Below are 57,671 nucleotides of genomic sequence, written 5' to 3'. Positions count from 1 at the left end.
TGCATGTCGTTGACAGCCTTGTCGTTGTCGCGCACCCGCGTGGCGGTTTCACTGTCGCCTTCCAGCAATGCCGTGACGGCATCCTGCAGTTGTTTCTCTACCAGTCCGCCCATGGCCAGCAGGTGTGTCTTCAGTGCATCCAGCTCATGATTGAACTGCTCTGAGATATGCTTGCCGTGCGAATCGCTGGTGATATCCATTTCCCTCTCCCGGAAAGTCGCCCACCGAGTCAGGGGGCGTGACATGAATGACGTGACAAGTATGGCCCACTACTGACTGACACAGCGGGCTCCCCCTCAGCATGCCGACACTTGATTGCAGTTATGTTTCACCCATGGCGCAAAGGCGCTATCTGGCCGCCATCGTCAGCAATATCAGGGCGAAAAGGCTACCTGGCTACACGTTCGCGCATGAGCGCGCTAACCGAAACGCCCCGTGATGTAGTCTTCCGTCTGGCGGCGCCGCGGGTTGGTGAACAGCTGATCCGTCGGGGCGAATTCCACCAAGCGGCCCTCATGCAGGAAGGCGGTATCGTCTGACACCCGCGCGGCCTGCTGCATGTTGTGCGTGACGATGATCAGCGTCAGGCGCGAGCGCAGCGAACGGATCAGCTCCTCGATCTTGAGCGTCGAGATGGGGTCCAGCGCCGAGGCCGGTTCATCCAGCAGCAGCACCTCCGGCTCGACCGCCAGCGTCCGCGCAATCACCAGCCGCTGTTGCTGGCCACCCGAGAGCCCCAGCGCGCTGTCGTGCAGGCGGTCCTTCACTTCTTCCCACAGCGCCGCGGAGCGCAGGCAGGATTCGACCTTGTCATCGAGGTGGCGCTTGTCATTCTCGCCGACCAGCCGCAGCCCGAAGGCCACGTTCTCGTAGACCGACATCGGAAAGGGATTGGGCGTCTGGAAGACCATGCCGATCCGGCGGCGCAGCATCGGCACGTCCACGCCGCGCGCATGAATGTCCTCGCCCTCGAGCAGTACCTTGCCGGAAAGACGTGACTGTTCGTCGAGATCGGTCATGCGATTGAAGGTACGCAACAGGCTCGACTTGCCGCAGCCGGAAGGGCCGATGAAGGCCGTCACGCGCTTGCGTGTGATCTGCAGGCTGACATCCTCCAGTGCGCGACGCGTCTGGTTCTCCTTGCCGACACGTGCCTGATAATCGAGGCTCAGGTGGCGGGTTTCCAGGCAGATGTCCTCAGCCGGCCGCGCAGGCGTCTCCTGAAGAAACAACTGGGGCTTGGGCTGTTCAGAGTCACGCCTCATTCGGTGGCTCCCTTGTAACGTTGTGCCAGCATGTGACGCAGGCGAATGGCACTCAGATTGAGGCATAGAATCACGACCACCAGCACCAGCGCGGTCGCGTAGACCAGCGGCCGACTGCTGAAGGCGTCGCTGCTCTGGAAGGCCAGATCATAGACCTGATGCCCCAGATGCATGAATTTGCGGTCCAGATGCAGCCACGGGAAGCTGTCATCCAGCGGCAGGTCCGGGGCCAGCTTGACCACTCCGACCAGCATCAGCGGCGCGACTTCACCCGCCGCACGCGCCACGGCCAGAATCAGCCCCGTCATCAGCGCCGGCGAGGCCGCCGGAATCACCACGCGCTTGAGCGTTTCCAGACGTGTCGCCCCCAGCGCCAGCGCGCCTTCGCGCAGACGACGCGGCACGCGCGCCAGCCCCTCTTCCGTGGCGACGATCACCACCGGCAAGGTCAGCAGGGCCAGCGTCAGCGAGGCCCACAGAATGCCACCGGTCCCGAAGGTCGGCGTCGGCAGCCGCTCGGAATAGAACAGCTCGTCAATTCCGGCGCCCAGTCCATAGACGAAGAAGCCGAGACCGAACACGCCGTAGACGATGGAGGGCACCCCGGCCAGGTTGCGCAGCGCGATGCGCGTCAGGCGCGTCAGTCGCCCCTGATGGGCCACCTCGTGCAGATAGAGCGCCGCCATCACGCCGAAGGGCATCACCATGATCGACATCAGCACCACCATCAGCACGGTGCCGAAGATGGCGGGCCAGACACCACCGAAGCCCTCGGTGGGCGCGCCGGCCACGAAGTCACGGAAACGCTTGAAGGTCATCATCAGCCGGCCGCTGAAGCCCATCGCATTGGGCCGCCAGGCATTGCGGATATCATCGAGCGCGATGCGGCCTTCGTAGCCGCCATTGCCGCCCAGCAGCAACTGACCGCCCGCCAGCGCATCACGCAGGGCACTCAGCTGTCCTTCACGCTCGATGAAGGCGCTACGCACCTCTTCCAACTCCTCCTGCATCTCCTGCTCGAGCTCAGCGTCCTCTTGAGTCTGCGCCGCTGCACCGTCAGCAGTGGCGCTGCGCCGGGATGCCAGAGACTGCTGCAGCGCCTGATAGCGACTGCTCAAGGCTTCACTGTCCAGGCGCAGTGCCTGCAACTGGCGCCGCTCGCTCTCGATCATCTGCAGGCGGGCAAACAGTGGCTCGGCGTCCTCGGACAAGGGCCGGGCAGGCCCGTCGTCGACTTCGGGCGTGTGGTCCATCTCCCCTGTCATCGGGTCACTCAGCGCCCGTGGCATGCCGTAGAGAGTGCGCCCGTCGCGCATTTCCAGCATCAGCGCCTGGCTGGGGAAGGTCATCCTGTCGAGCAGCGTCTCCGGCAGCCACTGCCAGCTGGCCGCGGCCCCGTCACGTGAGGATGTCTGCAGCAACCACCATTGCTGGCGAGCGTCATCCCCCTCGCCCGAGGCGACACGGCGCATCTCCTCGTGCATCAGCTCGCCGAGCAGATGGCGATTGTCGGCCGCCGGCTCACCGCGCGTGGTGGTCAGGGCCGTGGGACTCTGGCCCGGCTGCGCCGTCAGCTCCACCTCGACCAGCCGTGAGGGCCAGAAGTGACTGAAGGAGCCCACCACCAGCAGGCTGAGCAGGCCCAGCACCAGCACCAGCGAGACACTGACCGCCATGGCATTCAGCCAACCCCATGGGCCGCCGTCGCGCCAGTAGCGCTGCAGGCGCCCGACCAGCGGCTCGCGCGGGCGCAGCAGTGAGGAGCCGGCGCGATTGGTGTCAGGGTGACTCATCCCCAGCTCCCCTGATTGGGCGGCGTGAAGCGCTGTCGCAGCACTTCCGCCAGCGTATTGACCACGAAAGTGAAGACGAACAATGCCAGGGCAGCGAGGAACAGCAAGCGGTAGTGGCTGCTGCCGACCTCGGCCTCCGGCAGCTCGATGGCCAGGGTCGCGGCCAGTGAGCGCAGGCCCTCGAACAGGCTGGCATCCACCAGCGGCGTATTGCCGGCCACCATCAGCACGATCATCGTCTCACCGACGGCGCGCCCCATGCCGATCATCATCGCCGAGAACAGCCCGACGGCGGCGGCAGGCAGGATGACGCGGCGCAGGCTCTGCCATGGCGTCGCGCCAAGCGCCGCGGAGCCGGCGGCCAGACCGCGCGGCACCGACGAGAGGGCGTCCTCGCTGAGCGTGAACAGGGTCGGCATCACCGCCAGCCCCAGCGCCATGCCGGTCACCAGGGTGTTGCGCTGGGCGTAATCGATGCCGTAGTGGCTGAACAGCCACTGACGGAGGTCGCCGTCGAACCACCACTGCTCGACCTGGCCGGCGATGGTCACATCCAGCCACAGCAGCACGAACAGCAGCGGCAACAGCCCGAAGGCCGCCATGTTTTCCGGCAGCAGATTGCGCCATACGCGCGGCGACAGGGTCCACAGGAAGCCGGCCACCATGGTGCCCAGCGGAATCAGGACCAGCCCCAGCAACACCGCCATCAGCTCACGCTCGACGAAGGGTGCGACCACCAGCGCGGCGATGAAGCCGATCACCACGGTCGGCAGCGCCTCCATCATCTCCAGCAGCGGCTTGATGCGGGAACGCTGGCGCGGCGCCATGAAGCAGGCGACATGGATGGCACAGCCGAGCCCCAACGGCACGGCAAACAGCAGCCCGACCAGCGCCGCCTTGAGCGTGCCCCACATGATGGGCACCAGCGACAGACGGGGTTCGTGGGTACCGGTGCTCTCCAGCTGCCAGATCCACTCCGGCGCTGCGCGTCCCTCATACCAGACCTTGCCGAAGATGGCGTCGAGCCCGACGGCCTGATGCGGGTCGTGTATCGCAAGCCCCGCATAGGCCTTGCCGAGCGCCCCCAGCGGCGCGTCCTGAGCGAGCTGACCGGGCGGCCTTGCCTCCCGGGCCGCCGATGCCAGCAAGCGGCGGTCATCATTGTCAAATTCCAGCGCCACGCCTGCCGCGACCCGGGCGGCATCCAGCCAGTCCAGCACCTGACGGCGACGCTCGCTGGTGGCCAGATAGAGGCCAAGGCGGCCGTTGGCGTCCAGCGCGGCAAAGCCGAGGCTGTGATGGGCGGCCGCCATCGTCACCACCGGCGCCGACAGGCCACTGTCAAAGACGCCGGCCTTGACCAGCGGCTGCGCGTGCGCCGGCAACAGGTAATGGCTCAGGCCACCGGCGGCGTCCCCGACGATCAGGCTTCTGCCGCCACGCAGGACGCTGATCGCGGTGATCGCCGGCGACGACGCGGAGGCAGAAGAGCTCACAGCGTGATGTGCCAGCTTGCGCGCCAGCGGCTTGGTCCCGGTGGAGGCCTCGCTCAGTTGCCACTGGGTGAAGCCATCGCGGTCAGCGGTGACCAGCAGACGTCCCTGCTGCGAAGACAGCCTGGCCGGGCCCGGCAACCACTGCTGCTGCCACTCGGAGAGCGGAGTCTGGCTTGCTGCATCGTCATCCAGCGCGCCTGCGGAGGCGTGTGGCGACGACAAGGCCAGACGCGCCAGCCACAGGCCATCGCCCTCCTCGTACGGAATGCGCAGCCACAGCTGGTCACGGCTGAGCACCAGGCTTGCCTGGCGGCGCTCAAGCCCTGCGGGTACCTCGATGGCACTGCCGCGCAGGCGCACGCCCGCGGCGGACTGCTGAACCACCTGCAGGCGATCATCCGCGAGCCACACACCCGCCAGCGGCGAGGTGCGCGAATCCACTGTCGAATCATCACTGGCCAGCACGAGAGGCAGCCCGTCACGCGCGGCAAGTGGCATGTCAGGCAAGGCGCTCAGCCCGTCAGGATCGGACAGCCAGTCAGGGTCGCTTAGCCAGTCAGGATCGGTCTGCGCGGCAGGCATCTGCTGGTCGCTCACTTGCTGTTCGAGCGCTTGTTGAGGAAGCGACGTGACGCTGGCGGGCTTGAGCAGCGGCCACGACACGCTGACCAGATAGGCCAGCATCACGACGACGATGACCATCACGCCCAGCCCGGCCGCTGTCAGCCACAGACTGGCAAGACGGTCATGCCGCAGACGACGACGCTGCATTCGGGAGGCATCAACTGCCGACATGAAATATCACCACGAAAGGATTTGCGCCCTGGAGTGTCGACTCCGCAGACGCATGAAGCGGGTATGGCACCGAGATTATGTCCAAGTGATGACAGAGAGATGACAAAGGCGAATCAAAGGGCATCCACATCCTCCAGCCCCAATTGCTGACGCCAGTGCAGCAGCTGCTTTTCCGGCAGTGGCACATAGCCACCGCGCAGGATGGCCTGCTGGCCCTGGCGCGACATGATCAATGACAGGAAGGCCTGCTCCAGCGCCGGGAGCGGCTCGTCAGGCACGCGATTGACGTAGATGTACAGCGCGCGGGTCAGCGGATAACGGCCATCGCGAATGCTGGCCCGGCTCGGGAAGACGGCGTGGCCACCCGCCTCACGGCTGACGGACAGCTGCTTCACCAGCGGCGAAGAGGTGCTGAAGCTGGCATAGCCGATGCCATTGGGTGAGGAGCCCACCGCACCGATGATGGAGGCCGAGCCCGGCTGTTCACTGACATCGAGGCGGAAGTCGCCATCGCACAGCGCGATACGGCGGAAGGCGCCGTAGGTGCCCGAGGTGGCACTGCGCCCGAAGCGCGTGATCTGGCGGTCATTCCACTCATCACTCAGCCCGAGCTGGCCCCAGCGATTGGCCGCCTGGCCACCACAGTTGTGCGTGGCGGAGAAGATGGCATCCAGCTGCGCGATGCTGATCTCCTCCAGCGGATTGCTGCGATGCACGATGATGCCCATCGCATCCAGCGCCACGGGCACGCCCAGCGGCGGATAGCCGAATTCACGCGTGAAGTCCTGACGCTCCTGATCGCTCATCGGGCGCGACATCAGGCCGATGCGAGTGGTGCCGGCGATCAATGCCGGCGGTGCCGTCGAGGAGCCCGCGGCCTGCAGCTGCACGCGCACCCCCGGATGATAGCGGCGCAGCTGGGCAGCCCAGCGTGTCACCAGCACCGACAGGGTATCGGAGCCCACCGCCGTCAGGTTGCCCACCACCCCGGACACCGGGCGATATTCGGGCACCTTGTCGGCCAGTGCCGGAGCCGAGAGCGTCGAGAGCCCCAGCAGGCAGGCAAGCGACATCAGCCGCAGCGACGGCAGCCCTGAGTGCAGGCGGGGCACGCATGAGGAGGACACGTATGAGGAGGACACGGATGACCCGCGACGCGGCGCGAACACGGCGCGAAAGCCTGAACGGACAAGCGACCCGACGGAAACTGACATGGCGACTTCCCACCAGAGAATGAACAAGATGACGATGCGACACGGAGCTGGCCACGGCTTGCCACGCCCGTGGTGACGGGCACGCGACGGTGAATCAAGGCGGCCCGTGCAGCATGGCGAAAGACAGCGAGTATCCGTCATTGCTGCGTTGAGGAACGATACTCCATGCTGCAGCGCAAAAAATCTCCTGACAGTCCCTTGTCAGTGAGGACAGTGCTTTGCCCGCCGGAGTAGGATACAGGAGATGATGAAGCCGCTGCGGCTCATCCGCCATGGTCTGCGTCGCGCTGATGCTATCGATGGCACCCGGTGACTTTCTTCGGCGATTGCCGAAGTGTCCTGTATAAGGCCCCCTGTGCCAGGCAGCGCCCTGCGCCAAAAGACGCACCTTTTCAGACGCAAGGGTGCAGAAATGAAATGACCATTTTATAACAACAAGATAGCGAGTCATGACATGCAAGCTCTGGATGATATCCCGACGCCGAACGGCACACTGACGCTCAAATTGATCGCCCAGCGCCAGGACACCAATCTCTATGGCGACATCAGCGGCGGCTGGCTGATGCACCGCATGGACGAGGCCTGCGAGCTGGCCGCCGGGCGCGTCGCCCATGGGCGCACTGCCACCGTGGCCGTCGAAGGCCTCGATTTCCTGTCGCCGGTGCGAATCGGCTCGGTGGTCAATATCTTCACTCAGGTGGCCGAGGTCGGGCGCAGTTCGATCAGGCTCGCCGTCGAGGTCTGGATCCGCCCGCCGCAGGAGCGCAATCAACACGCACTGACCAAGGTGACCGAAGCCTGCTACGTGATGGTGGCGCTCGATGACAATGGCCGCATCCGTGCCGTGCCGGAGCAGGCCAGCACCGCCATCATCGAGGAGCAGGACTGATCCTGAGCAGGACTTAGCCAGGCGCCTCACCTCTCTTCCTGTCAGCCACACGCCAAGAAAAAGCCGCCCTCTGGGGCGGCTTTTTCGTCAACAATCAGTCACGCACTCAGACAGTGCGGCAGACAGTCCGAAAGAGGCACGCTCAGGCTTCGCCCAGCACTCGTCCACGCGCATCCAGATAGGCTTGCTCACCGATACGCGACCAGGGGGCGACCTGCTGCTGGAAGGCGCGATAGGACTCATAGACGCGCCTGGCGTCCTCATCCTTGGCGATGAACTCGTCCAGCACCTCGTTGGAGGCATCGAACAGCGCCGCATAGACGTCCTGGGGGAATTCACGCAGCTCCACACCGTGCTCCTCGACCAGCGAGGTCAGCGCGGTGGCGTTGCGCAGCGCGAATTCATCCACCATGGCGTGATTGGCGATTCTGGCCGCCTGGATCACCACCTGCTGCAGGTCTTCCGGCAGTGCCTGCCAGGCCTCGAGATTGACGGTGCCTTCGAGGATCGCGGAAGGCTCGTTCCAGGCCGGCGAGTAATAATACTTGGCCACCTGATGCAGGCCGAAGGCCAGATCATTGTAGGGGCCGACCCAGTCGGTGGCATCGATCACGCCGGTTTCCATCGCGGTGAAGATCTCGCTGCCCGGCAGATTGACCGCGCTGGCGCCGATGCGATTCATCACTTCGCCCGCCAGCCCCGGCAGGCGGATCTTCAGGCCCTTCATGTCCTCGAGACTGTTCACTTCCTTGTTGAACCAGCCGGCCATCTGGGTACCGGTGTTGCCCACCGCCAGCGGCTTGAGGTTGTGGCGCGAGTAGATCTCGTCCCACAGCTTCATGCCATCGCCGTGATACAGCCAGGCGTTGGTCTCGGTGGTGTTCATGCCGAAGGGCACGGCGGTGAAGAACTGGGCCGCGGGCACCTTGCCCTTCCAGTAGTAGGAGGCCGAATGGCCCATCTGGGCGGTACCGGAGGACACGGCATCGAAGACTTCCAGCGCCGGCACCATCTCGCCGGCACCATAGACCTTGACCTGCAGGCGACCACCGGAGAGCTGACCGATCAGGCTGGCGAATTCATTGGCACCGGTGCCCAGTGCCGGGAAGTTCTTCGGCCAGGAAGTGACCATCTTCCAGTGGATGGTCTCGTCCTCGGCGGCATTGGCGGTGGACACGAAAGGCGCGGCGGCGAGACCGGCAGCACCGGCCCCCAGAGCAGAGAGAAAACGGCGGCGTTGCATGGGACTTTCCTTGTTCGAGTTGTGGGCAATGCATGACGCGGCATCAAGACAGCAGTTTGTCTGCCACTATGCCGCGACCCATGGTTGGCCCACAACTGCACCAAGGCCGTAATGGCGAACGAATACCGCGCCCCCTGTGCCGCTTTTCATTTCTTGCCAGCGCCCGCTGTCAGCGCCTCATGGCTGCGTCTGCCATCAGTGCAGGATCAGCTCAGCACTTCCAGCTTGGCAAAGCCCAGCACCAGCCACTTGTCGCCTTCGCCCTCGAAGCTGATCTGCACGCGCGCACGCTCGCCCTGGCCTTCGGCATTGATGACCACGCCTTCCCCGAACAGCGGATGCCGCACCAGGCTGCCGAGCGAGAGTGCCGGCATGTCGCCATTGGCCTCGACACTCTCCTGACGCGGACCGGAAGGACGGCGATTCGGCGTGGCGCGCTGGGTCGAGACCGGTCGCGAGACCTGGCCACGCAGACGCACCTCTTCCATCAGCTCTTCCGGCAATTCACGCAGGAAGCGCGACGGCCGCTGGAAGGTCTCCTTGCCGTGCATGCGACGCAGCTCGGCGTAGGTCAGGTAGAGGCGCTGCATGGCGCGGGTGACACCGACGTAGCACAGGCGACGCTCTTCCTCGAGACGCCCCGGCTCTTCCAGCGACATCTTGTGCGGGAACAGCCCCTCCTCGACCCCGGCGACGAACACCACCGGGAATTCGAGCCCCTTGGCGGAGTGCAGCGTCATCATCTGCACGCATTCCTCGCCTTCGGCGGCTTCGTGATCGCCGGCATCCAGCGCGGCTTCGGCGAGGAAGGGTTCCAGCGCCTCGGCCCCTTCGCTGGGGGCTTCCGGGTCCATGCGCTCGCCCTGACTGAAGGCACGGCAGGCGTTGACCAGCTCCGAGAGGTTCTCGAGGCGCGCCTGGCCCTTCTCGCCCTTCTCGGCGGCGTGATGCTCACGCAGGCCGGAGACGTGGATGACGTGCTCGACCAGCTCATGCAGCGCCATGCCGGCGGTGTCGTTGTCGAGGCCATCGATGATGTCGGCGAAGGCACGCACTGCGGTGGCGGCGCGTCCCTTGAGGGCGCCATCGGAGACCGCATCGCTCATCGCCTGCCACATGGTCAGGTTGCCGTAGCGTGCGCGCTCGCGCAACTGCTCGACGGTGCGCATGCCGATGCCACGCGCCGGCACGTTGATCACGCGCTCCAGGGCGGCATCGTCCTCGCGGTTGTTCATCAGGCGCAGATAGGCGAGCGCGTTCTTGATCTCGAGACGCTCGTAGAAGCGCTGGCCGCCATAGATGCGATACGGCATGCCCTGGCGGATCAGTGTCTCCTCCAGCACGCGTGACTGGGCGTTGGAGCGATACAGGATCGCGATCTCGTCGCGGCTGTAGCCATGCTCGTTGACCAGCTCACGGATGGTGTCGGCGATGTAGCGCGACTCGTCGATGTCATTGAAGCCGGCATAGACACGAATGCGCTCGCCGCGACCGCTGTCGGTCCACAGCTCCTTGCCCATGCGCCCGCCGTTGTGGCTGATCAGGGCGTTGGCGGCCTCCAGAATGGCACTGGAGGAGCGGTAGTTCTGTTCCAGACGCACCACGCGGGTGTTGGCGAACTCCTCGGTGAAGCGCTGGATGTTCTCGACCCGCGCGCCACGCCAGCCGTAGATGGACTGGTCATCATCGCCGACCACGGTCATGCACTCGCGATCACCGGCCAGCAGCTTCAGCCAGGCGTACTGCAGGGTGTTGGTATCCTGGAACTCGTCGACCAGCAGATGGGCGAAGCGCTCGCGGTAATGCGCCAGCAGGTGCGGCGTATCGCGCAGCAGCTCCAGCGAGCGCAGCAGCAGCTCACCGAAATCGACCAGACCGCCACGCTCGCAGGCGAGTTGATAGAGCTCATACATCTCGACCATCTTGCCCATGTAGGCATCGCCATGGGTCTGCACCTGATGGGCGCGCAGACCTTCCTCCTTGCAGCCGGCGATGAAGTACTGGACCTGCTTGGGCGGCCAGCGCTCGTCATCGACGTTGTGCTCCTTGAGCAGCCGCTTGACCATGCGCAGCTGGTCATCGCTGTCGATGATCTGGAAGTGCTCGGGCAGGCGAGCCTCCTGCCAGTGGGTGCGCAGCAGACGGTGACTGATGGAGTGGAAGGTGCCGACCCACATGTGGCGCAGGCTGCTGCCATTGAGCGCCTCGAGACGCGTGCGCATCTCCCGCGAGGCCTTGTTGGTGAAGGTCACCGACAGGATGGCGTAGGGCGAGAACTGGTATTGGTCCATCAACCAGGCGATGCGGTGAACCAGCACGCGGGTCTTGCCGGAACCGGCCCCCGCCAGTACCAGCATGTTGCCCGGCGGCGCGGACACGGCCTCACGCTGATGCGTGTTGAGGTGATCGAGGAGGGGCGATTCGGACATGCAGGGCTCACCACAGGGCAGAGGAGTCGAGGAGCGGAGCAGCGTGAGATTCGCTGCCCCTGTTCAGGCATCCACCTTATCACAGCGGCCTGCCCTGCTCTTCCCCGCGCCGGCCTTCCTTGCACATACGTGCCTTGCACTTGCCTTCAAGACAGATGATGCCCGGGTAGTGCTCAGTGGGTATCGAAGTCGTGGTCGTCGATGCGCAGGGTGGCGAGGCTCTTCTTGACCGCCTCCAGCTGCTCCTTGAGCTTGGGTCCACGCGCCTTGGCGACACCGACCGCCAGCGTATCGACGATCACCAGGTGCGCGATACGCGAGCTCATCGGGGTGTAGATCTCGGTGTCTTCGTGCACATCGATATGCAGCGGCAGCGTGACTTCATCCGCCAGTGGCGAGCCACTCGGACACAGCCCGATGACGGTCGCGCCGGCGTCCCGCGCCAGACGCACGCTGGCGATCAGCGCCTTGGTGCGGCCGGTCTGGGAGATGGCCACCACCACGTCGCGCGGCCCCAGCGTCACCGCTGACATGTTCTGCATGTGCGGGTCGGTGTAGGCGGCGGTGGAAATCTGCAGGCGGAAGAACTTGTGCTGGGCATCGTGAGCCACGGCACCCGAGGCACCATAGCCGTAGAACTCGACCCGACTGGCGGAGGCCAGCGAGTGGATGGCGCGCGCGACGGCTTCGGCATCCAGACGGTCACGCACCGACAGCAGGGTGCCGATGGTGGAATCGAACAGCGAGTGCGAGAACTCGGCCACGCTGTCGGAGTCATTCATGGAGAACTGGGCGAACTGGGTGCCGGTGGCGAGGCGTTGCGCCAGCTGCAGCTTGAAATCCTGGAAGCCGGCAAAGCCCATTGCCCGACAGAAACGCACGACCGTCGGCTCACTGACCGATGACTCGCTGGCCAGATCGACGATCCGCATGTGAATCACTTCCTCCGGATGGCGAAGGACATAGCGTGCGACCTTTTGTTCAGAGCGGCGGAAATTCTCCATCCGGCTCCTCAGGTCGTCGAAGATGGCATGGCTCACGGCACACTCCTTGCAGACTTCATGGGCATGCCTGAGCTTACGTCATCCCCCCAGGGGTGTCGCCTGCACAGGCAGGCGATAGTCACAATTTTGTCAAGTGAGCTATAGTAAAACGGTGTGGCGCCAGTGAAAGCCCACATCCTTTGGATGCCATGGAGGTCGAATCATGCGTAATTCAGAGCAGGTAGATACGCTCAAGAAAGAGCTTCTCGATATTTTCATGACTCTCGGTGCCGACGAACATCAGGCCCGCAAGAAACAAAGCGCAGTCCGCCATCTCCGCGCCCGTCGTGGAATAGAATTGCACAACGAAATCAAGCGCCTAAGCGAGGATTTAAGCGACATCGAAGTGCTGGAAATGGATACTGAAAGCGATATCGACACCCACTGATTCCAGGCGGGGAGGCGATACGCTCCCCGCCGATCAGTGATGTTTTCACGCTCTGATCCGCCAGGGTTCGGGCTCCATGCGACACCTTCCACCATCTCTTTCGAGCATGGTCGTACCCCCCTCTCGCGCAATTTCAGCACCATCACCCCTGACTGAAGTGCCTTCTGCGCTGTCATGCCCGGTGTCCTGCTCATCAATCCCGAAATATTCGTTTTTTCTCACCTCATTTTCCGCCCCACCGCTCTTCTTTTGTTTGTCACATTTCTCCTCTATCGCGTGCCGCCATCATCCTTGATGCACCATTTCAGTGCATATCCGCCGCCATGCGCCCCTCAATACCTGTAACCAGGCTCACGCCTGATGGCGACTTTCCCTCTCGGAAAGGATGAATCTTCTACGTCAAACACATGACAGACGACGGCCACGCAGCGCAACGCTACCCGGCCAGGACGCCTGCCAGGCAAGCGCGCGACCGGGTTGAGATTCTCCAGGCTCAGAAACAGGAAAGGCCCGCCGGATGGCGGGCCTTTCGCATTGCCTGCCATGACAGGCCTGAGACAAGTCATGGCAAGTGTTTCACGAGATCTCTCTATATCTCTCGAGATCTCACTAGACCTACAGGCTGGACGCGAACACCACGACCACACCGATCGGGGCGATATAGCGTGCCACGAAGCTCCACAGCGAGAAGGCCGAGTCACTCATGTTGAGCTGGCTGCGCACTTCGTCACGGCCCATGAACCAGCCGACGAAGACGATGGTCGCCAGACCGGTCAGCGGCAGCATCAGCTTGCTGGTCGCGTAGTCGAGCAGGTCGAAGATGGTCATGCCTTCGAACTTGGCGAACATGCCCAGCGGCGCCACGTCACTCCACAGGTTGAAAGACAGGATGGTGGCGATGCCCAGCAGCCAGGTGGCGATACCCGCGACCCAGGCCGAGCCGACGCGAGACATCGGCGTCTTCTCTTCCAGCCATTCGACGATGGGCTCCAGCAGCGAGATGCCTGAGGTCCAGGCCGCGAATACCAGCAGCACGAAGAACACCACGCCGAAGACTTCACCGCCCGGCATGTGGCCGAAGGCCAGCGGCAGGGTCTGGAAGATCAGGCCCGGGCCCGCGGCGGCGTCAAGGCCGTTGGAGAACACCACCGGGAAGATGGCCAGACCGGCCAGCAAGGCGATGACGGTATCCAGCACCACCACGACCAGCGCGGTACGCCCGATATTGACGTCATCGGACAGGTAGGAGCCGTAGGCCATCATGATGCCCATGCCCAGTGACAGGGTGAAGAAGGCATGCCCCATGGCCGCCAGCACGCCATCCTTGTCGAGCTTGGAGAAGTCCGGCGTCAGCAGCCAGGCAGCGGCATCAGCGAAGCCATCGGTGGTGGCGGCGTAGCCGACCAGCACGATCAACATCACCGCCAGCAGCGGCATCAGGATCTTGGCGGCACGCTCCAGGCCACCGGCGACCCCGCCGGCCACGACCAGGATCACCATCAGCATGAAGGCACTGTGCCAGGCCAGCAGTGTGGTCGGGTCCCCCAGCAGACCGCCGAACAGGCTACCGGCCGTGTCAGAGGTCAGGGTTTCGAAACTGCCACTGGCCGCGTCGGCGATGAAGGCCAGCGCCCAGCCGCCGATGACGCTGTAGAAGGACAGGATCAGGTAGGCGCCGAGCACGCCGGCCACCCCGATCAAGACCCAGGCGGGACTGCGTTTGAGCCGGGCACTGATGTGGCTCATGGTCGAGATGGGGTTCTTCTGCCCCAGACGACCCAGCAGCCATTCCGACATCAGGATCGGCAGACCGATCAGCAGGATGCAGATCAGATAGACGAGGACGAAGGCACCGCCGCCGCTCTCACCTGTCATGTAGGGGAATTTCCAGATATTGCCCAGACCGACGGATGAACCGACGGCAGCCAGGGTAAAGGCCAGGCGAGAAGACCACTGTGCGTGGGAATGCGGTTTGGATGACATGTGAATCCCTGATTCGTCGCGAGGGTGCCAGTCGCTGGTAGCGACTTCGGGCACCTTGTTGTGCTTGTTGCATCATGCTGCCAATGCGGACGGATCATCCGTGGCCAACACGATGGCGTCGCAGGATCACTGCTGTGGTGCTCCCGGCATTCACGCTGACCGGGTAGGTCGTGGGGAATGACAGGCAAGTGCCGATAGGCACGCCGGAACGGGCAGACTGCCCATCTCCGGTAAATATCGCCGCGGTAACGGCAACATGTGGCTAAAGCTACTCGATTGAGGGGCCATCTGCCAGCAAGCCACCATCAGACCATGGCCTCACAGGAGAAACCTCACGGCCAGGTGGAGCGTCAGAACAGGCTGCCCTGCCCCTCTCCCGGAAAGGCCCCGATCAAGGGGCGGTCCAGTTTCGCCAGCACCTGGTTGGCCAACAGGCGTGCCAGCGCGGGCGCTGCCTTGTTGTCCGGTGTATGTACAAAGAGAAACGGGCTTTTCCCCTGACTTATCCACAAGAAAAGTCGCTCTACCCAAGGAGCGAACAGTGCCCGGTTGGTGGCTTCATCGTAATGACCGATGAAGCGCACCACGGGATGTTGTCCGCTGGAGAACACATGCAATGGGCGGTGAGGCTTTTCCGAGCGCGCCACCGCAAGGCCCGGATGCGCGGTGGTGGGGCCACTGAAGAGTGGACGCACATCCAGCATCACGCGATCGACTGCGTGAGTTATCAACAAGCGATTCAACTGTCGTTCCGCCTCGCCCTTGGCGAAGAATACCGGGTCGCGGGGCTCCACCGACCAGGCAAGCCCTGCTCCCTTCACCGACTGCAGGAATTGCTCGAGGCGTGGCAGGACTTCCGCCCCGAGGTCACGCGGTAGCTGAATCATGATCGGACCGAGGCGGTCCTTTATCGGCGCCAGGCAATCGAGAAATTCCGCCAGCTCGTGCTCGATGCCCTGAAGGCGCAATTCATGAGTCAGTCGACCCGGCAACTTGAAGCAGAAGCGAAAATTGGCCGGCGCCTGACGAGCCCAGCTGGCGATGGCAGCAGGCGTGGGTTGGGCATAGAAGCTGGTATTGCCCTCGACGCTATCGAAGACCCGGGCGTAATCCGCCAGATGTTCCCGCGGGCCGCTGCCCGGCAGCAGACTGCCACGCCAGTCGTCATTGGCCCACATCGCGAGCCCGAGATGAAGATGCCCCGCCGAGTGCGAGGCATCCGACGGTGCGGAGGCTGCATGAAAATGGTGCATGAAGAGGCCAGAACTAGAGGAATATAAGGGTCAAATAGCCAACAAACCGAAGAATATCGTCTGCCAGAGCGACGTAAGCACAATAAAAACTGTCATCACGGCGTGCTATGGTCCGCATCCTGCATGACACGTCAGCAGGCGGTCCACCCACCGCCCTGACTCCGCTTCCTGCCAGCCACAAGCCGCGCCGGAAGACACTCTTGTTGACTGCCCATACCCCGGAGCCTGTCATGACTGCTTTCCAACGACTCATTCTGCGCGCCAGCGGCAGCCGCTCACGCGCGGCAAATGCCATCACCCTGCGCAGTCTGATCACGCTCATCGAGGGCTGCCTGCTGGTGGCGCTCGGCGTACGCCTGCTGCAGGCCGGTGGCCTGCTGGTCAGTGGCACTGCCGGCATGTCGTTACTGGGTGCCGACCTGACAGCACTGAGCTTCGGCAGCCTGTTCTTCCTGATCAACCTGCCCTTCTACGGCCTGGCCTGGAAACAGCTGGGGCTGAATTTCACCCTGCGCACGCTGGGCTGCGTCAGCCTGCTCTCCGTGCTGTCCGATGTGCTGGCGGTCAGCTTGCCGCTGGGCGCCGTCAGCCTGCCGGTCGCAGCGATTGCCGCAGGCCTGTTGATCGGCCTGGGCATCACGCTGCTGTTTCGCGAGAACGCCTCGCTGGGCGGCCTGAACATTCTGGCGCTGCATCTGGAGCGACGCTTCGGCATCCATGCCGGTCGCACCACCTTCGCCTTCGACCTGCTGCTGATCGCGATCGCCGCGCTGGTCTACCCCTGGCCACAGGTCATCTGCTCGGCGCTGGCATTCGCGACACTGTCCTTCGTGCTGGGCCGCTACCATCGCCGCACGCCTCAGACCGCACAGCCTGCCTCACCGGCGCATGACAAGCAGGTGCAGACGGCTCACTAGCGGCGACCGCGTCCCCCATTGGAGGGACCGCTACCCTTGTACGAGGCGCCCTTGCCAGCCGGGCTGTTTTTCCCCGAGCTCGTGTTGCCGTAACTCTTGCTGCTGCCGCCCTTGTTGGCAGCGGTCTTGCTGTTGGCAGAGCCCTTGTTGACAGAGCCCTTGCTGTTGGCCGCGCCACGCTCATTGCGGCCATCATTGGCATTGCCACGCGTGCGCGGCTTGAGTCCGCTGGCAAGCTTGCCGGCGCCGCCCGCACTCTTGCTGGAATTCCTGCCGTCGCTTCTGCCTTCCAGATTGCCACGCCCCGTGGTGCGCTCGTCAGAACGCTCGCGACGCCCTGTACCCTCTTGCTTGGCTCCTGCCTGAGGAGCACCTGAACGCTGACCCGGATGGCGTTGATCAGCGCCGCGCTGACGCGTCTCGCGTTTATCAGGGCTGCGCTGGCCGGATCCGCTCTTGCCACCTTCCTGACGCCGAGTCCCGCTACGCCGGCCAGCGTCCGTATCCTGGGCGGCGCGCTGATGGCGCGCGGCCGTCGCGTGCTGGGAAGGAGGCGGTGCCGCCGCCAGGCGCGAGGCTTCCTCAGTGCCGCTGGAGCCCTCGATCATCTGCTGGATATCCGCCATCTCGCGCTGGGTGAGATACCGCCATTCGCCGACTCCCAGCCCGTCCAGGCTGACATTCATGATGCGCACCCGCTTGAGCTTGAAGACCTCATAGCCCAGCGCCTCACACATGCGACGGATCTGACGGTTGAGGCCCTGGGTCAAAATGATGCGGAACACATAGGTCGAGATCTGCTCGATGCGACACGGCTGGGTCATGGTGTCCAGAATCGGCACGCCAGCGGCCATGCGCTTGAGGAAGTCGCCGTTGATCGGCTTGTCGACCCGCACCACGTATTCCTTCTCGTGGGCATTGCCGGCACGCAGGATCTTGTTGACGATATCGCCGTCACTGGTCAGGAAGATCAGGCCATCGGAGGGCTTGTCGAGGCGACCGATCGGGAAGATGCGCTTGGGATGACCGATGTAATCGATGATGTTGCCATCGACATGGCGCTCGGTGGTACAGGTGATGCCCACTGGCTTGTTGAAGGCCAGGTAGACCGCTTCCTGCTTGGCTTTCAATGGCTTGCCATTGACCAGCACCTCATCGCCCGGCGCCACCTTGGTGCCCATCTCCGGCACCACCCCATTGATGGTCACTCGCCCATCGGCGATGTAACGGTCGGCCTCGCGCCGCGAGCAGAAGCCCGTTTCGCTGATGAACTTGTTGAGGCGGGTAAGCGATGCGTCGCGATCAGTCATGGCAGGTCACGTGCGTGCGCCGGGCGATGAACGCGCAGCGGACGGAAGGGGATAAGAAGGCAGGCGCACAGGATACCAAAAACGGCAGCCCTGAGGCTGCCGTTGGCACAATGAGACTGGGCTCATCTGCTGCTGCGCCAGATATGGCGCAGCAGTCTTGCATCGCAAATTACTCGACCGTGACACTCTTGGCCAGGTTGCGCGGCTGATCGACATCGGTGCCCTTGAGCACGGCGACGTGATAGGACAGCAGCTGCAGCGGCAGGGTGTAGAGAATCGGCGCCAGCACTTCGCTGACATGCGGCATGCGCAGCACGCGCACGCCTTCGCTCTCTTCAAGGCTGATGTTCTCATCAGCGAACACGTAAAGCTCGCCGCCACGCGCGCGCACTTCCTGCAGGTTCGACTTGAGCTTCTCGAGCAGCTCGTCGTTCGGTGCCACCGCCACTACCGGCATGTCGGCATCGACCAGTGCCAGCGGGCCATGTTTCAGCTCACCCGCCGGATAGGCCTCGGCGTGGATGTAGGAGATTTCCTTGAGCTTGAGCGCGCCTTCCAGTGCGATGGGGAACTGGGTGCCACGCCCGAGGAACAGCGCATTGTGCTTGTCGGCGAAGGCCTCGGAGAGACGCTCGATCTCGCTGTCCATGGCCAGTGCCTTGGTGACCAGCGACGGCAGCTGACGCAGCTCGCGCACCACCTCGGCTTCACCGGCCTCATCACCGCCACGCACACGACGCAGCGACAGTGTCAGCAGCATCAGTCCGACCAGCTGGGTGGTGAAGGCCTTGGTGGAGGCGACGCCGATTTCCGGGCCGGCCATGGTCATCAGGCTGAGGTCTGATTCCCGCACCAGCGAGCTGCCCGGGACGTTGCAGATCGCCAGACTGCCGAGGAAGCCACCCAGCGACTGGGCATAACGCAGCGCGGACAGCGTATCGGCGGTCTCGCCGGACTGGGACAGAGTGACGAACAGGGTGCCATCGGCGACCACCACCGGACGGTAGCGGAACTCGGAGGCGACCTCGACCGCCGCCGGAATGCCGGCCAGACGCTCGATCCAGTAACGCGCGACCATGCCGGCGTGGTAGCTGGTACCACAGGCGACGATCTGCACCTGCTTGACCTGGCGGAAGAGGTTTTCCGCCTCGCTGCCGAAGCTGCGCACCAGCACGTGATCACCGTTCAGGCGGCCTTCCAGCGTGGCGGCCAACACACGCGACTGCTCGTGGATCTCCTTGAGCATGAAGTGACGATAATCGCCCTTGGAAGCGGCATCCTGCGCGTGCTCGAAGGTCTGCACCGGACGCTCGTTGGCCTCGGTGACCAGACGCTCGCCCTGCTCGAAGATCTCGATCTTCTCGGCGGTCATGCGCACCAGATCGCCTTCCTTCAGGTAGATGAAGCGATCGGTGACCTGCAGCAGCGCCAACTGATCGGAGGCCAGGAAGTGCTCATCGATCCCGACACCGATCACCAGCGGGCTGCCCTGACGCGCGCCGATCAGCACGTCCGGCTGGGCGCGATGCACCACGCCCAGCGCGAAGGCGCCATCGAGCAGCCCCACGGCCTTCTGCACCGCGGTCAGAAGGTCCTGACTCAGGGTGTATTCCCGCGCCAGCAGGTGGGCGACGACCTCGGTGTCCGTCTCGGAGGTGAAGACATAACCCTGACCTTCCAGCTCGCGCTTGAGGGTCTCATAATTCTCGATGATGCCGTTGTGGACCACGGCCAGGCTATCGCCGGACTGGTGCGGGTGAGCATTGGCTTCGCTCGGCGCGCCATGGGTGGCCCAGCGGGTGTGCGCGATGCCGACACGGCCCTTGAGCGGAGCTTCCTCGAGGCGGCTCTGCAGCGCCCCGACCTTGCCCAGCGCGCGCACGCGGTTCAGGCGACCCTCTTCGGAGAGGACGGCCATGCCCGCGCTGTCATAACCACGGTATTCGAGGCGATGCAGGCCCTCGAGCAGGATGTTCTGGACGTTACGACTGGCGACGGCGCCGACGATGCCACACATGAGCGATCTCCTTATGCAGTTGCTGGCTCGATGAGCGGGGCGATCAACACCTCGACGCCATGAGCACGAATCTGGTCACGCGCAGCATCAGGCAACGCGTCATCGGTTATCAGGGTACTGACGCTGGACCAGGCCAGCTCCAGATTGGGAATGCGGCGGCCCAGCTTGTGGGATTCCGCCATCACCACCACTTCACGCGACACCTCGGCCATCACGCGCGACAGGCCGATCAGCTCGTTGAAGGTGGTGGTGCCACGCTCGAGATCGAGACCATCCGCGCCGAGAAACACCTGATCAAAGTCATAGCTGCGCAGCACCTGCTCCGCCACCTGGCCTTGGAAGGAATCGGAGTGCGGGTCCCAGGTGCCGCCGGTCATCAGCAGCACCGGCTCGTTTTCCAGCTCGCGGATGGCATTGGCCACGCTCAACGAGTTGGTCATCACGATCAGGTCATCCCGGCCCTTTAGCTCGGGAATCAACACCACCGTGGTGGTGCCACTGTCGATGATGATGCGCTGATGGGCGCGGATACGGCTCGCGGCGAGACGGGCGATGGCCTGCTTGGCGGCGCTGACCGGCTCGTCATGCACCAGCAGCTCACGCGGCATGGCCACGGCGCCGCCATAGCGTCTGAGCAGCAGGCCACTCTTCTCGAGGAAGGCCAGGTCCTTGCGGATGGTGACCTCCGAGGTGGCAAGCTCCCGCGCCAGTGCCTCGACACTGACCTCACCGTCACGCGCCAGCTGATCAAGGATCTGGTGACGCCGTTGTGGTGTCAGTCGCTTTGACATCGGGGACTCCCATAAAGTTTCGAACCGAAAGATAAGAGAGATGAATCGAAACATCAAGTGAAAGACGCTAGAGGATGAGACGATTCACTCCCGGCAGGTCGTCCAGCACAATCAGCTGTGACGAAAAACGGGGAGACACCTGTCGGTGCCTCCCCGCCGGTGATGCTCATCTCCCCTCAGGGGCAAGCATCGCTACCACAACTGCCGATCACAGCTGCCGATCACTTCTTGGTCGGACGCGGCCATTCCGGCTTGTCGATACGCTTGCCACGCGCCACGCTCAGCGCGCCCTCGGCGACATCGCGGCTCAAGGTAGAACCGGCACCCACGGTGGCACCGGCACCGATCTTGAGCGGTGCCACCAGCGCCGAGTTGGAGCCGATGAAGGCATTGGCGCCGATTTCGGTGCGGAACTTGTTGGCACCATCGTAGTTGCAGGTGATGGTGCCGGCGCCGACATTGACGGCCTCACCGAGGGTGGCATCGCCGACATAGCTCAGGTGATTGATCTTGGCATCGACACCGACCTGGGCATTCTTGGTCTCGACGAAGTTGCCGATGCGTGCGCCACGCGCAAGCTCGGTGCCCGGACGCAGACGCGCGAACGGACCGACGTTGTTGTCGCCTTCCAGCACGGCGCCGTCGATGACGCTGTGCGGCGCGATGTTGGCGCCGGCCCCGATGGTGGCGTTGCGGATCACGCAGTGGGCGCCGATGACCACATCATCGGCCAGGGTGACGTCGCCTTCGAAGATGCAGCCGACATCGATGCTGATGTCAGTGCCGATGGTCAGCTTGCCGCGCACGTCGATGCGTGCCGGATCGGCCAGGCTGGCGCCTTCGGTCATCAGGCGGTTGGCCTCACGACGCTGGAAGGCACGCTCGAGATCGGCCAGCTGCAGGCGGTTGTTGACGCCCTGCACTTCCTCGACCGCCGCCGGCTGGGCGGTGGCGATGTTGACGCCTTCGCTGGCTGCCATGGCGATGATGTCGGTCAGGTAATACTCGCCCTGGGCATTGTCGGCGGACAGCGCCGGCAGCCAGCGCTTGAGCTGAGCACCGGTGGTGGCGAGGATACCGGTGTTGCCTTCCTGGATGGCCAGCTGCTCCGGCGTGGCATCCTTGTGCTCGACGATGGCGCTGACGCGGCCTTCGGCGTCACGCACGATACGGCCATAGCCTGTCGGGTCTTCCAGAATCACCGTCAGCAGGCCCAGAGTCTGCTCACTGACTTCGGCCAGCAGCGCTTCGAGGGTCTCGCGACGAATCAGCGGCACATCGCCATACAGGATCAGCACCTTGCCATCACCGATGGCGTCCAGTGACTGGGCCACGGCGTGGCCGGTGCCCTTCTGCTCTGCCTGCACCGCGAAGCTGGCGCCGGTATCGGCCAGCTGCTGCTGAACGCGCTCACCACCATGACCGATGACGACATTCAGATGCGCACCGTCCAGGCCTGCAGCGGTGTCAGCCACATGACGCACCATTGCCTTGCCTGCCAACGGGTGCAGCACCTTCGGCAATTTGGAACGCATGCGGGTGCCCTGGCCTGCGGCAAGAATGACGACGTCGGTACGCTCTGCGCTGCTCATCGGTGAACTCCTGTAGAAAGCGGGTCTTCATACCTGAAGCCCTGAAAATAGTGGCGCCATGATAGCAGCTGATCCGTGACCTGCCAGTGACGAGGTTTACCCACGGGACTGTCGCCGAGAACAGACCCGAGAAAGTAGCAGTGCTCCCGCAAGAGCTCTCAGCCAACCGGCTCAGCGCTCAAGGTGCTGACGGATGAGCACGCTCAACCTTGAATCGCGCCAGGCTACCCCAGCGGCAAGACGGGTAATCCCCTGGTGACGAGCACAAAAAAAGGCGACCCGAAGGTCGCCTCTTTCCTGTCACTGGCCGTCATGGCCCAGTGCATCTCAGCGCGTGTGACGACGCATCTGCTGCACGGTGCGCAGCTTGGCCATCGCCTCGGCCAGTTCGGCCGTGGCGCGTGAGTATTCCAGTTCGGAAGCCTGGTCGTTCATGGCCTTCAAGGCCACTTCCTTGGCTTCCTGGGCTGCCGCCTCATCCAGATCGTCGGCACGTACTGCGGTGTCGGCGAGGACTGAAACGAGGTTCGGCTGCACTTCGAGGAATCCGCCACTGACGTAGTAGATTTCCTCGGCCCCACCCTGACGCTGAACGCGAATCGGGCCGGGTTGCAGCTCGGTCAGCAGCGGAGCGTGACCCGGCATGATGCCGAGGTCACCTTCGCTGCCGGCAGCCACGAGACGCTCGACCAGGCCGGAAAAGATGCCTTTCTCAGCGCTGACGATGTCGCAATGGACGCTCATAGCCATACCTGTTTCCTCATGCCTGAACAGGGAAATTACATGCCCTTGGCTTTCTCGACAGCTTCGTCGATGGTGCCGACCATGTAGAACGCCTGCTCCGGCAGTGCGTCATATTCGCCGTCCAGGATACCCTGGAAGCCGCGGATGGTGTCCTTGAGGGACACGTACTTGCCCGGCGCGCCGGTGAAGATTTCCGCAACGAAGAACGGCTGTGACAGGAAGCGCTGGATCTTACGCGCACGTGCCACGGTCTGCTTGTCTTCGTCAGACAGCTCGTCCATCCCGAGGATGGCGATGATGTCTTTCAGCTCCTTGTAGCGCTGCAACACACCCTGAACGTTACGGGCAGTGTTGTAGTGCTCTTCGCCAACGACCAGCGGGTCGAGCTGACGAGAGGTGGAGTCGAGCGGGTCAACGGCCGGATAGATACCCAGCTCGGCAATCTGACGGGACAGTACGACAGTCGCGTCAAGGTGCGAGAAGGTGGTCGCCGGAGACGGATCGGTCAAGTCATCCGCGGGGACGTAAACGGCCTGCACGGAAGTGATCGAGCCAGTCTTGGTAGAAGTGATGCGTTCCTGCAGGACGCCCATCTCTTCCGCCAGAGTCGGCTGATAACCTACCGCGGACGGCATACGACCCAGCAGTGCGGACACTTCGGTCCCCGCCAAGGTGTAACGATAGATGTTGTCGACGAACAGCAGAACGTCACGACCTTCGTCACGGAACTTCTCGGCGATGGTCAGACCGGTCAGTGCCACGCGCAAACGGTTACCCGGCGGCTCGTTCATCTGGCCATAGACCAGGGCAACCTTGTCGAGAACGTTGGATTCCTTCATTTCGTGGAAGAAATCGTTACCTTCACGAGTACGCTCACCCACGCCCGCGAACACGGAATAACCGCTGTGCTCGGTGGCGATGTTGCGGATCAGCTCCATCATGTTGACGGTCTTGCCGACACCGGCGCCGCCGAACAGACCGACCTTGCCGCCCTTGGCGAACGGGCAGACCAGGTCGATGACCTTGATGCCGGTTTCCAGAAGCTCGTTGGACGCTGCCTGTTCCGCGAAGCTCGGGGCTGCACGGTGAATCGGCATGTGCTCTTCAGCACCCACGTCGCCAGCTTCGTCGATCGGCTGACCCAGCACGTTCATGATGCGACCCAGAGTCGCCGTGCCGACCGGCACGGAGATCGGAGCACCGGTGCTCTCAACTGCGAGACTGCGCTTGAGGCCTTCGGTCGAACCCATTGCGATAGTACGGACCACGCCGTCACCCAGCTGCTGCTGGACTTCGAGTACGGTCTCGCTATCGGCGACGTTCAGGGCGTCGTAGACCTTGGGCACTGCGTCCCGCGGAAACTCGACGTCAATCACCGCGCCGATGATTTGTACGATACGTCCGCTCATTCCTGGTTCCTCTTAAACCTGCGATTGAAACCTGCTTGCCTGTTGCCACGCTGTCATCAGACGGCGGCGGCACCGGATACGATCTCGGAGATTTCCTGAGTGATCGCTGCCTGGCGGGCCTTGTTGTAGACCAGCTGAAGGTCGTCGATCAGGTCGCCGGCGTTATCGGTCGCACTCTTCATTGCGATCATTCGCGCTGCCTGTTCGCAGGCGATGTTCTCGACCACGGCCTGGTAGACCTGGGCCTCGACATAGCGCTTGAGCAGCTTGTCGAGCAACGAGACGGCATCCGGCTCATACAGGTAGTCCCATGTAGTGGGACCGGTTTCTTCGTCATTCAGATCAGCTTCGAGAGGAAGCAGCTGACGCACGACCGGCTTCTGCGTCATGGTGTTGACGAACTCGTTGAACACCACGTACAGACGGTCGAGGCTGCCCTCGTCGAATGCGTCCAGCATGGCCTTGACGCTACCGATCAGATCCTGGGCACCCGGGGAATCCCCGAGACCGGACTTGGCGGCAAGCAGGTTGCCACCGTAGTTGCGGAAGAAGGTACCGGCCTTGGAGCCGAGGGCACAGAAGTCCACCTCGACACCCTGGTCGCGCCAGCTCTTCGCATGCTTGGTGACAGCCTTGAACAGATTGGCGTTCAGGCCACCACACAGGCCGCGATCACTGGAGACCACGATATAACCGACACGCTTCACATCGCGTTCCATCAGATACGGATGGCGATATTCCGGGTTGGCCCGGGCGATGTGTCCTACAACCTTGCGGATCTGATGAGCATAAGGCTGGCTGGCCGCCATGCGATCCTGCGCTTTACGCATCTTGGACGCAGCCACCATTTCCATGGCGCTGGTGATCTTTTGCGTATTTTTGATGCTCCCGATCTGGGAGCGAATCTCTTTTGCAGCTGCCATAGCGATCTGCCTTATTCATGCCACCCGAAGGGAAACGACAGGGCCCGGACTGGCCGGGCCATGCCACTTACCAGCTTTGAGTCGCCTTGAACTTCTCGACGCCAGCCTTGAGACCATTCTTGATCTCGTCATCGTAGCCGCCGGACTGATTGATCTTGTCCAGAAGATCCGCGTGCTCGGAGCGCATGAAGTCCAGCAGCGCCTTCTCGAAGCCCAGCACCTTGGCGACGTCGACGTCATCCAGGTAGCCTTCGTTGGCCGCGAACAGCGAGATCGCCATGTCGGCCACGGACATCGGAGAGTACTGCTTCTGCTTCATCAGCTCGGTGACACGCTGACCATGCTCGAGCTGCTTGCGGGTCGCTTCGTCCAGATCAGAGGCGAACTGGGAGAAAGCTGCCAGCTCACGGTACTGAGCCAGTGCCAGACGCACACCACCACCCAACTTCTTGATGATCTTGGTCTGAGCAGCACCACCGACACGGGAAACAGACAGACCCGCGTTGATGGACGGACGGATGCCGGAGTTGAACAGGCTGGTCTCGAGGAAGATCTGACCGTCGGTGATGGAGATCACGTTGGTCGGAACGAACGCAGACACGTCGCCACCCTGGGTCTCGATGATCGGCAGCGCAGTCAGGGAGCCGGTCTTGCCTTTCACTTCACCCTTGGTGAACTGCTCGACATAATCGGCGTTGACGCGTGCGGAACGCTCAAGCAGACGGGAGTGGAGATAGAAGACGTCACCCGGGTAGGCTTCACGGCCCGGCGGACGCTTGAGCAGCAGGGAGATCTGACGATACGCCCATGCCTGCTTGGTCAGATCGTCATAGACGATCATCGCGTCTTCACCGCGGTCGCGGAAGTACTCACCCATGGTGCAACCGGCGTACGGTGCCAGGAACAGCATGGCAGCCGGATCGGAAGCGCCAGCAGCGACGATGATGGTGTGTTCCATCGCGCCGTGCTCTTCGAGCTTGCGCACGACGTTGGCAATGGTGGACTGCTTCTGGCCGACGGCGACGTAGACGCAGGTAATGCCCTTGCCCTTCTGATTGATGATGGCATCAATCGCGATGGCGGACTTACCAATCTGACGGTCACCGATGATCAGCTCGCGCTGACCACGGCCGATCGGCACCATGGCATCGATGGACTTCAGACCTGTCTGCACCGGCTGGTCGACCGGCTCACGGGCGATGACGCCCGGAGCGACCTTCTCAACCGCGTCAGTCAGCTTGGCGTCGATCGGGCCTTTGCCGTCAATCGGGTTACCCAGCGCGTCGACCACACGGCCGACCATTTCCGGGCCTACCGGCACTTCGAGGATACGACCGGTGCACTGCGCGGTCATGCCCTCTTCGAGCTGGAGGTAGTCACCCAGAACGACAGCACCGACGCTGTCGCGCTCAAGGTTAAGCGCCATACCAAAGACGCCACCCGGGAATTCAATCATCTCACCGAACATGACGTCTGCGAGGCCGTGGATCTGCACGATGCCGTCGGAGACGCTGACGATGGTGCCCTGATTACGGGCTTCGGATGCGACGTCAAGCTTTTCGATACGCTGCTTGATGATGTCGCTGATCTCGGAAGGATTCAGTTGCTGCATGCCATGTCCCTCGGACTCAGGAGTTCAGTGCTTCGGAAAGCCGGGCCAGCTTGCCGCGCACGGAGCCGTCAATGACGGTATCTCCGGCACGGATGATGACGCCGCCGAGCAGCGTACTATCCACCTGAGTGGTAATGGAGATGTCGCGGTTCAGACGCTTGCGCAGGGCAGTGGCGAGCTTTTCTTCCTGCTCACTCTCCAGTGCAAAGGCAGACACCAGGGTCACCTCGACACGCTGTTCCTGCTCGGCCTTCTGGGCCTCGAACAATTCGGCCACGGAGGGCAGGGCCGCAAGGCGGTCCTGCTCACCGAGAGTCCGGATGAAGTTGCGGGCGCTGTCATCCAGCGCCTCACCGCACACGTCCAGGAAGGTGCCAACCTTGTGCTCGGTGGAGAGCTTGGGGTTGTCGAGCACCGCCTTGACGTTTGCGTCGACAGCGACGAGCGCCGCTGTCGACAACATGCCGGACCAAGCCTCTAGCGCCTGCTGGCCGCGTGCAAACTCGAACGCCGCCTTGGCGTACGGGCGAGCCGCGGTGGAGGTAGACGTTTCAGCCATGGAATCAGTCTCCTCAGAGCTCGGCAGCGAGCTTGTCAATCAGCTCGCGGTGCTTGGCTTCGTCGATGGAGGATTCCAGGATGCGCTCGGCGCCGACCACTGCAAGAGCAGCGACCTGACCACGGAGCTCGTCCTTGGCCTGGTTGATCTCCTGGGAGATTTCGGCACGGGCCTGCGCAACGAGACGCTCGCCTTCCGCACGTGCAGTTTCACGTGCTTCCTCGATCATCTGGTTGGAGCGCTTATGGGTCTGCTCAATGATGCGTGCTGCTTCATCCTTGCTTTCCCGCAGAGTCTCGGTGGCTTTTTCCTGCGCCAGTTCGAGGTCACGGGTAGCACGGCTGGCAGCATCCAGACCATCTGCAATCTTCTTCTGACGTTCTGCCAGAGCCTGTGTGACCGGCGGCCAGACATACTTCATGCAGAAATAAACGAAGACCGCAAAGGCGATGGCCTGACCAATCAGGGTTAAGTTCAGATTCACGCCAGCACCTCTCGCTTCACGATTGTTGGGTCAAAAACACGGTAGGCCGGAGGCCAGCCGATGTTTAACCGACAAACGGGTTGGCGAAGGTGAAGAACAGCGCGATACCAACACCGATCATGGTCACGGCATCCAGCAGACCAGCGACGATGAACATCTTGACCTGCAGCTGCGGGATCATTTCCGGCTGACGCGCTGCGCCTTCCAGGAACTTGCCACCGAGGATACCGAAACCGATGGCGGTGCCCAGGGCGCCCAGGCCGATCAGCAGGGAGACGGCGATAGCGGTCATGCCAAGAACTTGTGCTTCCATTGTGGAACTCCAGTTTTAGTCAAGTTTAAGTCAAGGGTTGAGGGTGTGAGCAGAGCTCGGAAATCTTGCCCCACGCCACGAATGGCGTGGGGCGAATTACATCAGTGGTCTTCGCTGGCCATGCTCAGGTAGACGATGGTCAGCATCATGAAGATGAATGCCTGCAGGGTGATGACCAGGATATGGAAGACCGCCCACGGGAAGTGCAGGGGCAGCTGCCAGATACCGACCAGCGAGATCAGGATGAAGATCAGCTCGCCTGCATACATGTTACCGAACAGACGCAGCGCCAGAGAGATCGGCTTGGCGATCAGCGTCACGAACTCAAGCAGGAAGTTGACCGGAATCAGCGCGATCTGTGCCAGCTTGTTCGGGGTGTTGAACGGGTGCAGCGTCAGTTCGGCCAGGAAGCCCTTGAGGCCCTTGACGCGAATGGAATAGAAGATGATCAGCGCGAACACGGACAGTGACATGCCCAGCGTGGCATTGATGTCAGTGGACGGCACCACCTTGAAGAACACGTGAGCCGGATCGGCGCCGAACATCTCACCGACCTTGGCAGCAACGCCAGGCAGCCAGTCGACGGGGATCAAGTCCATCAGGTTCATCAGGAAGATCCAGCAGAAGATCGTCAGTGACAGCGGTGCGATCAGGCGTGAACGACCGTGGAAGGTCTCACGCACGGACTGATCGACGAACTCGACCATCAATTCGACGAAGTTCTGCAGACCGCTGGGAACGCCAGTGGTGGCGGACTTGGCGACCTTGCGGAACAGGCACAGGAAGATCAGGCCCAGACCGATGGACCAGCCCATGGTATCCAGGTGGATGGCCCAGAATCCCATGTCGGCCGCTTCCTGAGCGCTGTGCGCCAGTGACCATCCGTGTTCCGGGTGGTTGCCGTACGTCAGATTCTGCAGGTGGTGCTGAATATATTCGGAGGGACTCGGGTTGGTGCCTGCCATGACTCTGCCTCAGGTTCGTGTGTACGGTGTTCGCTTCACCAGCCAGGGGCCCAGCCAGTGAACCGCCATTGCCGCCACGTAAGCGCAAAAAAATAAAGCGGGGTTTGAGGGCGGCACTGCAATGAAGAAGAACGCAAACAATACGGCCGTCAAACCGAACTTACCGGCCTCGGCCTGATAGAAGGCCTTGACCATTGCCTGGGCGTAACGTGCACCGGTCACACGCAGTGAACGCCAGGCGAAAAACAGATTGGGCAGCAGGCAGACCAGCCCACCACACAGCGCGGAAAGCGCCGCACCACTGCCTTTCATCACTCCCGCCAGCAAGACGGCAATCACGATGACCAGCGCCTGGCCCCAGAGCAATCGAGCCACCTGAGGGCGTTGTAGAGCAGCGGGTGTCGTCTTGTGCATCTTGGACCTGTGTCTCGCAATGATGGCCTTCGCCATTTCTGGCGCTGCGCTGGACACAGCCCGGGAGCAAACTCGCCGGATTATAGGGGAGCGCTTCACCGCCATCAACCAAACGACAAGCTAAATTCCTTGATCTTTCGCAAGCTTACGACCAAAGCCTCACTATCTTGCGGGAAACCGATGACAGTTTGCTTACGTTGACAGTCGCTTGCGGTGCGAGCGACACAGGGTTGCATGAATCACAACCTGACGTCAGCAACATCCTTCAATATCTTGAATGTCAGATGCATTTCGCGCCCCTGCGACAATGAGTCACAGGGGCGCGAAAGAGGATCGTGATTCGTCACGCGGAAAATTGCCGTCAGGGGAGGTGTGACGCGTGGTCAGTCCTCCCCTGCTCGCCCACTAGTGGATATGGCCAAGAATGCCGTCCAGTTCATCCAGACTGGTGTAGGAGATGGTGACCTTGCCCTTGCCGCTCTTGCCGTGACGGATATTGACGGCAGCGCCCAGTTGTTCCGAGAGGCGCGTTTCCAGGCGCTGGATGTCGGCGTCCGGTCGCGCCGGTGCCGGCTTGGGCTGCTCACCCTTCTGCACGCTTTTCACCAGCGCTTCGGTCTGGCGCACGGTCAGCTCGCGCTCGACCACTTCATGGGCCAGCTTGCGCTGGCGTGCCGGGGTCAGGCCGATCAGGGCACGCGCGTGCCCCATGTCGAGCTCACCGCGCTCCAGCAGGGTCTGCACTTCCTGTTCCAGCGTCAGCAGTCGCAGCAGGTTGGTGACCTGGGCGCGTGAACGCCCGACGGCGTCGCCCACCTGCTGCTGGGTCAGCTCGAATTCCTCGAGCAGGCGCTTGAGCGCCAGGGCTTCCTCGACCGGATTGAGATTCTCGCGCTGGATATTCTCGATCAATGCCAGCGCAAGCGCGATCTCATCGCTGATGCCTTCGCGGACGACGGCGGGGATGGTATCCAGCTCCGCCAGCTGCGAGGCACGCCAGCGGCGCTCGCCGGCGATGATCTCGTAGCGCCCCTCCCCCACCGGCCGCACCACGATGGGCTGCATCACGCCCTGAGCCCGGATGGAATCCGCCAGCTCCTCGAGCGCTTCCGGCTGAATGTCACGCCGTGGCTGATACTTGCCACGCTGCAGCTGCCCGAGCGGCAGGCGCTCGAGACGCTCGCTGGGCAATTCCGCCGTGGCAGCGGCCGGATTCGCGGCCAGCGCGGCATCCGGTGACGCATCGATGGCGTCGCCATCGACAGCTTCTATATCGGCTTCGACATGGCGGCGGCGGTTTCCGGCGCCAATCAGGGCATCCAGGCCCCTTCCCAGGGCACGCTTACGCGTCATGGACCTTCCTCGGTGAAGTTACAGCGAGAGACGACGAATCAATTCCTTGGCGAGCACCCGATAGGCCTGGCTGCCACGCGACAGACGCGCATACTTGGTCACCGGCAGGCCGTGGCTCGGCGCTTCCGCCACCCGCACGTTGCGCGGAATGGTCGCCTTGATCAGGGTATCGCCAAAGTAATCGGAAAGTTGCTTGCTGACATCGCGGGTCAGACTGTTGCGAGCGTCGTACATGGTACGCACGATCCCGAACACGTCGAGGGCCGGATTCACGTTGCCTTGAATCTGCTCGACGGTATCGAGCAGCGCTGACAGACCTTCCAGCGCATAGAACTCGCACTGCAGCGGGATCAGCACGCCATGGGCGGCGGTCAGGGCATTGACGGTCAACATGTTGAGCGAGGGCGGGCAGTCGATCAGTACCACGTCATATTCCGCGGCGATCGGCGCCAGAGCTTCCGTGAGGCGGCGCTCACGCCCCTCGACACCGAGAAGATCGACCTCGGCGGCGGTAAGGTCGCCATTGCCGGGCAACAGGGCGTAGCCGGCATCGGGACAATCGAGAATCACGTCACTGGCACGCAGCTCACCCAGCAGCACATCCAGCACGCTGCCTTCGAGGTCGTGCTTGTCGATGCCGCTGCCCATGGTGGCATGGCCCTGCGGGTCGAGATCGATCAGCAGAACGCGGCGATCGAGTGCCGCCAGCGACGCCGCCAGATTGACGGCAGTGGTGGTCTTGCCGACGCCACCCTTCTGGTTGGTCAGCGCGATGATCTTGGTCACGAGCGACTTCCTTGGTTCCTTGAGAAGCGGGGCCATTGGCACCAGCCACATGCTCACGAGGACAGATCAATGATCTGCCCTCGTGAAAACATCAGGCTGCCTGCCTTTTGCGCCCGGCACAATCCCTGCGCACGCCTTGAGGCGCTTTATCAGTCGCGCTTGAGGCGCAGAAGGTGACGCTCCCCTTCCTCGCCCGGCACTTCCAGCACCAATGTCTCGACCAGCGAGACACCCATCGGCAGGCGGGCAATCTCATCACTGGGGATGCGCCCTTTCATGGCCAGCCATTCGCCGCCCTCGGCGAGCACGGCCGCCGACAGATTGACGAAGGCATCGGTATCGGCGAAGGCACGCGAGATGATCTGTTCGAACGGCGCGCCATCATAGGCTTCGATACGGACCTGGGTCGGGCTCAGATTCTTGAGGCCCAGCTCATGGCCGGCCTGAATCTGGAAGCGCACCTTCTTGCCATTCGAATCCAGCGGCACGACGGCGATGTCGGGACGCATGATCGCGATCACGATGCTGGGCAGGCCCGGGCCGGCGCCGACATCCAGAAGACGTGGCCCACTGATATAAGGCAGCACACTGAGGCTGTCGAGCAGATGGCGAGTCACCATCGCCTCCGGCTCACGTACCGCGGTGAGGTTATAGGCGCGATTCCACTTGTGCAACAGCACCAGCAACGTCATCAGCTGGGCGTGCTGTTCCTCGCTCAGCGCCACTCCCATGGCGCTGGCACCACGACTGAGCAGCTGAGCGCAACGTTCACGCTGTGTCTCGTTGAGCGTCTGGCTCATTGCGCGGCTCCCGTGTCAGCCGTTGCGGCATCTGCGGGTGTCTCCGCCTTGATCAGCTGACGCTTCTTCAAGTGAATCAACAGGATAGAGACAGCTGCCGGGGTGACACCGGAAATGCGACCGGCCTGGGCCAGCGTCGCCGGGCGCGCTTCGTTGAGCTTCTGCTTGATCTCGTTGGAGAGACCATCGACGGAATCATAGTCGAGGCTGGTCGGCAGTTCGGTGTGCTCGTGACGGCGCAGGCGGTCGATCTCTTCCTGCTGACGCTGGATATAGCCTGCGTACTTGGCAGTGATCTGTACCTGTTCGGCGATGCGCCAGTCGTCGACCCCTTCCCCTTTCAGGCCTGCCACATCCGGATACTCGAGCTCCGGACGCTTGAGCAGCTCCATCAGGCTGGCTTCGCGCTTGAGCGGCGAGCTGAGCTTGTCGCTCAACGGGGCCAGCTCCGGGCTCTTCGGCGTCAGCCAGGTGCTCTCGAGACGCGCGGTCTCGCGGGCGATGGCTTCACGCTTGCGATCGAAGGCTTCCCAGCGGGCGTCATCGATCAGGCCCAGCTCGCGCCCCTTGGCGGTCAGGCGTAGATCGGCATTGTCCTCACGCAGCAGCAGGCGATATTCGGCACGCGAGGTGAACATGCGGTACGGCTCGCGCGTGCCAAGGGTGATCAGGTCATCGACCATCACACCGGTGTAGGCCTCATCACGCAGCGGATGCCAGGACTCGTCGTCAGTGGCGCGCAAGGCGGCATTGACACCCGCCAGCAGCCCCTGGGCACCGGCTTCTTCATAGCCGGTGGTGCCATTGATCTGACCGGCGAAGTAGAGGTTCTTGATGAAACGCGTCTCCAGGGAGTGATGCAGGTCCTGGGGATTGAAGAAATCGTACTCGATGGCGTAGCCGGGACGCGTGATGTGCGCGTTCTCCATGCCACGGATCGAGCGCACCACCTCGAGCTGCGTATCGAAGGGCAGCGAGGTGGAGATGCCGTTGGGATACAGCTCATGGGTATTCAGGCCTTCCGGCTCGATGAAGACCTGGTGGCTGTTCTTGTCGGCGAAGCGATGCACCTTGTCCTCGATGGACGGGCAGTAACGCGGCCCGACGCCATCGATGACGCCGGAGTACATCGGCGAACGGTCGAGATTGGCGAAGATGATCTCGTGAGTGCGCTCGTTGGTGTGCGTGATGTAGCAGTTGACCTGCTCCGGCTGCATCTCACGGCTGCCCATGTAGGACATCACCGGACGCGGCGTGTCGCCCGGCTGGGCTTCCATCTTGCTGAAGTCGACGCTCTTGGCATCGATGCGCGGCGGGGTGCCGGTCTTGAGGCGATCGACCCGGAACGGCAGTTCACGCAGACGCGATGCCAGGCCATTGGCGGGCGGATCACCGGCACGGCCACCGGCATGGTTGTCCAGGCCGATGTGGATCACGCCGCCGAGGAAGGTCCCGGTCGCCAGCACCACCGTGGTGGCGTGGAAGCGGATCCCGGTCTGGGTGACGACACCCCGCACGGTCTCGCCTTCGACGATCAGGTCTTCCGCACCCTGCTGGAACAGCGTCAGGTTCGGCTGGTTTTCCAGCACGTTGCGGATCGCGGCCTTGTACAGCGCCCGGTCAGCCTGTGCACGAGTGGCACGCACTGCCGGCCCCTTGCGGGCATTCAGGGTACGGAACTGGATACCCGCCATGTCGGTGGCCAAGCCCATGGCACCGCCCAGCGCATCGATCTCCTTGACCAGATGGCTCTTGCCGATCCCGCCGATGGCGGGATTGCAGGACATCTGGCCCAGCGTCTCGATGTTATGGGTCAGCAGCAGGGTCTGACGGCCCATGCGGGCAGCAGCCAGTGCGGCTTCCGTACCGGCATGACCGCCGCCGATGACGATCACGTCAAAGCGGTTCGGGTAATCCACGTTGGCACCTCGGGGTATCACGAAACTTGGGTGAAGCGCTGTTCGCTGGTTGGCGAAGCAGGCAAATCGGCCAGACAGGGCGATGAATCGATGCCTGGATGAATCAAGAACTGCCAGACGGCATGGCGAATGATGTCCGTCGCCGAAGGCATGTGCTCGACCGGTGAGGGAGCTTGCAAGCCAGCAGGATGACGTCCGGGCCGCACAGTATAAACCGCCTGTGGGTAAGCGTCAGGAGTTTTCCACAGCGCCTTGCCCTGGCAGCCCATGAGCGAATGCCCGGGTTGTTTCTTCTGGGGCATCAATCCACGCCGCGGCGATTCACGAGTCTTGCGGATACGACGCGTCGATTTTCCGGCGAGGGATGCGCTACCCAGACAGCCGTTCGTTATCCCGAACACTTCGGGTTCGGCGAGTTCACGTCAGGTCGATCGTGAGGTCTCGGTCCGTCCTTCGGGTTTCCGGATAACAAGATTATATAAAGAAAAGAAAAAGGGGTTCTGTTGATGTTGTAACTACTGTTGTGGACAAAATCAGTGGGAAATCGACTTTATCTGTTACAAATCAAAAGCTTACGATGTTGATATAGTTGGGGAGAAAATGCGGAGTACCTGAGGACGCCACCGGTCGCTTCCTGTGGATGAAATGCGCCCTTGTCCACAGCCCCGATTATCCCCTGATTCATACCGAGCTGGTACCCGACTTTTCTGCCCTGCTGTGCACAAGTGGCGTTGTTACCCACAACCCCTAGTGCTGCATGGCCTGACGGCAAGAAGGCCGCGGATAATGCCGGAAAATGTCCACAGAGGCAAATGTCGATTTCCTGCGCTGCCCAAGGCTGTAGACAGTCATGGGATAAGTGGTGCGTGAATGGCTACAGCCCTCGCCAATGGTGCCAATGACGCGACGCGACCCAGCCTGTGGATACTTTTTCGCTTGTTTTGCCCATGTCGGCCGCTGAGATTGCCTGAACGCTGTCCCGGCGGCTGACGGTGCACGTTATCCTCGTGTGGTTTTCCGGCTAGGCCCCTGATTTATCCCTGTTTTTCACACGCTCAAACGACGCCTAAGTGAGGACTGCCAGGCGGGGAAAGCGTCATTTGTTCGAGCGCCAAGGCGTGTTTGCGTGACCTGGCAAGGGGGTGGCCGGGGCCAAAAAAATTCGTTTTTTTCTTCTCAAAATGCCGACAGATGGCGTGGAGGGAGAAGATTTTTCATCGTTTGGCGATCCGCAGGGCTCGCAAGCCTCTCTGGGGACAAAAAAATGCCCCAACCTGACGGTCGGGGCATGCCCGCTGCACGCATGGCAGCGGGTGGGGACATCACGTGCTCAACGCTTGTCTGACCAGTGGCTCAGTGAGCCTTGTGGAAGACGCTCAGTGGGACAGTACGCGGGCCAGGAAGCTCTGGGTACGTGGATGTTGCGGTGTATCGAAGACCTCTTCTGGCGTGCCTTCCTCGACGATACTGCCCTGATGGATGAACACCACCCGGTCTGCCACTTCACGGGCAAAACTCATTTCATGGGTGACGATCATCATCGTCATGCCTTCGCGAGCCAACTTGCGCATGACATCGAGTACCTCGCCGATCATTTCCGGGTCCAGTGCCGAGGTGGGCTCATCGAACAGCATCAGGCGCGGTTCCATCGCCAGTGAGCGGGCAATGGCCACGCGTTGCTGCTGGCCGCCGGAGAGTTGCCCCGGGTACTTGTCGGCCTGCTCGAGGATATTGACCCGCTCGAGCAGCGTATCGGCTTGCTGCTCGGCCGCCGGTCGTGAGGTGCCGCGCACCTTGATGGGGGCCAGGCTGACGTTGTCACGCACGCTCATGTGCGGGAAGAGGTTGAACTGCTGGAAGACCATGCCGACTTCGGTGCGTATCGCCTTGAGCGCCCGGTGGCTCTTGCCGTGGGGGATCAGCGAATGTCCATCCACCTCGATGTTGCCGTCCTGAAACTCCTCCAGGCCGTTCACGCAGCGAATCAGTGTCGACTTGCCGGAGCCACTGGCCCCGATGATCACCACCACCTCCCCCTGGGCGACCTCGAGCTCGATGTCCTTGAGGACATGCAGGCTGCCGAAATGCTTGTTGAGCTTGTGCATCTTCACGATGGCAGTCATGGGGCGCTCCGAACCGGCGCTGCATGCCGGAAGGTCGTCAGAGAAATGAGATCAGGCAGAAGGAGAGATGGCGCGGCTATATCCGTCACGTTTGGGGGGCAGAGAGACATCATTGGCCCACCAACCCGCGGCGCTCGAGCATCCGCAAGCCAAATGACAGGCTGAGGGTGATCACCAGATACAGCAGCGCGACCATGAAGTAGGTTTCCAGCGCATTGAAGGTCGTGGCGATGTAGATCTGCCCCTGACGCACCAGCTCACCGACGCCGATCACCGAGAACAGCGAGGTGTCCTTGATCGAGACGATGCCCTGGTTGCCAAGCGCAGGGATCATGCGGCGTAGCGCCTGGGGCCAGATGACATAGCGGAAGGTCTGCGGGGTGGAAAGGCCGAGTGACAGCCCGGCTTCCCGCTGGCCACGGGCGATGGACTGCACGCCACCGCGCACGATTTCCGAGATATAGGCCGCCGAGTTCAAGGCGATCGCGGCGATGCCGGCGGTCAGGGCATCGATGGGGCCACCGATGATCTGCGGCAGGCCATAGAAGATGAAGAGCACCTGGACGAGTACCGGGGTGCCACGGAAGATCTCGATATAGGCGGTGGCGACCCAGCGCAGGAGGCGGCTGGGAGACAGGCTCAGCAGTCCGAACAGGATGCCGAGCACGAAGCCGATGGCGAGGCCACCGAAGGAAATGGCGAGGGTCCAGGGAATGCCCTCGAGCAGGTAGGGCACCGAATTGAGTGCGGCCTGCCAATCAAACTGGAACTGAACGTCCACGGGGGGCTCCTTGGCACGAACCTCTCATGCATCGCTGGGTGAGCCGGAGGTTCGAGACGACCGACATTCCGGCAGGCTGTCGCTGCCGAAATGTCGTGATGATGATCTGCACTACGCGACGTGAGGCGTCTGAGGCGAGTCGAAAGCGGTTTACTGGCTGTCGCTGGGCATGGCGCCGAACCACTTCTGGTAGATCTCGGCATAGCTGCCATCGGACTTCATCTCGGCCAGCGCCTTGTTGGCGGCCTCGGTCCACTCGCTGCCTTCGGTGAAGGCGATGCCGTATTGCTGGCCTTCATAGAGCGGCCCCACCGTCTTGACGCGTCCATTGCCCTTGGTCTTGGCGAAGTAGCCGACGTTGGGGGCATCGTAGAAGACGGCATCGACGCTGCCGGACATCAGGGCCATGTACATGTCGGCACTGCCCGGGTAAGGCGTGATGGTGGAGTCACCAAGGTTGGCGGTGAGGTAGTCGTAACTGGTGGAGCCGATCTTGGTGCCGATCTTCTTGCCTTCCAGGCCCTCGATATCCTCGATGTCGCCGTTGTTGGCCGAGGTCAGAATCTGCAGGCCGGAGTCATAGTAGGGGTCGGTGAAGTCGACGATCTTCTCGCGCGCCTCGGTGATGGTGATGCCGGCGATGGCGACATCGACGCTACCGGTCTGCACGGCGGGGATGATGCCATTGAAGTCCATGGTCTTGAGGTCGATATCGAAGCCGGCGCGCTCGCCGATGGCATTGAGGATGTCGATATCGAAGCCGACCATCTCGCCGCTTTCCTGGTCGAGCATCTCGAAGGGCACGAAGCTCGGGTCGGTTGCCGCCTTGAGGGTGACGGCATGGGCAGCGCTGGCCATGAAGGTGGCGGCCGCGAGGCCAGAGAGGGAGGCCAGCAGGTGAGATCTGCGCATTTTACATTCCTCTTTATATTTAGATTTTAGGATGTATAGCGTTTTTAGATTGACGAGCACACCGGACCCCGTCAAGTCTCCCGGCGCTGCCATGCGGCGAAGGGAAGCTTGCAAGCCACTGAGATGACGAAAAAAAATCGCCCCCTACCGGTTCCCGGTAGGGGGCGATCAGGCGTCAGCAAGACGCCAATGTCGTGCGCGGGCGTGTCAGGCCCGCGTTCAGGCCCTCACTGGTCAGACCATGAAGGAAGACCCGCAGCCACAGGTGCTGGTGGCATTGGGGTTCTGGATCATGAAGCGGGCGCCCGCCAGACCTTCCTCATAGTCGATCGTCGAGCCGACCAGATACTGGTAGGACAGCGGGTCGATCACGATGGCGGCTTCGCCCAGCTCGACCACGGTGTCGTCATCGGCCAGATCGGTGGCGATATCGAAACCGTACTGGAAGCCGGAACAGCCGCCGCCAGTGACGTAGACCCTGAGACGCAGCTCCGGGTTGGCTTCTTCCGCGCGCAGCGCTGCAATCCGGGCACTGGCGCGCTCGGACAGGTACAACGGCGTCGGGATGAAGCTTTGTGCTTCGCTCATGCGGGCCTCCTGGAAGGAGTCGGAGGCCGGACGCTGAAGACAGCGCCCGGCACGGTATAGAGAACGGAATGACGCCTATTATCCCTATATCCGAGCAAAAGGGTCAACTTTGTCTGACGTGCTGCCTTGCGGGCGTACGCTGGCGGTTCAGGGCATCATCGCCGGCGCACCGATGCCCATCATCTCATCGAGACCGAACATCAGGTTGAGGTTCTGGATGGCCTGACCTGACGCGCCCTTGACCAGGTTGTCGATCACCGACAGCACCACCAGGGTGTCGCCGTTGCCCGGACGATGCAGGGCGATGCGGCACAGGTTGGTGCCCCGCACGCTGCGCGTCTCCGGATGGCTGCCCAGCGGCATGACATCGACGGCGGGGTGATCGGCGTAACGCTGCTCGAACAGCGCCTGCAGATCTTCCAGCGTGCCGCTGAAGCCGCTCAGACGCGGATAGAGGGTGGAGTGGATGCCGCGGATCATCGGCGTCAGGTGCGGGACGAAGGTCAGGCCGACCGCGCTGCCGGCTGCCAGGTCCAGCCCCTGGGTGATTTCCGGCAGGTGGCGATGGCCGGAGGCGCCGTAGGCTTTCATGGACTCGCCGGCTTCACACAGCAGTGAGCCGACCTTGGCACCGCGACCCGCGCCGGAGACGGCGGACTTGCAGTCGGCGATGATGTTGTCGGTCTCGATCAGGCCGGCTTCCAGCAGCGGGATCAGGCCCAGCTGCACGGAGGTCGGGTAGCAGCCCGGCACCGCGATCAGGCGCGCTTCGCGGATGGCATCGCGATTGACTTCCGGCAGACCGTAGACGGCTTCGTCGAGCAGCTCCGGCGCACCATGCGGCTGGCCATACCACTCGGCCCAGACGTCGGCGTCCTTGATGCGGAAGTCCGCGGACAGGTCGATGACACGCGTGCCGCGTGCCAGCAGATCGCCGGCCAGGGCGTGAGCGACACCGTGAGGCGTGGCGAAGAACACGGCGTCACAGGCGGCCAGCACCTCGGCATCCGGCTCGCTGAACGCGAGGGTGTCGTAGTGGCCGCGCAGATTGGGGTACATCTCGTCGACACGCATGCCCTTCTCGCTTCGCGAGGTGATCACGGTCACTTCCACCTGCGGGTGGCTGGCCAGGAGCCTGAGGAGTTCCACTCCGGTGTAACCGGTGCCGCCGACGATACCTACCTTGATCATGCTGCCTCCCCGCCTTCGGGCGGTGTCCTGTTGATGCGAGATGTAATCTTGTGTCCGATCTGCTGCTGCGACCTTTGGTGGCCTGTGCGCGAGACAGGCGTTGCGCCATGCTGTGCCGAGGTTGTCGGATTGCGCACGGTCGCGACGGTTCGCAATCGATATGATACACAGGTGTCAGGCGGGCAGTAATGCGCTGCCGACATGGATGTCCTCTGTCATTGCCAGTGCCTTCAAGGAGTCGTGAGTGTCACGCCTGACGCGTCCGCATCTGCCTCGTCCCAGTCTCGACAATTTTCGGCGCAAGCTGGCGGCGGTCGATGCACTCCCGCAACTGTGTCTGCTGGGGCTGGTGGCAGGGCTGCTGACCGGCTCATTGATGGTCGGCTTCCGTCTGCTGTTGAGCGCCGGTGCCCTGGGCTTCATGCCCGATGACAACCCGGAGAACTTCGAAGGGCTTGCCCCCTGGGTGCGCGCATCGCTGCCGCTGCTGGCAGTGCTGGTGATCGGCATCGTGCTGGGGCGACAGCATCCGGCGCAGCGCAAGCTGGGCATCGGTCATGTCATCGAACGCCTGACCTACCATCAGGGCAAGATGCCGCTGCGTGCCTGGCTCAATCAGGTCGTGGTCGGGGTCGTGAGCGTGCTCGGCGGCCTGTCGGCCGGGCGTGAGGGCCCGGCGATCCACCTGGGCGCCGGCGCCTCGAGCTGGATCGGCGAGCGCCTCAAACTGCCCAACAACAGTCTGCGCGTGCTGGTCGCCTGTGGCACGGCGGCGGGCATCTCCGCCTCCTTCAATACGCCGATCGCGGGGGTCATCTTCGCCATGGAAGTGGTGATGATGGAGTACACCCTGATGGGCTTCATGCCGGTGATTCTGGCCTCGACCACCGGCGCGGTGGTCACGCAGATGGTCTACGGCTCGGCACCGGCCTTCGCGGTGCCGTCTCTGCTGCTGCATTCCCTGCTCGATCTGCCCTGGGTCATCGTCACTGCACTGGTCATCGGCCTGCTGGCGGGGGGCTTCGTGCATCTGGCGCGCCAGCAGGCGCGCGTGGTGCACCTGTCATGGGGGGTGCGCATGGCGCTGGTCGGGGTCTCGACGGCCGTCGTGGCGTGGTGGTATCCCCAGGTGCAAGGCATCGGCTATGACAGCCTGGCCCAGTTGCTCGACGGCCAGCTGGCGCTGGATATCCTGTTGGCGCTGGTAATCGGCAAGCTGGTGCTGTCGGCCCTGTGCGTGGCCTGTGGCGTGCCGATCGGCATCATCGGCCCGGTGGTGGTGGCGGGTGCCGCTGCCGGGGCATTGATGGGTATGCTGGGCGGCTGGCTGTTGCCGGACCAGGCCTCGGACATCGCGCTTTACGCCCTGCTCGGCATGGCGGCGATGATGGGCGCGGTGCTTCAGGCGCCACTGGCTGCCCTGATGGCACTGCTCGAATTGACGCATTCGCCGAATATCATCCTGCCCGGCATGCTGGCGGTGGTGGTGGCAGGCCTGACCTGTCGCCAGCTGTGCCACTGCCAGGGTTTCTTCATCTCGACGCTGACGGCGCAGGGCCTGCATCCGCTCCAGCAGCCATTGATGCAGGCGCTGTCGCGGGTGGCGGTGCCGGCGGTGATGGAGCGCTCGCTGGTCAGCGTGCCGCGCCGCATCACGCGTGAACGCGCTCGCGCCCTGCTCGACAGCAAGCCGGTCTGGCTGGTGGTCACGCGCTCGACGCCGGAAAAGCCGATGGTCGCGCTGCCGGCGGCGGATCTGGTGCGTGTGCTGATGGATGAGCACTGGCGGGAGCAGGAGGAGCTCGACCTGCTCGAGATCCCCGCTCAGCGTCTGGATCTCGCGCCCATCCACCTGCAGGCTACCTTGTCCGAGGCCTATGAGCGGCTGCTGCCCAGCGATGTCGATGCCCTCTATGTCGAGCACACCACGGCACCGATGATTCGCAAGATTTCAGGTATCATCACGCGGGATGCAATAGAGAGCTACTATCGCTATACGCCCTGACGCGTGGCGTGGCAGCTGTCTCCTCGGCGCGAATTCGCTCTGCGTGCGCCTGGCCGCGACTGCATACCGCATGGGCCTTGGCGGTGCCACATGCCATCGTGGCGATCCGATTGCTTCATCCGCGCGTCCACTTTTTGACCTTCCCGACCCTGACTGACGGAGCTCCCTCATGTATCTGTGGATCAAGGCTTTCCATCTGATTGCCGTAGTGTGCTGGTTTGCTGCCCTCTTCTATCTGCCGCGCCTGTACGTCTATCACGCCCAGGCGCGTGATGCCGGCGACCACAATGCCATCGAGTACTTCAAGACCATGGAGCGCAAGCTCTATCGCGGCATCATGATGCCATCGATGATCGCGACCCTGGTGCTGGGGATCTGGCTGCTGGCGCTGGTGCCGAGCTTCATGAGCATGGGCTGGATGCACCTCAAGCTGACCATGGTCGTGCTGCTGGTCGGCTATCACCATGCCTGTGGCCTGTATCTGAAGCAGTTCGCCGCCGATACCTGCAAGAGAACCTCGCGCTACTTCCGCTTCTTCAATGAAGTGCCGGTGCTGATGCTGGTGGTGATCGTCATCTGCGTCATCGTCAAACCGTTCTGAGGGTTGGTTCAGCCATGACCGAGTGCTCAGCGCAATTGCCCTACGTACTGGTATTGGCGGGGCATGATCCCAGTGGCGGCGCGGGTCTGATCGCCGACAGCGAGGCGATCCGTGCCGGTGGCGGCTGGGCGCTGACGGTGCCGACGGCACTGACGGTGCAGAACTCCTGCAATGTGCAGGCGGTGATCCCGCAATCGGGCGAGTCGATGCTCGCCATGGCCCGCACCCTGTGTGAGGACTTCCGCCCGGGCGCGCTCAAGATCGGTCTGCTCGCCAGCGAAGCGGCGCTCACAGCGTGCGTGACGCTGATCGAGGAACTCCGGCAGCGCTGGCCGGGGTTACCCGTGGTATGGGACCCGGTGCTCAAGGCGGGCGGCGGGCTGGAGCTTTCCACCGAGTCGCTGATCCATCAGGCGCGTGAGAGCTTGCTGCCGCATGTGGATGTGCTCACGCCCAACCGCGCGGAGCTTGCGCGGTTGGCGGCCTGTCCCACGGGGACGGGCGACGGCCGACTCGCCGAGCATCTGCTGGCGGCAGGTGCCGGGGCCGTGCTGGTCACCGGTACTGATCCTGTCGAGCGCGATACTGATTCGCTGGCTGAGCCGTCGGTGATCCATCGTCTGTATCGCCGTGACCACGCCACGCTCGCACTGGACTGCCCGCGACTGACTGGCAGCTTCCATGGCAGCGGCTGCACGCTGGCCTCGCACCTGGCGGTGCGTCTGGCGCGCGGCATGGCGTTGCCATCGGCATGGCAGGCTGCCCAGCAGGCCACCTGGCAGAGTCTCGTCGATGGCCAGCAGCGTGGGCGAAAAGGCGCGCTGCCTGAGGCCCAGTTTCTGCCCTGGCGATAGCGCTATTGCCCCTTTCGATGCCGGCACCCCTTGCGCTCGCGCGGCTGCAACTCACCCGTGAGTCGCGTTAAGCTGTCGCCATCGATGGCATTCGGGTTATCCACACCCCCTTGCCGCCCCGAGGCTATCGGGCCGTTTCATCGCCTGTGGACAAGCTGCATTCACGTTATCCACAGCGTCTTTGTGTCTGATCCCCCTTTTCTCCATTTTCGCGGCCGATGGCCGCTCGCCGCTTATCAAGAGGTATGTCATGACCACGTCCGCTGCCCAGTTCGAACGCGCCAGCCGTCATATTCCCGGTGGCGTCAACTCGCCGGTCCGCGCCTTCAAGGGACTGCATCGTCCGCCGGTGTTCATCGACCATGCCAAGGGCGCGTATCTGTTCGATGTGGAGAACACGCGCTATATCGATTACGTCGGTTCCTGGGGGCCGATGATCACCGGCCACGCCGATGAAGATGTGCTCAGCGCCGTGCGCGAGCGTCTCGAGAGTGGTCTGTCCTTCGGTGCGCCCACCGAGATCGAGTCCGAGATGGCCGAGCTGATCTGCGAGATGCTGCCGAGCCTCGACATGGTGCGCATGACCAACTCTGGCACCGAAGCCACCATGTCGGCGATCCGCCTGGCGCGGGGTTTCACCGGTCGCGACAAGATCGTCAAGTTCGAGGGCAACTATCACGGTCACTCCGACTCGCTGCTGGTCAAGGCCGGCTCCGGCGCGCTGACCCATGGCGAGCCCAGCTCCCCGGGCGTGCCGGCCTCGCTGGCCGAGCACACCATCACGCTGGACTACAACGACGCCGAGGGCGTGCGCCGTTGCTTCGCCGAGCTGGGTGACGAGATCGCCTGCATCATCGTCGAGCCGGTCGCCGGCAACATGAACTGCATTCCGCCGGTTCCGGGTTTCCTCGAAAGCCTGCGTGAAGTGTGCGATGCCCACGGCAGCGTGCTGATCCTCGATGAGGTGATGACGGGCTTCCGTGTTGCCCTGGGTGGCGCTCAGGCGCATTACGGCATCACGCCGGACCTGACCTGCCTGGGCAAGATCGTCGGCGGCGGCATGCCGGTGGGTGCCTTCGGCGGCAAGCGCGAGATCATGCACCACCTCTCGCCGCTGGGGCCGGTCTACCAGGCCGGGACGCTGGCAGGCAATCCGCTGGCGATGGCCGCTGGTGTCGCGCTGCTGCGCAAGCTCAAGGCGCCCGGCTTCCACGCCGAGCTTTCACGCAAGGTCGAGATGCTGTGTGAAGGTCTGGAAAGCCGAGCCAAGGCGGCAGGCATCCGTCTGATCACCCAGCATGCCGGTGGCATGTTCGGTGTCTTCTTCACCGATGACGCAGAGGTCAGCAATTTCGCCTCCGCCACGCGCTGCCGTCAGCAGGATTTCGTGACCTTCTTCAACGCGATGCTCGCCGAAGGCGTCTATCTGGCGCCGTCCGCCTATGAAGCCGGCTTCATGTCCGCGGCGCACACCGATGCTGATATCCAGGCCACGCTGGATGCGGCCGAGCGGGTCTTTGCGCAGATGTCCGCATCGAACTGAGTGCGACGGCAGACAGTACCTGAGTCCGCGGGTTGGCCAACGCAGACAGGAACCCGCTCGGCAGGCTGCCGGGCGGGCTGCCATCCGGTACACTTGTCGCCAACGATAGCGATTGCGCTAATGACCTTATAGCCAGCTTGCCTTAGCGGAGACGACCTTGAGCCAGGCCTTGATTCGAGCCCTTCACACAGCCGATTGCTTCGATCACCCCGTGAAGGATATCGAAGTGCACGAGACGCATATCTCGTGGATCGTGCTGACCGGCGACTACGCCTACAAGATCAAGAAGCCGCTGGATTTCGGCAGCTTCCTGGATTTCTCGACCCTTGAGCGCCGCAAGCTCCTGTGTGAACAGGAAGTGCGCCTCAACCGCCGTCTGGCACCGACGCTGTACCTGGATACCGTGGCGATCTCGGGCACGCCCGAAGCTCCGCGCATCGGAGACGACAGTGCTGTCTTCGAGTACGCGGTCAAGATGCGCCAGTTCTCCAATCGCCATCTGTTCAGTGCCCTGCAGGCCAGTGGCGAGCTGTCGCTGGAATTGCTGGACGATCTGGTCGACCAGCTGGTGGCCTTCCACGAGCAGGCCGAGCGCATCCAGGGCGATAGCGAGCTGGGTAGCCCGCAGATGGTCAGTCGTACCATCGACAACGAGTTCGAGCTGATTCGTCCGCGCCTCGGTGATGATGCCGAGGCCATCAAGCGACTCGCGCTGCTCAAGCAGTGGACCGAAGAGACCTTCCAGCGCCTCAATCCCGAGTTCGAGCGTCGCTGGCAGGAAGGCTTCGTGCGTGAGACCCATGGCGATATCCACCTGGGTAACGCCGTGCGCCATGAAGGCCGTGCCCTGCTGTTTGACGGCATCGAGTTCAATGAAGAATTGCGCTGGAATGATGTCGGTTGTGACCTGGCCTTCCTGGTGATGGATCTCGAAGCGCGTGATGAGCAGGCCTTTGCCCATCATGCGCTCAACCGTTATCTCGAGCTCTCCGGCGATTACTCGCTGGTGCGTCTGCTGCCGTACTACAAGATCTATCGCGCCCTGATCCGGGCCAAGGTGGCGATGATTCGCTATCACCAGCCGGACCTGTGTGAAGCGGATCGCGCCGATGTGCTGGCCGAGTACGAGCGCTATATCGGGCTGGCGGAGCGCTATAGCGAGATCCGCTTCCCTTACATGATCATCGGCGTGGGTGTCTCCGGCAGCGGCAAGAGTCGCTTCACCGAAGAGATGGTGCGCGAGCTGGGCGGTGTACGCATTCGCAGCGATGTGGAGCGCAAGCGCCTGTATGGCTTTGCGGCGGATGCCGATACCGAGTCCGGGCTCAATGGCGGCATCTATACCCCCCAGGCCACCCATGCGACCTACGAGCGACTCTCGAATCTGTCAGCCACGCTGCTGGAATCGGGCATCCCCGTCTGCATCGATGCCACCTGCCTGAAGAAGGTGCAGCGTGATCGCCTGCGTCATGAGGCAGAAGCCCGTGGCCTGCCGGTGCTGATGATCAGCTTCGAGGCCGATGACGAGACGCTGCGCAAGCGCATCATCAAGCGTAGTCAGCGCAGTGGCGAGGCTTCCGAAGCGGGTCTGGAAGTGCTCGACAAGCAATTGGCCAATCGAGAGCCATTTGCGCCAGAAGAGCATGGTCAGTTGGTCCATATTGACACCACAGCGCCCAACGCCAACGTCACCTTGGCACGCCTGATTCGTGAGCAGCTCAGGCTGCATTGAGACGAGCGATCGTTGTCATGGGGCATGGCGGAATGACCGCCATGCCCTTTTTTGTATTGCATAGTGCGCTCCCGAGTGAGCCTTGGCTTTCGTTGGGAAGCTGTGCATCTGGAAAGGAAATATCATGCGCCAACAATGGGTAAATACCGCCGCCGCTGCCATCAGTCTGGCACTGCTCGCGGGCTGCTCCAGCCAGCCGACAACCGCTGATCTCATGCGCGGTCAGGCTGAGGAAGCCAAGGCCGTCGCCAAGGTGCGTGATCAGCTGGCCGATAATTGGGAGAGCGGCAAGTCTCTGGTGGCCGCGGGTGAGAAGCAGATCGTCAGTGGTGAGAATCTGGTCAATGATGGCGAATCCAATATCGCCAAGGGTCAGGCACTGATCGACAAGGGCAATGGTCAGATCAAGAAGGGCAAGGCGCGGATCACCAGCGGTAACAAGCAGGTCAGCAAGGGCCGCCAGATGGTGGATGAAAGCCTTGAGAGTTATCGCAAGTCCTTCCCGGAGAATGTCGTGACACCGCCAAAGAAGTAACTTGCCGCTGCGATAGACGTTTCGCAGCTGGTACTGGAAGGCCGCTGACAACCCTGTCAGCGGCCTTTTTCATTATATGGATCCACCGGGTGGAAAAACGAAAAACCCCGCTTGCGCGGGGTCCTGTAAGATATCCTGGCTGGGGCGTGATCAGTACTGCATCACGTTGGCTACGTTGCCACCGCCAGTCTGAGTGATAGTGGAAGAGTTGGTGAAACCAGTCTGCGTCACATTGGCAGTATTCGGCGCAAAGCTCATGAAGCCGCCAGCCTGCTGCAGAATGGTGGATTCGTTATGTCCGCCTACCTGCAGCACTGTCGCACTGTCGTTGTAACCGGTCTGGGTAATATAGGACTCGTTCTCAAAAGACAGATACTGCGCAACATTGGCATCGTTGTTGATGCCGCTTTGCTCAGTCATGGCCAGATTGCCTGAACCGACCTGCTTGATATCAGAGTCATTGAAGGCGCCGCTCTGAATGACCATGCTGCGGTTTCCGTAACCATACTGGTCTATCTCGGAGTCATTGTGGAAGTCCGACTGGGTGACGTTGGCACGGTTGTAGCCACCCGCTTGATTGATCTCGGAATCATGTAATTTTCCGCTTTGCATGACTTGAGCTAGCTGATGCTTGCCGGATTGTGCGATGTCCGAGTCACTGAAGGCCCCCGTCTGCATGACACGTGCCTTGCTGTACTTCCCGCTCTGCAACACGCTGGAGTCATGGTAGATGCCGCTCTGGCTGACGGAAGCGACGTTGTAGTCACCGCTCTGTTCGACATCCGAATCATGGCCGAGTCCCATCTGGTTCACGGTCGCTTTCTCGTGACTACCGCTTTGCGTGGCGATGGACGAGTTGAAGGCGCCTGTCTGGGTCACGGTCAAGTCATTGAAACGACCGCTTGAGTTCCGGCCGCTATCGCCCTGCTTGGAGACGGAGTTGTTGCGCTGGCCTTCCTGAGTGATGGTGGCCGTGTTCTTGAAGCTTTTCTGGTCGACATCAGCGTGGTTGCGGCGGCCATCCTGGTAGACCGTTGCTATCTGTGCCTGACCCCTCTGCAGGACATCCGCCATATTGGCCAGGCCTTGCTGGTTGACACTGGCAATGCTCGCGACGCCGCTCTGGTAGACAGTGGCGCTGTTGAAGGCCCCTGTCTGATCGATATCGCTGGTATGCTCGCCGGCGTTGAACGGGTTTCCATTGCGATCACCTTGGGTGACCGTCGCGCCATTGGCGAAACCGGTCTGATCGATGTCGGAAGCATTGTCCACTGCCATCGCATGTGAAGAGAAAGCGACAGCGGCAGCCAGCAAGCTCATTTGGATTTTCATGGTTTGTTCCCTTGTGTAGATCGTTTTTTGAGTTGTGTTTTTATTATTGATTTTCTTCTGGTCGTGCATCCCCTGACATGATGACGGTCTGGTTTTTCGTGATCCGCGACATCATGTTGTACTGCTACTGCTCTTTTGTGCCCTTGCCAGAAGGTTGTATTCGTCATGCAGGGCTCTTGACTACATGTAAGTGAGAACCTCTCCTAGCCAGGCAAAATCCATATTGGCGGTTCGACGAAAGCGAATATTCAGCCGCCACCTTCACAAGCATCATTGTCATATAGCGATGTCAGGCGAGCCATCGTGGTAAAGATCACTGTTGTATGACCTGGACACGCATATGACCCCGTGAATATTGAGTGATACTTGCCGGTATCTGACTACTGGCCTGTTGTAGAAGCGTGGCGCTCCCCCCGATGCCTGTCTGCTGAATACTGGCGCTTTGCCCAACACCTTGCTGAATGATCAGCGCATCATGATATTGGCCATGCTGAAGAATGCTGGCCTCATGCAGGGCGCCCTCTTGCAAGGTGTATGCCGTGTTTCCATTGCCATATTGGTCGACACTTGCTTCATTCAGGGCACCGCTCTGGTCAATCAATGAGACGTTGCCATTGCCATGCTGAGCGATCATCGCTGTGTTGTACGTGCCAGATTGCTCGATGACTGCCACTGAGTGGCTGCTTCCCAATTCGGAGGTGGTCGCCAGGTCATTGGCCAACACCCATAAGCTGAGTGTCAGTGATGAAAAGAAAAGGCAGGCCTGTAGCATTCTTATTTGTTGATGCTTTGCCGAAGCCATGGCGTGAGTCCATCCAGGTGACCGTCTAAGTGCACTAACTATTGGTCTTTATCGAGGCCATCGCCATCAGTCCTTTTCGGGTTTATGAGGGCTAGAGATTGCTACTCATAATGTCTTGCCCAATAGCGGTGAGTAATGACAAAGGGTGGCCAGATTTTCAGCACTGTTCAGGGAGGTATTACTGTTGACGGTATTAGGCGCATGATATTTCATGCTTTGTTGTTTTATTTGTTTCTTATATTTTGCGCCGATACGAAAAAGGCAGCCACCTCTTGTGAGGTGACTGCCTTTTAAGGAAGAGATAAACACCGCGACTACCACGATGCTCTCTACGGGGTCTTGAATGTGGGCTGGCTCTACAACATCGGGGTCGGGGCTTGCAGGTAATCCATCAGCTCTGATGTCTGAAGGCTGTCCGGGTCCTGGAGAACCCAGAGCTGGCGTTCGACGCCTTGCGCAATCAAGTGAATCACGGCAGATTCGATGGCGGACATGACCGCCATCTGTACGGGTTCATTGCTGGTATACCCCGCCTCCATCTCCAGCAAGCGACTGAAATCGATGAAGCGATAGACGCCCGCCCTCAGCTCGCGTGAGTAGATCGTCTTGCTGGTATTGACGTTGGCGATGACCTGCCCCGTGGTGATATCGACAGCGCGCAGATTGACCGTCACCTGGTCCACCTGATACTGACCAGAGGCGCCGATGCCGAAGTATTCCGCGCCTGCCCCGCCTGTTCTGACATTGGAGTCGAAGGCAATGATGCCACCCTCGAACAGCAGGTTGGCGGCTTGCAGCGCGGCAAGATCATTCTGTCCCGTGCGTTCCATGTTGGCGCGGATGATCTTGCGCTCTGTCAGCAGGTTCTGCAGTCCCACGCGCTCGAGGGGGATGAACCAGCCGGAGTCCGACAATGCGGCGCTCAGCATGGCGGCGCCGCCCTGGGTGACCGCCGTAGAGAAGGTACTGGCAGGGGCAGGCCGGTACTGGCCCGTCTGGTCACGGAAGTCATAGATGGCGACCGGAATACGTCCTGCAGGAGGCGGCAGACTGATCAGGTCTTGATAGGTGGCGGTTCTTGGCATCAAGGTGCTGGGCACCCCTTCAAGACCCTGGGTATTGGCGACCATCGGCGCACAGCCAGCAAGCGCCAGGCTGGCAACGGCCAGCATGGAGGTGAGTGTCTTCATTGAGCGAAACCCTTCATCAGTAGCGGATCAGAATGCATTGCCCGAGGCGCCAATGTTTATAATCGTAGTTTCGCCTGTGGTGCGATCCAGCACCTGCATCGAGTATCCGCCATTCCCAGTGCTGACAAGCTCTATTCGAAGGCTTGAATTATCGATCACACTTGAGCGACCTGGCTCAGTACTCTCTAGAGCATCGCTAATGGCTCTATTCACAGCGTCGGTCTGAAGGCTATTGATGAAGAGTTCGGTATCGGAAAGACTATCGAAGGAGTAGGCATCAGGATCCTCGTGGGTGTCCTGGGCCTGGGCCTTGCCAAGCAGGTAGCTGCCATTGAGAGGGTTGCCACCAAAACTCGGGTTGATGGGCTGATAGATGAGTTCACCGGCATATAGCGGCATCGCCGATAACAGCAACGACACCGCGAGTGTCTGATGCTTCATGATGTTCCCCTGTTCCCTTGCGTATTGTCAGGGTCTCCGTGTCCGGAGCCCATTTATTATGTCGGTCTTCAATACATCAGAATTCGTCACCGGCCATGTCCGGGTCATTGCGCAGGGCTTCCATCACCTTGCGACGCAGGAACTGGTCGGAGACGCTTGATACGGCGGCGCTGGCGTACATATCCACGTCATTCAGGCGCGGAGGAAGCGTCGCTTCATACAGAACGTTGTTGCCTTCGGTGATCCAGATGAGGCTGCCCCAGCGTGCTGAGGGGCGTTCATGGATGCTGAGGGATGTGTTGCGGATGGCCGGGCTATCGAGGCGTTGCTGGCTGAACTGGCGGAAGAAGGTCTTGCCGATCATGGTCATGGTGCGATCGATCATCACGCCGCTGAGACCGTCGGAGAGCGTGGGGCGAGCGCGCTGGATGTCGACCCCATCTTCCCCCTGACGGCGAGCCTGCTGCTCTTCACTGGCAACGGATACCTCGGGCCGCACCGCCTCCGGCGCGGATTGCGCGAAGGCGGGCGACAGACTGAAGCATGTCAGTCCCCAGGCGACCACCTGGCGGCTTGTCATGCCCCGACCGTTCACGACATCTGTGCTCTGCGAGCGATGCGTGGGGTGCGCGAGACAGGCATTGCCAGGTTCTGACGTGCCCAGTTCATGGCCTGAATGCGGTTATGCACCTTGATCTTGCGGAAGATGTTGTAGAGATGTGACTTGACCGTGTGTTCACTGACGAACAGCTGGTCAGCAATCTCGGTATTCGAGGCACCCGTGCCCAGCAAGCCGATGATTTCCACCTCACGCTGGGTCAGACCACAGACCGGGCGATAGGCGTTGAGCTGCTGACGGCGATAGAAATCCAGCAGGCGGGTCATCAGCGGTCGGGACATCCACATGTCGCCTTCCAGCAATTTCGCGATGCCCTTGCTGATCAGTGAGAGGCTGTCCTGTCGGTAGAACACGCCTTGAAGATGGGTGCTGACCAGCAGGCTGGCAGCTTCCTCTTCATCACTGATGTTGATAGCGGCCAGCTCTGCGCTGGCATCCTGGCTGGCATCTGCATCCCAGCGTTGCATCGTGCCTTCATCGACGTGGTCGGTGTCCAGCAGCACTATCGTTCTTTCTGCCTGCCCGGGTGTGTAATCCTCGTCGGGGCTTGCGGAAGCCACCTGACACTCAAGCTGCTGGCGAATGTAATCCATGAAAAGCGCTGACTGCGGATTGCAGTCAGTCACCAGCAGCACCATTGCGTTCCCTGTAATCATGGTGCGAGACCTCTGAGTTGTCGTACCGATTCTTCTTGGCGGAGCCATATCTGAAGTGTGGTTGGGTGAGTCGTGTAGCACTGCACTCATTCACGTCGGGCATTACGCGCTGAGCACCTTTATAGGATTGCGCGATAGTGGGGATAAGGCAACCTCTAATCAGTACTTGCTAAAATAACCAGTTTATCCTTCCCCTCCAGTCCTGATTTGACCCAGAAAAAGAATAGGAAAAACAGTACGTAAACCTGATGAAATTAGCGCCGGTCATGATGACCCTTCTCGAGAGTGCAATGAAAACCAGACCTTTGCGCTTTTTTTACCAAGCTTTCCACTGGTTCAAAGGTACCACGGATCTAATGCTGGAAGGCTTCTCTTCAATGTCATTATGTAACTGGGTTTGTCTTTTTGTATCCCTGCATTCGAGGGGTGTCAGGAATGCGACGCAGTACTGCGCATGAGTCATTTCACTCTTGGAAAGTGAAGCGCTTACTACGCGTAGCCGGCGTGAGACATGCTCTGTCGCTGTGGTGACTCACAGGTCCACCTGCTGGAAGAGTTGCTCGTCCAGCGTCACCTGAGCCTCAGGATTCCGGCTCCGTCGTGCGCTTGGGGATGTAAAGGTTGAGGTGCTCGTGGGCCCACTGGATCGCCTGATGGCGGTTGTGGACTCTGATCTTGCGAAAGATGTTATATAAATGAGACTTCACGGTGTGCTGGCTCAACATCAATCTATGCGCGATATCTGCATTACTTTGCTGTGACGCAATGAGTGACAATATTTCCAGTTCCCGTTGTGTCAGTCCCATGACAGGCTGGAAGGCAATCTGTTGTTGTTGACGATAATGACGGATCAATGTCTGCATGATATTGCGAGTCAGCCAGCTTTCATTCTCGAGTATCTTGCCGATACCCTTGCTGATTTGTTCAAGGCTGTCCTGTCGATAGAAGATTCCGCTGAAGGGAATATTCAGAAGTAGTGAGATGGCATCGTCTTCATGTTCGACATTGAAGGCAGCGATCTTGTCGATATGGCTCCATCGCATCATCTGGGCCAGACTGCACTGGGTGCTGTCGATCAGCACCAGGCAGGGAGATGACGGCAGTGGGGCTTCATGGTGGCAGGCCTCGACGACACATTTCAGTGTCTCTTGCAGGTACTCGACGAACAGTTCGGTCTGCGGTGAAGGGCTTGTCACGAACAGGACTCTGGTAGCAGTCATGGGGCGCTCCTGTCGCAAGCGTTTTGGGGGCTCATCATCAGCAGGCTGAGGCGGAGACATGAATCCACGGTGATTCGATGGTTGTCTTGAAGTCTAGTCGAGTGACACCTGGGGGCTGGCGCTGCGCATAGTGTTAGATGGCATAACGCACATTTCTTTTATTTCCCACTTAAAGGCTATACAAAACATCGAGTTACGGGATTTTTTCGGTTGATGTTTACTTGCTTGAGCCGCGAGGCACAGACAAATCCTGCACAGGCATTAGCCCGCGCTGAGGCAGATAGCCTGTATCGGCCTGTCAGTCATCAAGTTGAGCACATGAGTGACATCGGCCCATGACATCATGGATCTCAGTCGTGCCTGGCGCAGACCCGTCGCGTGTACGCACCGGACTCACGCGCTAGAATGGGGTGCTGCAAGCGCCTTGCCCGTGTGACTCACACGCGGCCGCATTCTCGTTGTTCCTATCCCGGAGATTCACATGTCCGCTTCTTCTCTCGTACTGGCCAGTGGCAATGCCGGCAAGCTACGTGAATTTTCCCACCTGCTCGCACCGCTGGGGATCGAACCGATGCCTCAAGGGCAGCTGGGAGTGAGTGACGCCGAAGAGACAGGGCTGACCTTCGTCGAGAATGCGTTGATCAAGGCGCGCCACGCCGCAGAGGTCACCGGCCTACCGGCATTGGCAGATGATTCCGGGATCGAAGTCGATGCGCTGGGCGGGGAGCCGGGCATCTATTCCGCACGCTTTGCCGCGCGGCGTCAGCAAGGTAGCGGTGATGGTGACAACAACGCCGCCCTGTTGGCAGCGCTTGAGGGCGTGCCTGAGCAAGCGCGTACGGCGCGTTATTGGTGCGTGCTCGTCTATCTGCGCCATGCGGCAGACCCGGTGCCGATCATCGTTCAGGCCAGTTGGGAGGGGAGTGTCCTTGACGCGCCTCAGGGCGAGGGTGGCTTCGGCTATGACCCGCTTTTCTGGCTGCCGGAACATGGCATGACCGCCGCGGCCCTGGATGCCGAGACCAAGAACCGTCTCAGCCACCGGGGACGTGCGATGCAGCAGTTGCTCGAGGCGCTTGCCGCGCAGAGCGGTCAGGCGTGATGTCCGCCGCGAACCTGCCGCCTCTGTCGCTCTATATTCACGTGCCGTGGTGCGTGCGTAAGTGCCCCTACTGTGACTTCAACTCCCACGGGGTCGGGCGTGATGCCGGCTTGCCTGAAGAGGAGTACATCACGGCGCTGCTGGCCGATCTCGATCAGGACCTGCAGTTGCTGCAGGGCCAGCCCGAGCGTGAGTTGCACAGCATCTTCATCGGCGGCGGCACGCCGAGTCTGCTGAGCGGGGCGGCTTACCAGCGACTGTTCGATGGCCTGCGGGCGCGCATGACGTTCTCTGCCGACTGCGAGGTCACGCTGGAGGCCAATCCCGGCACACTGGAGCAGGGCCGCTTTGCCGCCTATCGTGCCGCCGGCATCAATCGCTTGTCATTGGGCGTGCAGACCTTCCAGCCGGAGCAGCTCGAGGTGCTGGGGCGCATCCACTCCGCTGAAGAAGCTGAGCGCGCGGTGGCCAGCGCACGGGCGGCGGGCTTCGACAATTTCAATATCGATCTGATGCATGGCCTGCCGGGCCAGACATTGGAGACGGCGCTGGATGATATCCGGCGTGCCCTGGCACTCAAGCCGACCCATCTGTCCTGGTATCAATTGACGCTGGAGCCGAATACCGAGTTCTATTCGCGCCCGCCGGTACTGCCGGAAGATGATCTGCTGTGGGATATCCAGGATCACGGTCACGCCGAGCTGGAGGCTGCCGGTTTCCGTCGTTACGAGATTTCCGCCTATGCCCTTGAAGGGCGCAGCGCGCGTCATAACCTCAATTACTGGAAATTCGGCGATTACCTGGGCATCGGAGCGGGCGCGCACGGCAAGTTGACGTTGTTGAAGACCGACTCGGCAGGGAACTTGAACGGCGAGTTGCAACTCCAACGCCGTTGGAAAAGTCGTCAGCCTGAAGCGTACTTGCGCAGGATGCAGGACCCTCGCGGGTTCGTGGCGGGTCAGCAGGAAATTGACCGCGATGAGCTGGCGCTGGAGTTCATGATGAATGCACTGCGCTTGACCGGGGGTGTCAGCTTCGAGGATCTGCGTCGCACGACCGGGCTGGATCGCGAGGCATTGGAGCCGGGCCTGAGCCAGGCGTGCTCGCGCGGGCTCATCGTTGAGGATGACGTGCTGTTGCGCGCCACGCCCCAGGGCTTATTGTTCCTCAATGACCTGCTGGCCATGTTCGACACCTGATTGATCAGGCATTATCGGAGGCATGACGATTATTTGCGCAATTGTCGTCTTGCCTTTAATGAGTGTGTAGATAGGGAGCGTTACCATGAAGAAGTCTGTACTCCTGGCCCTGCCGTTGGCAGCCGCCGTCGCGATGGCGGGTTGTTCCACGACCAACCCGTATACCAATGAGCAGCAGACCTCCAGTGCGGCGAAGGGTGCCGGCATCGGTGCGGTCGTCGGCGCAATCGCCGGGGCGACCAAGAGTGGTAACCATCGTCTCGACAAGGCGCTGATCGGCGCCGCTGCGGGTGCCGCCGCGGGCGGTGGTATCGGCTATTACATGGATGTTCAGGAAGCCAAGCTGCGCGATCAGCTGCAGGGCACCGGTGTCAGCGTGACCCGTGTCGGCGACCAGATCATCCTCAACATGCCGTCCAACGTCACCTTCGGCTCCGACTCCAGCACCCTGTCCGGCCAGATTCAGCCGGTCATGGATGGCGTCATCACCGTGCTCAAGGAATACGACGAGACTCGCGTCAACATCGCGGGCTATACCGATTCCACCGGTGCCAGCAACTACAACCAGAACCTGTCCGAGCTGCGTGCCCAGGCTGTCGGCAACTATCTGGCCAGTGGTGGCATCGCCTTCAACCGTCTGAACATGCGCGGTTATGGTGAAGCCAGCCCGGTGGCATCCAACGATACCGCCTCCGGGCGCGCCCAGAACCGTCGCGTCGAGATCACGCTGACGCCGATGGAAAGCTGAGCCCCATCAGCTGTCATGGCGACATGACGGTGAATGACCACGAGGCCTGCGCATTTGCGTGGGCCTCGTTGCTTGGCAAGCACGGCTTTTGGGGTGACAAGTGGTCATCTCTGCTATCCTTCAGCCCCTTCGGCGGCCTTGTCTGGTTTTCCTCTCGTCGCCGCCCCCCGATTTCTATCTGCTGCCTCGCTGGATGTGGCAGATATCGCCGTATCAAGGAGGCGCTCTTGCTCGCCTATCAGCACGCCTATCACGCTGGCAATTTTGCCGACCTGCACAAGCACCTGCTCGCCACCACCTTGGCCGAGCAGCTATTACGTAAAGAATCTCCCGTTACGTTTATCGACACTCACGCCGGTCGTGGCTGGTATCCGCTGGCGGCCCGCGAGACGGAACAGCTGCGCGAATACGAGCAAGGCGTTCTGCCGTTGTGGCAGGTGCGTGATCGCTGGTTGACCGATGCGGGTGAGCCGAAGTCCCCGTCAGCTGACAAGCCGCTGGCTCGCTGGCTGGCACGTCTGGCGGACATGCAGCCGGATGCCGCCAAGGGCAGCGCCAGCGAGCTGAGCGTCTATCCCGGTTCGCCCTGGTGGCTGAGCCAGTCGCTGCGCCGTGGCGATCGCCTGTTGGCCTATGAGCTGCATCCGGGCGAGATCTACCACTTCGATCAGGCCCCGGTGCAGCGTGACAGCCTCGGCAAGGTCATGCGTCGTCAGCAGGATGGTCTGTCCGGTCTGTTGGCGGCCGTGCCGGTCACCACGCCGCGCGTCGCCGTGCTGATCGACCCCAGCTATGAGC

The 57,671-nt window shown here is 61.8% G+C and carries 54 protein-coding genes (2 of these 54 only partly in view); 13 read left to right on the top strand and 41 right to left on the bottom strand.

The genetic code is table 11. The features are described 5' to 3' along the window. The 6 genes from phoU to ACJJV2_RS17430 form a co-directional block, all read right to left on the bottom strand. Positions 1–200, bottom strand: the beginning of a protein-coding gene (gene phoU / locus ACJJV2_RS17455; protein WP_043331737.1) for a phosphate signaling complex protein PhoU. The gene continues 526 nt to the left of window position 1, outside the view; only the first 200 of its 726 coding nucleotides appear in the window; its start codon is at positions 198–200; its stop codon lies off the left edge, out of view. A gap of 219 nt (positions 201–419) precedes the next feature. Beyond that, positions 420–1,265, bottom strand: a complete 846-nt coding sequence (gene pstB / locus ACJJV2_RS17450; protein WP_279836528.1) for a phosphate ABC transporter ATP-binding protein PstB — start codon at positions 1,263–1,265, stop codon at positions 420–422. After that, the gene (gene pstA, locus ACJJV2_RS17445) at positions 1,262–3,058 is read right to left on the bottom strand and encodes a phosphate ABC transporter permease PstA (RefSeq protein ID WP_405282372.1); all 1,797 of its coding nucleotides are present in this window, start codon (positions 3,056–3,058) and stop codon (positions 1,262–1,264) included. Before pstA ends, pstB begins: the two co-directional genes overlap by 4 nt. After that, a complete protein-coding gene (locus ACJJV2_RS17440; protein WP_405282370.1) occupies positions 3,055–5,349 on the bottom strand; it encodes an ABC transporter permease subunit in 2,295 nt (764 codons plus the stop codon). The genes pstA and ACJJV2_RS17440 overlap by 4 nt, the downstream gene beginning before the upstream one ends. 113 nt (positions 5,350–5,462) lie before the next feature. Beyond that, positions 5,463–6,461 carry a PstS family phosphate ABC transporter substrate-binding protein gene (locus tag ACJJV2_RS17435; RefSeq protein WP_405282368.1) on the bottom strand — a complete coding sequence of 333 codons (999 nt, stop codon included), beginning with the start codon at positions 6,459–6,461 and terminating at the stop codon, positions 5,463–5,465. 196 nt (positions 6,462–6,657) lie between these two features. Further along, the gene (locus ACJJV2_RS17430) at positions 6,658–7,014 is read right to left on the bottom strand and encodes a hypothetical protein (protein WP_405282366.1); all 357 of its coding nucleotides are present in this window, start codon (positions 7,012–7,014) and stop codon (positions 6,658–6,660) included. Between the two features lie 3 nt (positions 7,015–7,017). On the opposite strand from ACJJV2_RS17430, the gene ACJJV2_RS17425 reads away from it, so the two are divergent. Next, the gene (locus ACJJV2_RS17425) at positions 7,018–7,452 is read left to right on the top strand and encodes an acyl-CoA thioesterase (RefSeq protein WP_054556356.1); all 435 of its coding nucleotides are present in this window, start codon (positions 7,018–7,020) and stop codon (positions 7,450–7,452) included. A 142-nt stretch (positions 7,453–7,594) separates the two neighbouring features. On the opposite strand, the gene ACJJV2_RS17420 is transcribed toward ACJJV2_RS17425, so the two are convergent. From ACJJV2_RS17420 to hexR, 3 genes are all read right to left on the bottom strand, one after another. Further along, positions 7,595–8,695 (bottom strand): TRAP transporter substrate-binding protein, encoded by a 1,101-nt coding sequence (locus tag ACJJV2_RS17420; RefSeq protein WP_405282364.1) that lies wholly within the window; start codon positions 8,693–8,695, stop codon positions 7,595–7,597. A 206-nt stretch (positions 8,696–8,901) separates the two neighbouring features. Next, on the bottom strand, positions 8,902–11,124 hold the full coding sequence (uvrD, locus tag ACJJV2_RS17415) for a DNA helicase II (RefSeq protein WP_043331731.1): 2,223 nt from the start codon (positions 11,122–11,124) through the stop codon (positions 8,902–8,904). 173 nt (positions 11,125–11,297) lie between these two features. Further along, positions 11,298–12,164 (bottom strand): transcriptional regulator HexR, encoded by an 867-nt coding sequence (hexR, locus tag ACJJV2_RS17410; RefSeq protein ID WP_043331730.1) that lies wholly within the window; start codon positions 12,162–12,164, stop codon positions 11,298–11,300. Between the two features lie 166 nt (positions 12,165–12,330). Here hexR and ACJJV2_RS17405 point away from each other — a divergent pair, with 166 nt between their 5' ends. Further along, a complete protein-coding gene (locus ACJJV2_RS17405) occupies positions 12,331–12,555 on the top strand; it encodes a PA3496 family putative envelope integrity protein (protein WP_043331728.1) in 225 nt (74 codons plus the stop codon). A 615-nt stretch (positions 12,556–13,170) separates the two neighbouring features. On the opposite strand, the gene ACJJV2_RS17400 is transcribed toward ACJJV2_RS17405, so the two are convergent. Together ACJJV2_RS17400 and ACJJV2_RS17395 are read right to left on the bottom strand one after the other, a co-directional pair. Next, positions 13,171–14,538, bottom strand: coding sequence for a sodium-dependent transporter (locus ACJJV2_RS17400; protein WP_043331727.1), 1,368 nt, complete (start codon positions 14,536–14,538; stop codon positions 13,171–13,173). A gap of 350 nt (positions 14,539–14,888) precedes the next feature. After that, positions 14,889–15,791 carry a DUF72 domain-containing protein gene (locus ACJJV2_RS17395; protein WP_405282360.1) on the bottom strand — a complete coding sequence of 301 codons (903 nt, stop codon included), beginning with the start codon at positions 15,789–15,791 and terminating at the stop codon, positions 14,889–14,891. Positions 15,792–16,021: 230 nt separating this feature from the next. On the opposite strand from ACJJV2_RS17395, the gene ACJJV2_RS17390 reads away from it, so the two are divergent. Then, complete coding sequence (locus ACJJV2_RS17390) at positions 16,022–16,708, top strand: YitT family protein (RefSeq protein ID WP_082388683.1); 687 nt, start codon at positions 16,022–16,024, stop codon at positions 16,706–16,708. Here the strand turns inward: ACJJV2_RS17390 and rluF are convergent. The 23 genes from rluF to argC form a co-directional block, all read right to left on the bottom strand. Continuing rightward, the gene (gene rluF, locus ACJJV2_RS17385) at positions 16,705–18,018 is read right to left on the bottom strand and encodes a 23S rRNA pseudouridine(2604) synthase RluF (RefSeq protein WP_405282359.1); all 1,314 of its coding nucleotides are present in this window, start codon (positions 18,016–18,018) and stop codon (positions 16,705–16,707) included. The genes ACJJV2_RS17390 and rluF overlap by 4 nt on opposite strands. 169 nt (positions 18,019–18,187) lie before the next feature. Then, the gene (glmS, locus tag ACJJV2_RS17380; RefSeq protein WP_405282358.1) at positions 18,188–20,035 is read right to left on the bottom strand and encodes a glutamine--fructose-6-phosphate transaminase (isomerizing); all 1,848 of its coding nucleotides are present in this window, start codon (positions 20,033–20,035) and stop codon (positions 18,188–18,190) included. A gap of 11 nt (positions 20,036–20,046) precedes the next feature. Next, positions 20,047–20,826, bottom strand: a complete 780-nt coding sequence (locus ACJJV2_RS17375; RefSeq protein WP_043331724.1) for a DeoR/GlpR family DNA-binding transcription regulator — start codon at positions 20,824–20,826, stop codon at positions 20,047–20,049. Between the two features lie 221 nt (positions 20,827–21,047). Continuing rightward, positions 21,048–22,418, bottom strand: a complete 1,371-nt coding sequence (gene glmU / locus ACJJV2_RS17370; protein ID WP_405282357.1) for a bifunctional UDP-N-acetylglucosamine diphosphorylase/glucosamine-1-phosphate N-acetyltransferase GlmU — start codon at positions 22,416–22,418, stop codon at positions 21,048–21,050. A gap of 327 nt (positions 22,419–22,745) precedes the next feature. Then, entirely contained in the window at positions 22,746–23,168 is a 423-nt protein-coding gene (locus ACJJV2_RS17365; protein ID WP_054556360.1) for a F0F1 ATP synthase subunit epsilon, read from the bottom strand. Between the two features lie 29 nt (positions 23,169–23,197). Further along, complete coding sequence (gene atpD, locus ACJJV2_RS17360) at positions 23,198–24,571, bottom strand: F0F1 ATP synthase subunit beta (protein WP_043331716.1); 1,374 nt, start codon at positions 24,569–24,571, stop codon at positions 23,198–23,200. Positions 24,572–24,627: 56 nt separating this feature from the next. Next, positions 24,628–25,494, bottom strand: coding sequence for a F0F1 ATP synthase subunit gamma (atpG, locus tag ACJJV2_RS17355; protein WP_107335781.1), 867 nt, complete (start codon positions 25,492–25,494; stop codon positions 24,628–24,630). 67 nt (positions 25,495–25,561) lie between these two features. Further along, positions 25,562–27,106 carry a F0F1 ATP synthase subunit alpha gene (atpA, locus tag ACJJV2_RS17350; protein ID WP_043331712.1) on the bottom strand — a complete coding sequence of 515 codons (1,545 nt, stop codon included), beginning with the start codon at positions 27,104–27,106 and terminating at the stop codon, positions 25,562–25,564. 16 nt (positions 27,107–27,122) lie between these two features. Further along, a complete protein-coding gene (locus ACJJV2_RS17345; protein ID WP_043331710.1) occupies positions 27,123–27,665 on the bottom strand; it encodes a F0F1 ATP synthase subunit delta in 543 nt (180 codons plus the stop codon). Between the two features lie 13 nt (positions 27,666–27,678). Then, a complete protein-coding gene (locus ACJJV2_RS17340; protein ID WP_043331708.1) occupies positions 27,679–28,149 on the bottom strand; it encodes a F0F1 ATP synthase subunit B in 471 nt (156 codons plus the stop codon). 64 nt (positions 28,150–28,213) lie between these two features. Further along, on the bottom strand, positions 28,214–28,462 hold the full coding sequence (atpE, locus tag ACJJV2_RS17335) for a F0F1 ATP synthase subunit C (RefSeq protein ID WP_011508579.1): 249 nt from the start codon (positions 28,460–28,462) through the stop codon (positions 28,214–28,216). Positions 28,463–28,563: 101 nt separating this feature from the next. Continuing rightward, positions 28,564–29,427, bottom strand: a complete 864-nt coding sequence (gene atpB, locus ACJJV2_RS17330) for a F0F1 ATP synthase subunit A (RefSeq protein ID WP_043331706.1) — start codon at positions 29,425–29,427, stop codon at positions 28,564–28,566. Between the two features lie 9 nt (positions 29,428–29,436). Then, on the bottom strand, positions 29,437–29,841 hold the full coding sequence (locus ACJJV2_RS17325) for an ATP synthase subunit I (protein ID WP_043331819.1): 405 nt from the start codon (positions 29,839–29,841) through the stop codon (positions 29,437–29,439). Positions 29,842–30,246: 405 nt separating this feature from the next. After that, on the bottom strand, positions 30,247–31,194 hold the full coding sequence (locus ACJJV2_RS17320; RefSeq protein WP_043331703.1) for a ParB/RepB/Spo0J family partition protein: 948 nt from the start codon (positions 31,192–31,194) through the stop codon (positions 30,247–30,249). An 18-nt stretch (positions 31,195–31,212) separates the two neighbouring features. Then, entirely contained in the window at positions 31,213–31,980 is a 768-nt protein-coding gene (locus ACJJV2_RS17315) for a ParA family protein (RefSeq protein ID WP_043331702.1), read from the bottom strand. Between the two features lie 149 nt (positions 31,981–32,129). Next, positions 32,130–32,780, bottom strand: a complete 651-nt coding sequence (rsmG, locus tag ACJJV2_RS17310) for a 16S rRNA (guanine(527)-N(7))-methyltransferase RsmG (protein WP_043331700.1) — start codon at positions 32,778–32,780, stop codon at positions 32,130–32,132. Continuing rightward, positions 32,777–34,699, bottom strand: coding sequence for a tRNA uridine-5-carboxymethylaminomethyl(34) synthesis enzyme MnmG (mnmG, locus tag ACJJV2_RS17305; RefSeq protein WP_405282356.1), 1,923 nt, complete (start codon positions 34,697–34,699; stop codon positions 32,777–32,779). The genes rsmG and mnmG overlap by 4 nt, the downstream gene beginning before the upstream one ends. A gap of 17 nt (positions 34,700–34,716) precedes the next feature. Further along, positions 34,717–35,001: a hypothetical protein gene (locus ACJJV2_RS17300; protein WP_216061099.1), complete on the bottom strand. Its 285-nt coding sequence runs from the start codon at positions 34,999–35,001 to the stop codon at positions 34,717–34,719. A gap of 1,074 nt (positions 35,002–36,075) precedes the next feature. Further along, the gene (locus ACJJV2_RS17295) at positions 36,076–36,822 is read right to left on the bottom strand and encodes an amino acid ABC transporter ATP-binding protein (protein WP_348472496.1); all 747 of its coding nucleotides are present in this window, start codon (positions 36,820–36,822) and stop codon (positions 36,076–36,078) included. A gap of 109 nt (positions 36,823–36,931) precedes the next feature. After that, the gene (locus ACJJV2_RS17290; RefSeq protein ID WP_107335776.1) at positions 36,932–37,603 is read right to left on the bottom strand and encodes an amino acid ABC transporter permease; all 672 of its coding nucleotides are present in this window, start codon (positions 37,601–37,603) and stop codon (positions 36,932–36,934) included. A 150-nt stretch (positions 37,604–37,753) separates the two neighbouring features. Further along, positions 37,754–38,515: a transporter substrate-binding domain-containing protein gene (locus tag ACJJV2_RS17285; protein WP_405282355.1), complete on the bottom strand. Its 762-nt coding sequence runs from the start codon at positions 38,513–38,515 to the stop codon at positions 37,754–37,756. 234 nt (positions 38,516–38,749) lie between these two features. After that, positions 38,750–39,103, bottom strand: coding sequence for an iron-sulfur cluster insertion protein ErpA (erpA, locus tag ACJJV2_RS17280; protein WP_043331693.1), 354 nt, complete (start codon positions 39,101–39,103; stop codon positions 38,750–38,752). Between the two features lie 147 nt (positions 39,104–39,250). Beyond that, complete coding sequence (gene argC / locus ACJJV2_RS17275) at positions 39,251–40,294, bottom strand: N-acetyl-gamma-glutamyl-phosphate reductase (RefSeq protein ID WP_405282354.1); 1,044 nt, start codon at positions 40,292–40,294, stop codon at positions 39,251–39,253. A gap of 253 nt (positions 40,295–40,547) precedes the next feature. On the opposite strand from argC, the gene ACJJV2_RS17270 reads away from it, so the two are divergent. From ACJJV2_RS17270 to ACJJV2_RS17245, 6 genes are all read left to right on the top strand, one after another. Further along, entirely contained in the window at positions 40,548–42,299 is a 1,752-nt protein-coding gene (locus ACJJV2_RS17270) for a chloride channel protein (protein WP_405282455.1), read from the top strand. A 169-nt stretch (positions 42,300–42,468) separates the two neighbouring features. Further along, entirely contained in the window at positions 42,469–42,900 is a 432-nt protein-coding gene (hemJ, locus tag ACJJV2_RS17265) for a protoporphyrinogen oxidase HemJ (protein ID WP_405282353.1), read from the top strand. 14 nt (positions 42,901–42,914) lie between these two features. Continuing rightward, a complete protein-coding gene (locus tag ACJJV2_RS17260; protein WP_405282352.1) occupies positions 42,915–43,754 on the top strand; it encodes a hydroxymethylpyrimidine/phosphomethylpyrimidine kinase in 840 nt (279 codons plus the stop codon). Between the two features lie 250 nt (positions 43,755–44,004). Further along, the gene (gene hemL / locus ACJJV2_RS17255) at positions 44,005–45,297 is read left to right on the top strand and encodes a glutamate-1-semialdehyde 2,1-aminomutase (protein ID WP_043331681.1); all 1,293 of its coding nucleotides are present in this window, start codon (positions 44,005–44,007) and stop codon (positions 45,295–45,297) included. A 211-nt stretch (positions 45,298–45,508) separates the two neighbouring features. Further along, complete coding sequence (locus tag ACJJV2_RS17250) at positions 45,509–47,029, top strand: bifunctional aminoglycoside phosphotransferase/ATP-binding protein (protein WP_225347450.1); 1,521 nt, start codon at positions 45,509–45,511, stop codon at positions 47,027–47,029. Between the two features lie 124 nt (positions 47,030–47,153). Then, positions 47,154–47,564, top strand: a complete 411-nt coding sequence (locus tag ACJJV2_RS17245) for a hypothetical protein (protein WP_279838882.1) — start codon at positions 47,154–47,156, stop codon at positions 47,562–47,564. A gap of 150 nt (positions 47,565–47,714) precedes the next feature. Here ACJJV2_RS17245 and ACJJV2_RS17240 read toward each other — a convergent pair whose 3' ends face one another. The 7 genes from ACJJV2_RS17240 to ACJJV2_RS17210 form a co-directional block, all read right to left on the bottom strand. Continuing rightward, positions 47,715–48,965: a hypothetical protein gene (locus tag ACJJV2_RS17240; protein WP_405282351.1), complete on the bottom strand. Its 1,251-nt coding sequence runs from the start codon at positions 48,963–48,965 to the stop codon at positions 47,715–47,717. Positions 48,966–49,209: 244 nt separating this feature from the next. Then, positions 49,210–49,698, bottom strand: coding sequence for a hypothetical protein (locus ACJJV2_RS17235; RefSeq protein WP_405282350.1), 489 nt, complete (start codon positions 49,696–49,698; stop codon positions 49,210–49,212). 356 nt (positions 49,699–50,054) lie between these two features. Next, positions 50,055–50,888, bottom strand: a complete 834-nt coding sequence (locus ACJJV2_RS17230; RefSeq protein ID WP_054556370.1) for a CsgG/HfaB family protein — start codon at positions 50,886–50,888, stop codon at positions 50,055–50,057. A 27-nt stretch (positions 50,889–50,915) separates the two neighbouring features. Continuing rightward, positions 50,916–51,329 (bottom strand): curli assembly protein CsgF, encoded by a 414-nt coding sequence (locus ACJJV2_RS17225; RefSeq protein WP_279833989.1) that lies wholly within the window; start codon positions 51,327–51,329, stop codon positions 50,916–50,918. A gap of 76 nt (positions 51,330–51,405) precedes the next feature. After that, on the bottom strand, positions 51,406–51,909 hold the full coding sequence (locus tag ACJJV2_RS17220; protein WP_405282349.1) for a CsgE family curli-type amyloid fiber assembly protein: 504 nt from the start codon (positions 51,907–51,909) through the stop codon (positions 51,406–51,408). 11 nt (positions 51,910–51,920) lie between these two features. Then, complete coding sequence (locus tag ACJJV2_RS17215; protein ID WP_043331668.1) at positions 51,921–52,604, bottom strand: LuxR C-terminal-related transcriptional regulator; 684 nt, start codon at positions 52,602–52,604, stop codon at positions 51,921–51,923. A 581-nt stretch (positions 52,605–53,185) separates the two neighbouring features. Then, entirely contained in the window at positions 53,186–53,884 is a 699-nt protein-coding gene (locus tag ACJJV2_RS17210; protein WP_405282348.1) for a LuxR C-terminal-related transcriptional regulator, read from the bottom strand. Positions 53,885–54,305: 421 nt separating this feature from the next. Between ACJJV2_RS17210 and rdgB the strand changes: the two genes are divergently transcribed. The 4 genes from rdgB to ACJJV2_RS17190 form a co-directional block, all read left to right on the top strand. Next, the gene (rdgB, locus tag ACJJV2_RS17205) at positions 54,306–54,926 is read left to right on the top strand and encodes an RdgB/HAM1 family non-canonical purine NTP pyrophosphatase (protein WP_405282347.1); all 621 of its coding nucleotides are present in this window, start codon (positions 54,306–54,308) and stop codon (positions 54,924–54,926) included. Beyond that, a complete protein-coding gene (gene hemW / locus ACJJV2_RS17200) occupies positions 54,926–56,125 on the top strand; it encodes a radical SAM family heme chaperone HemW (RefSeq protein WP_405282346.1) in 1,200 nt (399 codons plus the stop codon). Before rdgB ends, hemW begins: the two co-directional genes overlap by 1 nt. 85 nt (positions 56,126–56,210) lie before the next feature. Beyond that, complete coding sequence (locus ACJJV2_RS17195) at positions 56,211–56,873, top strand: OmpA family protein (RefSeq protein ID WP_043331663.1); 663 nt, start codon at positions 56,211–56,213, stop codon at positions 56,871–56,873. Between the two features lie 227 nt (positions 56,874–57,100). Next, positions 57,101–57,671, top strand: partial view of a 23S rRNA (adenine(2030)-N(6))-methyltransferase RlmJ gene (locus tag ACJJV2_RS17190; protein WP_405282345.1) — the 5' portion only. 1,139 nt of this gene lie beyond the right edge of the window; 571 of the gene's 1,710 nt are visible here — the first part of the coding sequence; its start codon is at positions 57,101–57,103; its stop codon lies beyond the right edge, outside the window.

The sequence above is a fragment of the Cobetia sp. Ld8 genome (assembly GCF_045066615.1).
GTDB classification, from domain to species: Bacteria; Pseudomonadota; Gammaproteobacteria; order Pseudomonadales; family Halomonadaceae; genus Cobetia; species Cobetia amphilecti.
This window is presented reverse-complemented; position numbering and strand designations above follow the sequence as displayed.

Coding starts and splice junctions, on each gene's coding strand:
- ACJJV2_RS17235 (WP_405282350.1), bottom strand. CDS start 49,698: ATGGCTTCGGCAAAGCATCAACAAATAAGAATGCTACAGGCCTGCCTT.
- ACJJV2_RS17420 (WP_405282364.1), bottom strand. CDS start 8,695: ATGCAACGCCGCCGTTTTCTCTCTGCTCTGGGGGCCGGTGCTGCCGGT.
- rdgB (WP_405282347.1), top strand. CDS start 54,306: ATGTCCGCTTCTTCTCTCGTACTGGCCAGTGGCAATGCCGGCAAGCTA.
- ACJJV2_RS17365 (WP_054556360.1), bottom strand. CDS start 23,168: ATGGCTATGAGCGTCCATTGCGACATCGTCAGCGCTGAGAAAGGCATC.
- erpA (WP_043331693.1), bottom strand. CDS start 39,103: ATGAGCGAAGCACAAAGCTTCATCCCGACGCCGTTGTACCTGTCCGAG.
- ACJJV2_RS17240 (WP_405282351.1), bottom strand. CDS start 48,965: ATGCACGACCAGAAGAAAATCAATAATAAAAACACAACTCAAAAAACG.
- pstA (WP_405282372.1), bottom strand. CDS start 3,058: ATGAGTCACCCTGACACCAATCGCGCCGGCTCCTCACTGCTGCGCCCG.
- atpA (WP_043331712.1), bottom strand. CDS start 27,106: ATGCAGCAACTGAATCCTTCCGAGATCAGCGACATCATCAAGCAGCGT.
- ACJJV2_RS17210 (WP_405282348.1), bottom strand. CDS start 53,884: ATGTCTCCGCCTCAGCCTGCTGATGATGAGCCCCCAAAACGCTTGCGA.
- ACJJV2_RS17215 (WP_043331668.1), bottom strand. CDS start 52,604: ATGATTACAGGGAACGCAATGGTGCTGCTGGTGACTGACTGCAATCCG.
- pstB (WP_279836528.1), bottom strand. CDS start 1,265: ATGAGGCGTGACTCTGAACAGCCCAAGCCCCAGTTGTTTCTTCAGGAG.
- ACJJV2_RS17230 (WP_054556370.1), bottom strand. CDS start 50,888: ATGAAGACACTCACCTCCATGCTGGCCGTTGCCAGCCTGGCGCTTGCT.
- ACJJV2_RS17320 (WP_043331703.1), bottom strand. CDS start 31,194: ATGACGCGTAAGCGTGCCCTGGGAAGGGGCCTGGATGCCCTGATTGGC.
- ACJJV2_RS17440 (WP_405282370.1), bottom strand. CDS start 5,349: ATGTCGGCAGTTGATGCCTCCCGAATGCAGCGTCGTCGTCTGCGGCAT.
- ACJJV2_RS17375 (WP_043331724.1), bottom strand. CDS start 20,826: ATGTCAAAGCGACTGACACCACAACGGCGTCACCAGATCCTTGATCAG.
- atpE (WP_011508579.1), bottom strand. CDS start 28,462: ATGGAAGCACAAGTTCTTGGCATGACCGCTATCGCCGTCTCCCTGCTG.
- ACJJV2_RS17220 (WP_405282349.1), bottom strand. CDS start 51,909: ATGACAAGCCGCCAGGTGGTCGCCTGGGGACTGACATGCTTCAGTCTG.
- ACJJV2_RS17225 (WP_279833989.1), bottom strand. CDS start 51,329: ATGAAGCATCAGACACTCGCGGTGTCGTTGCTGTTATCGGCGATGCCG.
- rluF (WP_405282359.1), bottom strand. CDS start 18,018: ATGACTGATCGCGACGCATCGCTTACCCGCCTCAACAAGTTCATCAGC.
- rsmG (WP_043331700.1), bottom strand. CDS start 32,780: ATGAGCCAGACGCTCAACGAGACACAGCGTGAACGTTGCGCTCAGCTG.
- atpG (WP_107335781.1), bottom strand. CDS start 25,494: ATGGCAGCTGCAAAAGAGATTCGCTCCCAGATCGGGAGCATCAAAAAT.
- hemJ (WP_405282353.1), top strand. CDS start 42,469: ATGTATCTGTGGATCAAGGCTTTCCATCTGATTGCCGTAGTGTGCTGG.
- ACJJV2_RS17285 (WP_405282355.1), bottom strand. CDS start 38,515: ATGCGCAGATCTCACCTGCTGGCCTCCCTCTCTGGCCTCGCGGCCGCC.
- ACJJV2_RS17425 (WP_054556356.1), top strand. CDS start 7,018: ATGCAAGCTCTGGATGATATCCCGACGCCGAACGGCACACTGACGCTC.
- hemL (WP_043331681.1), top strand. CDS start 44,005: ATGACCACGTCCGCTGCCCAGTTCGAACGCGCCAGCCGTCATATTCCC.
- glmU (WP_405282357.1), bottom strand. CDS start 22,418: ATGAGCAGCGCAGAGCGTACCGACGTCGTCATTCTTGCCGCAGGCCAG.
- argC (WP_405282354.1), bottom strand. CDS start 40,294: ATGATCAAGGTAGGTATCGTCGGCGGCACCGGTTACACCGGAGTGGAA.
- ACJJV2_RS17245 (WP_279838882.1), top strand. CDS start 47,154: ATGCGCCAACAATGGGTAAATACCGCCGCCGCTGCCATCAGTCTGGCA.
- ACJJV2_RS17325 (WP_043331819.1), bottom strand. CDS start 29,841: ATGCACAAGACGACACCCGCTGCTCTACAACGCCCTCAGGTGGCTCGA.
- hemW (WP_405282346.1), top strand. CDS start 54,926: ATGTCCGCCGCGAACCTGCCGCCTCTGTCGCTCTATATTCACGTGCCG.
- ACJJV2_RS17400 (WP_043331727.1), bottom strand. CDS start 14,538: ATGTCATCCAAACCGCATTCCCACGCACAGTGGTCTTCTCGCCTGGCC.
- ACJJV2_RS17295 (WP_348472496.1), bottom strand. CDS start 36,822: ATGACTGCCATCGTGAAGATGCACAAGCTCAACAAGCATTTCGGCAGC.
- ACJJV2_RS17390 (WP_082388683.1), top strand. CDS start 16,022: ATGACTGCTTTCCAACGACTCATTCTGCGCGCCAGCGGCAGCCGCTCA.
- ACJJV2_RS17405 (WP_043331728.1), top strand. CDS start 12,331: ATGCGTAATTCAGAGCAGGTAGATACGCTCAAGAAAGAGCTTCTCGAT.
- atpB (WP_043331706.1), bottom strand. CDS start 29,427: ATGGCAGGCACCAACCCGAGTCCCTCCGAATATATTCAGCACCACCTG.
- atpD (WP_043331716.1), bottom strand. CDS start 24,571: ATGAGCGGACGTATCGTACAAATCATCGGCGCGGTGATTGACGTCGAG.
- ACJJV2_RS17395 (WP_405282360.1), bottom strand. CDS start 15,791: ATGCACCATTTTCATGCAGCCTCCGCACCGTCGGATGCCTCGCACTCG.
- ACJJV2_RS17430 (WP_405282366.1), bottom strand. CDS start 7,014: ATGACTCGCTATCTTGTTGTTATAAAATGGTCATTTCATTTCTGCACC.
- ACJJV2_RS17300 (WP_216061099.1), bottom strand. CDS start 35,001: ATGCCCCAGAAGAAACAACCCGGGCATTCGCTCATGGGCTGCCAGGGC.
- ACJJV2_RS17260 (WP_405282352.1), top strand. CDS start 42,915: ATGACCGAGTGCTCAGCGCAATTGCCCTACGTACTGGTATTGGCGGGG.
- ACJJV2_RS17345 (WP_043331710.1), bottom strand. CDS start 27,665: ATGGCTGAAACGTCTACCTCCACCGCGGCTCGCCCGTACGCCAAGGCG.
- uvrD (WP_043331731.1), bottom strand. CDS start 11,124: ATGTCCGAATCGCCCCTCCTCGATCACCTCAACACGCATCAGCGTGAG.
- glmS (WP_405282358.1), bottom strand. CDS start 20,035: ATGTGTGGCATCGTCGGCGCCGTCGCCAGTCGTAACGTCCAGAACATC.
- ACJJV2_RS17195 (WP_043331663.1), top strand. CDS start 56,211: ATGAAGAAGTCTGTACTCCTGGCCCTGCCGTTGGCAGCCGCCGTCGCG.